This window comes from Kitasatospora sp. NPDC001527 (genome assembly GCF_040298605.1).
Lineage (GTDB): Bacteria > Actinomycetota > Actinomycetes > Streptomycetales > Streptomycetaceae > Kitasatospora.
In genome coordinates, this window is the sequence record NZ_JBEPAM010000041.1 from 1 (window position 1) to 55656 (window position 55656).

50 protein-coding genes and 4 pseudogenes (1 of these 54 only partly in view) are annotated in these 55656 nt (G+C 75.2%); 23 read left to right on the forward strand and 31 right to left on the reverse strand.

All coding sequences use genetic code 11. From position 1 onward, the window contains the following. Positions 1-86: 86 nt before the first annotated feature. Positions 87-671, reverse strand: coding sequence for a TerD family protein (locus ABT238_RS28945; RefSeq protein ID WP_350571992.1), 585 nt, complete (start codon positions 669-671; stop codon positions 87-89). A 141-nt stretch (positions 672-812) separates the two neighbouring features. Further along, positions 813-1421 carry a class I SAM-dependent methyltransferase gene (locus ABT238_RS28950; protein WP_350571993.1) on the reverse strand — a complete coding sequence of 203 codons (609 nt, stop codon included), beginning with the start codon at positions 1419-1421 and terminating at the stop codon, positions 813-815. A 321-nt stretch (positions 1422-1742) separates the two neighbouring features. On the opposite strand from ABT238_RS28950, the gene ABT238_RS28955 reads away from it, so the two are divergent. Then, on the forward strand, positions 1743-4070 hold the full coding sequence (locus ABT238_RS28955) for a glycosyl hydrolase family 18 protein (protein WP_350799198.1): 2328 nt from the start codon (positions 1743-1745) through the stop codon (positions 4068-4070). Positions 4071-4206: 136 nt separating this feature from the next. Here ABT238_RS28955 and yidD read toward each other — a convergent pair whose 3' ends face one another. The 9 genes from yidD to ABT238_RS29000 form a co-directional block, all read right to left on the reverse strand. Further along, positions 4207-4827, reverse strand: coding sequence for a membrane protein insertion efficiency factor YidD (gene yidD / locus ABT238_RS28960; protein WP_350799209.1), 621 nt, complete (start codon positions 4825-4827; stop codon positions 4207-4209). Between the two features lie 110 nt (positions 4828-4937). Beyond that, the gene (locus ABT238_RS28965; protein WP_350567944.1) at positions 4938-5711 is read right to left on the reverse strand and encodes a bestrophin-like domain; all 774 of its coding nucleotides are present in this window, start codon (positions 5709-5711) and stop codon (positions 4938-4940) included. Between the two features lie 1239 nt (positions 5712-6950). After that, a complete protein-coding gene (locus ABT238_RS28970; protein ID WP_350567948.1) occupies positions 6951-8363 on the reverse strand; it encodes a family 2B encapsulin nanocompartment shell protein in 1413 nt (470 codons plus the stop codon). 449 nt (positions 8364-8812) lie between these two features. Beyond that, complete coding sequence (locus tag ABT238_RS28975; protein WP_350567951.1) at positions 8813-10156, reverse strand: KamA family radical SAM protein; 1344 nt, start codon at positions 10154-10156, stop codon at positions 8813-8815. Between the two features lie 70 nt (positions 10157-10226). Then, a complete protein-coding gene (locus ABT238_RS28980; RefSeq protein WP_350799230.1) occupies positions 10227-11336 on the reverse strand; it encodes a hypothetical protein in 1110 nt (369 codons plus the stop codon). 106 nt (positions 11337-11442) lie between these two features. Then, the gene (locus ABT238_RS28985; protein ID WP_350567956.1) at positions 11443-12252 is read right to left on the reverse strand and encodes a DUF1963 domain-containing protein; all 810 of its coding nucleotides are present in this window, start codon (positions 12250-12252) and stop codon (positions 11443-11445) included. 124 nt (positions 12253-12376) lie between these two features. Next, positions 12377-12886, reverse strand: a complete 510-nt coding sequence (locus ABT238_RS28990) for a hypothetical protein (protein ID WP_350567959.1) — start codon at positions 12884-12886, stop codon at positions 12377-12379. Between the two features lie 195 nt (positions 12887-13081). Then, positions 13082-14641 (reverse strand): MocR-like pyridoxine biosynthesis transcription factor PdxR, encoded by a 1560-nt coding sequence (pdxR, locus tag ABT238_RS28995; RefSeq protein ID WP_350567962.1) that lies wholly within the window; start codon positions 14639-14641, stop codon positions 13082-13084. Between the two features lie 93 nt (positions 14642-14734). After that, positions 14735-15022 carry a hypothetical protein gene (locus ABT238_RS29000; protein ID WP_350567965.1) on the reverse strand — a complete coding sequence of 96 codons (288 nt, stop codon included), beginning with the start codon at positions 15020-15022 and terminating at the stop codon, positions 14735-14737. A 298-nt stretch (positions 15023-15320) separates the two neighbouring features. Here ABT238_RS29000 and ABT238_RS29005 point away from each other — a divergent pair, with 298 nt between their 5' ends. After that, complete coding sequence (locus ABT238_RS29005; RefSeq protein WP_350567968.1) at positions 15321-15617, forward strand: chaplin family protein; 297 nt, start codon at positions 15321-15323, stop codon at positions 15615-15617. Between the two features lie 134 nt (positions 15618-15751). On the opposite strand, the gene ABT238_RS29010 is transcribed toward ABT238_RS29005, so the two are convergent. Then, positions 15752-16165, reverse strand: coding sequence for a universal stress protein (locus ABT238_RS29010; RefSeq protein ID WP_350799663.1), 414 nt, complete (start codon positions 16163-16165; stop codon positions 15752-15754). A 589-nt stretch (positions 16166-16754) separates the two neighbouring features. Between ABT238_RS29010 and ABT238_RS29015 the strand changes: the two genes are divergently transcribed. Next, positions 16755-17147, forward strand: a complete 393-nt coding sequence (locus ABT238_RS29015) for a transglycosylase family protein (RefSeq protein WP_350567971.1) — start codon at positions 16755-16757, stop codon at positions 17145-17147. 111 nt (positions 17148-17258) lie between these two features. Here the strand turns inward: ABT238_RS29015 and ABT238_RS29020 are convergent, their stop codons facing one another. Next, a complete protein-coding gene (locus tag ABT238_RS29020) occupies positions 17259-17867 on the reverse strand; it encodes a pyridoxamine 5'-phosphate oxidase family protein (protein ID WP_350799277.1) in 609 nt (202 codons plus the stop codon). 164 nt (positions 17868-18031) lie between these two features. Here ABT238_RS29020 and ABT238_RS29025 point away from each other — a divergent pair, with 164 nt between their 5' ends. Next, positions 18032-18841 carry a DeoR/GlpR family DNA-binding transcription regulator gene (locus tag ABT238_RS29025; RefSeq protein ID WP_350799286.1) on the forward strand — a complete coding sequence of 270 codons (810 nt, stop codon included), beginning with the start codon at positions 18032-18034 and terminating at the stop codon, positions 18839-18841. A 115-nt stretch (positions 18842-18956) separates the two neighbouring features. Here ABT238_RS29025 and ABT238_RS29030 read toward each other — a convergent pair whose 3' ends face one another. Genes ABT238_RS29030 through ABT238_RS29040 form a run of 3 tightly spaced genes read right to left on the reverse strand, consistent with a single transcriptional unit; the run spans position 18957 to position 22646 of the window. Continuing rightward, entirely contained in the window at positions 18957-20018 is a 1062-nt protein-coding gene (locus ABT238_RS29030; protein WP_350567980.1) for an ABC transporter permease, read from the reverse strand. Beyond that, positions 20015-21613: a sugar ABC transporter ATP-binding protein gene (locus ABT238_RS29035; protein WP_502884307.1), complete on the reverse strand. Its 1599-nt coding sequence runs from the start codon at positions 21611-21613 to the stop codon at positions 20015-20017. The genes ABT238_RS29030 and ABT238_RS29035 overlap by 4 nt, the downstream gene beginning before the upstream one ends. After that, complete coding sequence (locus ABT238_RS29040; RefSeq protein ID WP_350567982.1) at positions 21606-22646, reverse strand: substrate-binding domain-containing protein; 1041 nt, start codon at positions 22644-22646, stop codon at positions 21606-21608. The genes ABT238_RS29035 and ABT238_RS29040 overlap by 8 nt, the downstream gene beginning before the upstream one ends. A 237-nt stretch (positions 22647-22883) precedes the next feature. On the opposite strand from ABT238_RS29040, the gene ABT238_RS29045 reads away from it, so the two are divergent. The 3 genes and pseudogenes from ABT238_RS29045 to ABT238_RS38845 all read left to right on the forward strand — a co-directional run. After that, on the forward strand, positions 22884-25001 hold the full coding sequence (locus tag ABT238_RS29045; RefSeq protein WP_350799314.1) for an alpha-galactosidase: 2118 nt from the start codon (positions 22884-22886) through the stop codon (positions 24999-25001). Positions 25002-25149: 148 nt separating this feature from the next. Further along, positions 25150-26760 (forward strand): annotated as a pseudogene (locus ABT238_RS29050) (NPCBM/NEW2 domain-containing protein); the annotation flags it as partial. 33 nt (positions 26761-26793) lie between these two features. Then, positions 26794-27213: pseudogene (locus ABT238_RS38845) on the forward strand (NPCBM/NEW2 domain-containing protein); the annotation flags it as partial. Between the two features lie 111 nt (positions 27214-27324). Here ABT238_RS38845 and ABT238_RS29055 read toward each other — a convergent pair. Continuing rightward, the gene (locus tag ABT238_RS29055) at positions 27325-27759 is read right to left on the reverse strand and encodes a CBS domain-containing protein (protein WP_350567988.1); all 435 of its coding nucleotides are present in this window, start codon (positions 27757-27759) and stop codon (positions 27325-27327) included. A 157-nt stretch (positions 27760-27916) separates the two neighbouring features. Between ABT238_RS29055 and ABT238_RS29060 the strand changes: the two genes are divergently transcribed. From ABT238_RS29060 to ABT238_RS29095, 8 genes and pseudogenes are all read left to right on the forward strand, one after another. Next, positions 27917-28825 carry a helix-turn-helix domain-containing protein gene (locus ABT238_RS29060; RefSeq protein WP_350799343.1) on the forward strand — a complete coding sequence of 303 codons (909 nt, stop codon included), beginning with the start codon at positions 27917-27919 and terminating at the stop codon, positions 28823-28825. Between the two features lie 63 nt (positions 28826-28888). After that, entirely contained in the window at positions 28889-29371 is a 483-nt protein-coding gene (locus ABT238_RS29065; RefSeq protein ID WP_350567994.1) for a VOC family protein, read from the forward strand. 12 nt (positions 29372-29383) lie between these two features. Further along, positions 29384-29791, forward strand: a complete 408-nt coding sequence (locus ABT238_RS29070; RefSeq protein WP_350567997.1) for an MmcQ/YjbR family DNA-binding protein — start codon at positions 29384-29386, stop codon at positions 29789-29791. A gap of 5 nt (positions 29792-29796) precedes the next feature. After that, positions 29797-30939 carry a saccharopine dehydrogenase family protein gene (locus ABT238_RS29075; RefSeq protein WP_350799368.1) on the forward strand — a complete coding sequence of 381 codons (1143 nt, stop codon included), beginning with the start codon at positions 29797-29799 and terminating at the stop codon, positions 30937-30939. Then, positions 30936-31616, forward strand: coding sequence for a TetR/AcrR family transcriptional regulator (locus ABT238_RS29080; protein WP_350799380.1), 681 nt, complete (start codon positions 30936-30938; stop codon positions 31614-31616). Before ABT238_RS29075 ends, ABT238_RS29080 begins: the two co-directional genes overlap by 4 nt. A gap of 115 nt (positions 31617-31731) precedes the next feature. Next, positions 31732-32610, forward strand: a pseudogene (gene ligD / locus ABT238_RS29085) (non-homologous end-joining DNA ligase); the annotation flags it as partial. A gap of 111 nt (positions 32611-32721) precedes the next feature. After that, positions 32722-33576, forward strand: a complete 855-nt coding sequence (locus ABT238_RS29090; RefSeq protein WP_350799693.1) for an ATP-dependent DNA ligase — start codon at positions 32722-32724, stop codon at positions 33574-33576. Positions 33577-33610: 34 nt separating this feature from the next. After that, positions 33611-34678 carry a cyanobactin maturation protease PatG family protein gene (locus ABT238_RS29095; RefSeq protein WP_350799388.1) on the forward strand — a complete coding sequence of 356 codons (1068 nt, stop codon included), beginning with the start codon at positions 33611-33613 and terminating at the stop codon, positions 34676-34678. Positions 34679-34781: 103 nt separating this feature from the next. Here ABT238_RS29095 and ABT238_RS29100 read toward each other — a convergent pair. The 5 genes and pseudogenes from ABT238_RS29100 to ABT238_RS29120 all read right to left on the reverse strand — a co-directional run. Next, positions 34782-35345: pseudogene (locus ABT238_RS29100) on the reverse strand (DJ-1/PfpI family protein); the annotation flags it as partial. Positions 35346-35381: 36 nt separating this feature from the next. Then, complete coding sequence (locus ABT238_RS29105; protein ID WP_350799392.1) at positions 35382-35783, reverse strand: hypothetical protein; 402 nt, start codon at positions 35781-35783, stop codon at positions 35382-35384. Beyond that, on the reverse strand, positions 35783-36325 hold the full coding sequence (locus ABT238_RS29110; protein WP_350799400.1) for a hypothetical protein: 543 nt from the start codon (positions 36323-36325) through the stop codon (positions 35783-35785). The genes ABT238_RS29105 and ABT238_RS29110 overlap by 1 nt, the downstream gene beginning before the upstream one ends. Positions 36326-36393: 68 nt before the next feature. Continuing rightward, complete coding sequence (locus ABT238_RS29115; protein ID WP_350568014.1) at positions 36394-36846, reverse strand: HAD family hydrolase; 453 nt, start codon at positions 36844-36846, stop codon at positions 36394-36396. A 126-nt stretch (positions 36847-36972) separates the two neighbouring features. Then, positions 36973-37626 (reverse strand): GNAT family N-acetyltransferase, encoded by a 654-nt coding sequence (locus ABT238_RS29120; protein ID WP_350568017.1) that lies wholly within the window; start codon positions 37624-37626, stop codon positions 36973-36975. 97 nt (positions 37627-37723) lie between these two features. Between ABT238_RS29120 and ABT238_RS29125 the strand changes: the two genes are divergently transcribed. Next, a complete protein-coding gene (locus ABT238_RS29125; protein ID WP_350799419.1) occupies positions 37724-38266 on the forward strand; it encodes a GNAT family N-acetyltransferase in 543 nt (180 codons plus the stop codon). A 45-nt stretch (positions 38267-38311) separates the two neighbouring features. Here the strand turns inward: ABT238_RS29125 and ABT238_RS29130 are convergent, their stop codons facing one another. Then, complete coding sequence (locus ABT238_RS29130; RefSeq protein WP_350568023.1) at positions 38312-38989, reverse strand: TNT domain-containing protein; 678 nt, start codon at positions 38987-38989, stop codon at positions 38312-38314. 389 nt (positions 38990-39378) lie between these two features. Here ABT238_RS29130 and ABT238_RS29135 point away from each other — a divergent pair, with 389 nt between their 5' ends. Next, the gene (locus tag ABT238_RS29135) at positions 39379-39768 is read left to right on the forward strand and encodes a hypothetical protein (protein WP_350568026.1); all 390 of its coding nucleotides are present in this window, start codon (positions 39379-39381) and stop codon (positions 39766-39768) included. A gap of 30 nt (positions 39769-39798) precedes the next feature. On the opposite strand, the gene ABT238_RS29140 is transcribed toward ABT238_RS29135, so the two are convergent. Further along, complete coding sequence (locus ABT238_RS29140; protein ID WP_350568029.1) at positions 39799-41196, reverse strand: geranylgeranyl reductase family protein; 1398 nt, start codon at positions 41194-41196, stop codon at positions 39799-39801. A 349-nt stretch (positions 41197-41545) separates the two neighbouring features. Here ABT238_RS29140 and ABT238_RS29145 point away from each other — a divergent pair, with 349 nt between their 5' ends. After that, the gene (locus ABT238_RS29145; protein ID WP_350568032.1) at positions 41546-42730 is read left to right on the forward strand and encodes an LAETG motif-containing sortase-dependent surface protein; all 1185 of its coding nucleotides are present in this window, start codon (positions 41546-41548) and stop codon (positions 42728-42730) included. 85 nt (positions 42731-42815) lie between these two features. On the opposite strand, the gene ABT238_RS29150 is transcribed toward ABT238_RS29145, so the two are convergent. From ABT238_RS29150 to ABT238_RS29160, 3 genes are all read right to left on the reverse strand, one after another. Further along, entirely contained in the window at positions 42816-43916 is a 1101-nt protein-coding gene (locus ABT238_RS29150) for a calcium:cation antiporter (RefSeq protein WP_350568035.1), read from the reverse strand. 73 nt (positions 43917-43989) lie between these two features. Continuing rightward, the gene (locus ABT238_RS29155) at positions 43990-45612 is read right to left on the reverse strand and encodes a serine/threonine-protein kinase (RefSeq protein WP_350568038.1); all 1623 of its coding nucleotides are present in this window, start codon (positions 45610-45612) and stop codon (positions 43990-43992) included. Between the two features lie 7 nt (positions 45613-45619). Continuing rightward, entirely contained in the window at positions 45620-46417 is a 798-nt protein-coding gene (locus ABT238_RS29160; RefSeq protein WP_350568041.1) for a serine/threonine protein kinase, read from the reverse strand. 315 nt (positions 46418-46732) lie between these two features. On the opposite strand from ABT238_RS29160, the gene ABT238_RS29165 reads away from it, so the two are divergent. The 3 genes from ABT238_RS29165 (at position 46733) to ABT238_RS29175 (ending at position 49967) form a co-directional block, all read left to right on the forward strand. Then, a complete protein-coding gene (locus tag ABT238_RS29165) occupies positions 46733-47152 on the forward strand; it encodes a hypothetical protein (protein WP_350799460.1) in 420 nt (139 codons plus the stop codon). Positions 47153-47613: 461 nt separating this feature from the next. Then, positions 47614-48627: a polysaccharide deacetylase family protein gene (locus ABT238_RS29170; protein WP_350568046.1), complete on the forward strand. Its 1014-nt coding sequence runs from the start codon at positions 47614-47616 to the stop codon at positions 48625-48627. Between the two features lie 152 nt (positions 48628-48779). Further along, positions 48780-49967, forward strand: a complete 1188-nt coding sequence (locus ABT238_RS29175) for a GNAT family N-acetyltransferase (protein ID WP_350799474.1) — start codon at positions 48780-48782, stop codon at positions 49965-49967. A gap of 48 nt (positions 49968-50015) precedes the next feature. Here the strand turns inward: ABT238_RS29175 and ABT238_RS29180 are convergent, their stop codons facing one another. The 3 genes from ABT238_RS29180 to ABT238_RS29190 form a co-directional block, all read right to left on the reverse strand. Further along, positions 50016-51152 carry an aminotransferase class I/II-fold pyridoxal phosphate-dependent enzyme gene (locus tag ABT238_RS29180; protein ID WP_350568052.1) on the reverse strand — a complete coding sequence of 379 codons (1137 nt, stop codon included), beginning with the start codon at positions 51150-51152 and terminating at the stop codon, positions 50016-50018. Positions 51153-51213: 61 nt separating this feature from the next. Beyond that, positions 51214-51858, reverse strand: coding sequence for a helix-turn-helix transcriptional regulator (locus ABT238_RS29185; RefSeq protein WP_350568055.1), 645 nt, complete (start codon positions 51856-51858; stop codon positions 51214-51216). A gap of 109 nt (positions 51859-51967) precedes the next feature. Next, positions 51968-53635 (reverse strand): beta-propeller fold lactonase family protein, encoded by a 1668-nt coding sequence (locus ABT238_RS29190; protein ID WP_350799494.1) that lies wholly within the window; start codon positions 53633-53635, stop codon positions 51968-51970. 306 nt (positions 53636-53941) lie between these two features. Here ABT238_RS29190 and ABT238_RS29195 point away from each other — a divergent pair, with 306 nt between their 5' ends. Together ABT238_RS29195 and ABT238_RS29200 are read left to right on the forward strand one after the other, a co-directional pair. After that, a complete protein-coding gene (locus ABT238_RS29195) occupies positions 53942-54841 on the forward strand; it encodes a PaaX family transcriptional regulator C-terminal domain-containing protein (RefSeq protein WP_350568061.1) in 900 nt (299 codons plus the stop codon). A gap of 66 nt (positions 54842-54907) precedes the next feature. Next, positions 54908-55624, forward strand: coding sequence for a hypothetical protein (locus tag ABT238_RS29200; protein ID WP_350568064.1), 717 nt, complete (start codon positions 54908-54910; stop codon positions 55622-55624). On the opposite strand, the gene ABT238_RS29205 is transcribed toward ABT238_RS29200, so the two are convergent. Then, on the reverse strand, positions 55614-55656 hold the final stretch of the coding sequence (locus ABT238_RS29205) for an SAM-dependent methyltransferase (RefSeq protein ID WP_350568198.1). Its footprint extends 734 nt past the window's final position; only the last 43 of its 777 coding nucleotides appear in the window; its start codon lies off the right edge, out of view — the gene reads right to left on this strand; its stop codon occupies positions 55614-55616. The two genes, ABT238_RS29200 and ABT238_RS29205, sit on opposite strands and share 11 nt — an antisense overlap.

Sequence of the window (55656 nt, forward strand, 5' to 3'; positions counted from 1 at the left end):
CCGGCCGCTACGAGATCCTGGAACCGAGTCCGTGCCGCGCCAATGGAAGCCGGACAGTTGGGGGAATTCCCCTATCGAACGCCCTCTCAGAGGTGCTTGACCAGCTCCGGCATGAGGTCCTGGAAGGTGCGCCCGCCCGCCGGCTGGCCGATCGCGGTCATCTGCCAGCCGGTTCCGGTGCGCTGCACCTTGGCCATGATCTGCGCGGTGTACGCGCCGCCGCCGGTGAGCGTGTACCGGGCCAGCTCGGTGCCGGTCTGGGTGTCGACCAGCCGGCAGAAGGCGTTCTCGACCTCCTGGAAGGTCTGGCCGGTGAACGAGTTCACGGTGAAGAGGATCTGGTCCACCTCGGCCGGCACGGCGTTGAGGTCGACGGTGATGGTCTCGTCGTCGGTCGCGTCGCCGGCGCCGCCGGTCAGGTTGTCACCGCTGTGCCGCACCGAGCCGTCGTTGCTGGTGAGGTGCTGGAAGAAGACCACGTCGACCGGCTTGCCCGCGGCGAACAGCACCGCCGAGGCGTCCAGGTCGATCTCCTGGCCGGCGAACAGCTTCGCCAGGAAGCCCTTCTTCTGCGCGGCGCGCCAGCCGAGGCCCATCCGCACCACGCCCAGTCGGCCTCCGCCCGGCTTCTCCAGGCTCAGCTTCTGACCCTTCGCCAGCGAAACGCTCATCGCGCCCTCCTCAGATACTCGCCTGCGCGCCACGAATCTACAGCACTGTAGATCTTTCCGCGCCCCGCGTACGCCCTCGTCCCGGGACACCTGCATACCCCGCGGACGCGGCACGGAAGCGGATCGCCGCTCGCCGTCCGGTCAGGCCGCCCGCTCCAGGCGGACCAGGGCGTCGATCGCCTCCGCGCCCTCGCCCACCGGGCGGCGGACCCGCTCGGCGCGGAGGGTGCGCAGCCCCGCGCCGGCCAGGTCGGCGAGGACGTCGTCCGGAGTGAAGAGCACCGCCGGGTCCTGCGGGCCGCCGGCCCCCTCGGTCAGGTTGGTGGAGTCGTGGCCGACCACCAGCAGGGTGCCGCCGGGGGCGAGGGCCCCGGCGGCGGCGCGCAGCGCGGCCCGGCGGTCCTCGGCGGGGAGCTGGAGGTAGGCGACCAGGACCAGGTCGTAGCCCTCCGGCGGGGCCTCGACGGCACGGGCATCGCCGTGCCGCCAGGTGAGGCGGTCGGCGACCTCGTCGGGCAGCGCGGCGGTGAGCCGTTCGGCGCGGCCGAGGGCGACGGTGGAGAAGTCCAGTCCGGTGACCTCCCAGCCCAGACCGGCGAGCCACATGCTGTTGCGGCCCTCCCCGGCGGCGAGGTCCAGTGCCCGCCCGGGGGCGAGCCCGGCCAGTTCGCGGACCACCCAGCGGTTGGGTTCGGTGCCCCAGACCAGCTCGCTCGCGGCGTAGCGGTCGTCCCAGGCGCGGCTGTCCATGACCCGTTCTCCGTTCGACGCGGGATCTTCCGGGAGGCCACCGTACCGGTCCGCGGCCCGTCCCACCGGTCGTCCGGCCTCCGACCATCCGCCCACCGGACACCCTTGACGGCGAATATTGGTCCAGTCCAATCTGTGATGTCGTGACCGCGACGGCTCCGGCCGGTCCGCGCGCCACGCATACGCACGCATGCCCTGCCGCTCCTGCCCTGCCGCACGTGTTCACCCGGCCGCGCGCCCCCACAGCGCCCGGCCTGGCTCCCCCGGCCCGCCCCGGGCCACCGCACCGCCGGAACCCCCACTCCTCCGGAGGACCACCGCATGCACGACCGTGTCATGTCCGCGCGTCCCGCTGAGCGCCGGGCCGCCGCTCCGCGCCGCCGGGCGCTCGCCCTCGCCCTCGCGGCCACGCTGAGCACCGGCAGCGCCGCCATCGCGCTCTCCCTGAACACCGCCTCGGCCGCCGCCGTCAACCTGCTCTCCAACGCCGACCTCGAAGCCGGCACCCTGGCCGGCTGGACCTGCGTCAACGGATCGGTCGTCACCACCCCGGTGCACGGCGGCGGTTACGCACTCAACGGCGCCGCCTCGGCGTCCGACACCGCGCAGTGCCAGCAGACCGTCGCCGTCCAGCCGAACACCACCTACACCCTGGCCGGATGGGTGCGCGGCAGCTACGTCTACCTGGGCGCGACCGGCACCGGCGTCAACTCCCAGAGCTGGGTGCCCAACGCGAGTGGCTGGACGCAGCTGAGCACCACCTTCACCACGGGCGCCGGCACCACCTCGGTGACGGTCTTCACCCACGGCTGGTACGGCACCGGCGCGTACCAGGCCGACGACCTCAGCCTGACCGGCCCGGCGGGCCCGACCGGCACGGCCAGCCCGACGGCCACCAACAGCCCCACCGCCACGAGCAGCCCGACCGCGACCAACAGCCCGACGGCGACGAACAGCCCCACGGCGACGAACAGCCCGACCGCCACCAACAGCCCGACCGTGACGCCCACCGCCACCTCGACCGGGACCGGCCCCTCCGGCGACGGCAAGGTCACCACGCCCGGCGGCGTCACCGTCACCAAGGTCACCCACAACGCGGTGGTCCTCTCCTGGCAGCCGTCCACCGCGACCGCCGGCGACGCCCCGGTCGCCTACAAGGTCTACGCGGGCGACCAGTTGGTGGCCACCTCGATGGGCACCTCGGTCGCGGTCAGCTCGCTGCTGCCGACCCGCGGCTACACCTTCACCGTCCAGGGCTACTCCGGCAGCCACGCCTCCGCCCAGTCCGCCCCGGTGAGCACCACCACCGCCGCGGCGCCGGCGAACAGCCCGTTCCGCGCGGCCTACTTCGACCAGTGGGGCGTCTACGAGAACGCGTACCACGCGAAGAACGTGGACACCAGCGGCGCGGCCGGCAAGCTGGACGTCATCCAGTACGCGTTCGCCAACATCCACCCGACCAACCTGACCTGCTTCCAGGCGGTCAAGGCCTCGGACTCGGGCAACGAGAACAACCCGAACGCCGGTGACGGCGCCGGTGACGCCTACGCCGACTACCAGGCCGACTACAACGGCGCGGCCAGCGTGGACGGCACCGCCGACACCTGGGAGCAGCCGCTCAAGGGCAACTTCAACCAGCTGCGCCAGCTGAAGGCCAAGTACCCGAACCTGCGGTTCACCATCTCACTCGGCGGCTGGACCTACTCCAAGTACTTCTCCGACGCGGCCGCCACCGACGCCTCGCGCAAGAAGTTCGTCTCCTCCTGCCTCGACATGTTCCTCAAGGGGAACCTGCCCACCAACGTGGCCGGTGACCCGGCGGGCGGCGCGGCCTCGGCGGCCGGCCTCTTCGACGGCGTCGACATCGACTGGGAGTACCCGGGCTCGGCCGGCGGCCACACCGGCAACCACTACTCCCCCGCCGACAAGCAGAACTTCACCCTGCTGCTGAAGGAGTTCCGCACCCAGCTGGACACCCTCGGCAACGCCCAGGGCAAGAAGTTCCTGCTGACCGCGGCGCTGCCCAGCGGCCAGGACAAGATCGCGCAGCTGGAGACCGACAAGATCGGCGCGTACCTGGACTACGCCGACGTCATGACCTACGACATGCACGGCGCCTGGGACGCCAAGGGCCCGACCAACCACCAGGACCCGCTGCACGACAGCCCGGCCGACCCGACCACGCCGATCACCCCGGGCAACCGCAAGTACAACGTCGACACCACGATCACCGCGTACACCACCGGCCTGGCGGAGTACGGCATCGCGGGCGGCTTCCCGGCGAACAAGATCGTGCTGGGCGTGCCGTTCTACTGGCGCGGCTGGACCGGTGTGCCGGCCGGCAACAACTTCGGCCTGTACCAGAGCGCGACCGGCCCGACCCCGGCCAAGCCGCTGAGCGCGGAGGCCGGCCTGGCCGCCTGGAAGGAGCTCAACCCGACCGCCGCCAACACCCACTGGGACCCGGTGACCGAGTCCTCCTGGGTGTACGACGGCACCAACTTCTGGACCGGTGACACCCCGCAGGCCGTCCAGGCCCGCGGCGCGTACGTCAAGAGCAAGGGTCTGGCCGGGATGTTCGCCTTCTCCCTGGAGAACGACGACGCCTCCGGCACCATGCTCAACGCGATGAGCGGCAGCCTGAAGTGACGTCACCGGCGTCGCCCGCCGACATCACGTACTGACGTTCGCTCGCCGACGCCGCCCGTCGGCGTCCAGCGTCAACGGTCCCCGGGGGCCGGCCGGTCCCGCACCGGCCGGCCTCCGGCGTTCGCGGCCCGGCGGCTCAGCGCTCCGGCACCGGGTCGACGCCGCCGCCGCGACGGGCCGCGCCCGGGCGGCAGCGCAACAGCCGGCCCGCCGTCAGGCGGGCGCCGCGCAGGGCCCCGTGCCGGTGCAGCGCCTGGACGGCGTAGGTCGAGCAGGTCGGGGTGTAGGGGCAGCAGGCCGGGCGCTTCGGGCTGATCTCGGCGCGGTAGTGCCGCACCGCCCCGTACAGCACCCCGGCGGCCAGACCGCGCGGCGGGGGCGCGGCCGGGTCGCTGCCGTGCGCCGCGCGCCGCGTCCGGCCGCCGGTGAGGGCGAACCTGAGGCCGGCGGCCAGCATCACCGGGAACATCGCGATCAGGCAGGGGCCGTCGCACCCGCCACCGCCGCCTCCGCACCCGCCACCTCCGCCTCCGCAGCCGGTGCCCCCGCCACCGCCGCCGCTGCAGCCGGTGGGGAGGCAGTCCTCCGGGTCGTTGTCCTTCTTCTTCTGCTGCCCGTGGCGGCGCAGGTAGGCCTTCCACTCCTGCTGGCGGCGCTTGCGCCTGCGCCGTTCCTCGGCCGGCAGCCACCACCAGGCGCGTCCAGGGTCCTGGGTCGTCGGGAACTGTTCGCCCTGGGCGGGCTCGTGGTGGGACAACGCTGACGATTCCTCTCGGCGCGCACGCCGGGGCCGGCCCCCAACGGCTCGATCAGACTATCGAAGGCCGCGGACCGGGGGGCCGGCCGGCAGGAGGACGGGGCGGGTGCTCAGCCGCTCCCCCCGCCCAGGGTGGGGAACAGGTCGGTGAACGTCTGGGTGGTGACCGAGACGCTGCGGCCGAAGGGGTCGTCGAAGTCCCAGATCAGGAACAGCAGGAAGGCGATCAGCGCGCTGAACGCGCCGGCCAGCAGCAGCTCCCGCACGGAGCGCCGGATCTGCAGGGCGAACACCATGCCGACGGTCACCACGGCGCCCACGATCAGGCCGAACCAGACCACGCCCGGCATGGTCGGGCCGGCGTTCTGCCCGCGCGCGTTGCGGGCGTCGTCGGCGATGCTGATCCGGTCCATGATCGGCTGGTAGGCCTGGGCCTCCAGGTCGGAGGCGGGGGTGCGGGTCGCCACGTCGGTGCGCAGCTTCTCCAGCAGCTCGGTGCCGCGCTCGGAGATCTCGCCGTGCTCGCGCATGTACGTCCACTCCACGTCCACCACGTAGGAGACGTAGGCGTCGACGTCGGCGCGGACCTTGTCCCGGAACTCCACCGGGTAGACCTGCGCCCGTTCGCTCACCTCGTGCAGCGACTGCGCCTCGCGGAAGACGTCGTCCTGGGCCACGCCGCGCGCCTCCCAGACGCCGGCGATGGCGAGGCCGAGCACGATCGCGTAGACCACGCCGATCATCATCGTCATGTACTCGATGACGTCGGGCGTCTCGTCGGTGTCCTCGTCCGCACCGGCGCGGCGGTGCCTCAGCAGCACCACCGCCACCACGACGGCGCAGGCCGCCAGCATGGCGATGGCCAGCGCCAACCACTCGGACATGGGAACTCCTTTCTCGGGCGGGGATCGACAGGGTCGATCGGAAACAGTCGAGACCGTTCGTCGGGCCGGATGCGGTCCGACGAACGGAAAGGGGAGGGGCAGGGGAGGCGGCGTCAGGAGCCGCTGGAGCCACCGGAACCGCCGGCGCCGCCCGAGCCACGGGAACCACCGCCGCCACCCCGGCCGGCCCGGCCGCGTGGGCGCAGGGCCGCCGCCGCGAGCACGGCGGGCACGGTGACGACCAGCATCGTCCGGGTCGGCGAGCTGCCGTGGTGGCGCTCCGGAGCCTGGACGGGCTGGGCCGGCGGGACGGGCCGCAGGGTCGGGGCCGGCCGCACCGGGCTGGGGGTCGGGCTCGGACTCGGCGCGGGCGCCGGGGGCGGGGGGACCACCGGCGCGGGCGGCGGGGTCACCGCCTTCGGCGTGGGCGCGGGGGCCGGCGGGCGGGGCGACGCGGGCGGCGGGGTCGGCCGCGGCGTCGGCGTCGGCGGGGCGGGCGGCAGCGGAGCCGGGCTCGGCGGCGGGGTCGGTGCCGGGGTGGGCACCGGGGTCGGGCTGGGCGTGACGGTCGGTGTCGGCGTGGGGGTGGGGGTCGGCGTGGGGGTGGGGGTCGGCGTAGGGCTCGGCGTCGGCGTCCGGGTGGGGGTCGGAGTCGGCGTCGGGCTCGGAGTCGGCGACGGACAGGGGTGGTGGTGCGTCGGCGTCGGCCTGGGAGAATGCGGGTGCGGATGCGGGTGGTGCAGGATCCCGGAGACGTCGACGTCCACCCCGACCTGCACGTCCGCCTCCACCTCGACGTCCACCCCGCCCCCGCCGGCCCCGACCGCGACGTCCGCCCGGGCGGAGACGCAGGTGTGGACCACCGGCCCGTGCGGCCGCCCGCCACCGTGGGCTCCCGCCGAGCGGGCCGCGGCCGAGCCGCTCACCAGCGCGCAGAGTGCGGCCACCCCGGCGGCCGCGCCGGCCAGCCGGATCCGCCGCGCGCGGCGACCGCCGGGGACACCGGGCCCGGCGGCGACGGGCGCCGGGCGCCGGTCCGCCGTCACGGCGACCCGTCCGTCGGTATCCGCCGGGGCGGCTGGGGCTGCGGCATGGCTCCGTGCACCTCTCGTGTCGTCAGGAGGTCGGCCGCGCCGGGAAGGGGGCCGACACCCGGACGGCCCGCCGCAGGGGCGGGCCGTCCGGTATCCGGTGAAACGATCATGCGGTGGACCGGTTACGCCCGGCCCGAGCTGCGCCTCAGCGGCGCCCGTGCGCGATCTCGACGTTCTCCAGCACACCCACCGCGTCCGGCACCAGGATCGCGGCCGAGTAGTAGGCACTCACAAGGTAGGAGATGATCGCCTTCTCGTCGATGCCCATGAAGCGGACCGAGAGGCTCGGCTGGTATTCGTCCGGAATTCCGGTCTGGTGCAGGCCGATGACGCCCTGGTTGTCCTCGCCGGTCCGGATCACCAGGATCGAGCTGGTGTTCTCCTTGCTGATCGGGATCTTGTTGCACGGAAGGATCGGAACGCCGCGCCACGCCGGCACCTGCTGCCCGCCGAGGTCGACGTGGTGCGGGTAGAGCCCGCGCGCGTTCAGCTCACGGCCGATCGCCGCGATGGTCCGGGGGTGGGCGAGCAGGTAGTCGGGGTCGCGGCGGCGGTTGAGCAGCTCGTCCAGGTCGTCCGGGGTGGGCGGGCCGGAGTGGGTCTGGATCCGCTGGTCGAAGTCGGCGTTGTTGAGCAGGCCGAACTCCGGGTTGTTGACCAGCTCGTGCTCCTGGCGCTCGCGCAGGGCCTCGATGGTCAGCCGCAGCTGGTGCTCGATCTGGTTCATCGGCTGGTTGTAGAGGTCGGCGACCCGGGTGTGCACCTTGAGGATCGTCTGGGCGACGCTCAGCTCGTACTCGCGCGGCTTGAGCTCGTAGTCCACGAAGGCACCGGGGAGCTGGTACTCGCCGTGGTGGCCGGCCGACATCGCGATCTCGGCCTCGCCGCGCTCGTTCTGCGCCTGGAGCGGCAGTTCGAGGAAGGCGTCCAGGTGCTCGCGCAGCGCGGGCGAGTTGTCGCGGATCCGCTCGAAGTCCCGGCGGGGCAGCGACAGCACGGTACCGGCGGTCACCGTCTTGGCGGTGAACTCCCAGACGGCGTCCGGGTCGAGCACCGACTGCTCGCCGAAGCGGTCGCCGTCGCCGAGCACGCTGACCACCGTCTCGTCACCGTACTTGCCGGTGCCGATCTGGTTGATCTTGCCGTGCGCGATCAGGTAGATCCGGTCGGCGGGCGCGCCGCGCTCGGCCAGTACCTCGCCCGGGCCGAAGTCCCGCTGCTCGCAGCGGTCGGCCAGCGCGGCGAGCACCTCGTCGTCCTCGAAGCCCCGCAGCAGCGCCAGTTCGCCGAGCTCCTGGGGGATGACCCGGACCTCGGAACCGGTCTTGATGAACTCGATCCGGCCGTCGCCGACGGTGTAGGTCAGCCGGCGGTTGACCCGGTAGGCGCCACCGGCGGCCTGCACCCAGGGCAGCACCTTGAGCAGCCAGCGGGAGGTGATCTCCTGCATCTGCGGTGCGGACTTGGTGGTCGTGGCAAGGTTGCGGGCAGCGGCCGTCGTCAGGCTGGACTGCGGGGCCACCTGCGGTGTCTCCGGGCTCGTCGTCTCCACGGACATCGGCAGGGTCTCCTTCGTGTTCGGGTCACGCCGACCCGTCGTGCGGCCGGCGGCAGCCGGGAGCTCGGTTTCGACGGATCATCAGATACGCGTATCGATGGGAGTGTTGGAGGCCTCTGCGATGCGGTGCGGTCCGCTCGGGCGATCCATCGAAACCCTAGATCACCAAGGCCCCGGCGGCCTCGCACGGCAGCCGAGCGCCCCCCGATAGGGTGAATCTCTCCGAGCGGAAGGTTTGAATCCGAGGATCACGGCTCACCAGGACCGCTCATTTATGCGTACACACATCGCCCGGACGTGGGAACGATGCACCCCATCCGAACAGAGGACCGCGAAAGCCCGCGCCCCGACCGGCGGGGCACCGGCTCGTCAAACATCCGTTCGAGCTTCGAACAAAGTTCGATCGGGGCCCCGACCGAGCCTCGACCGGGCCCCGACCGGCGTCCGGATCAGACCAGGGCCGGCTCCCCGGCGAACCGCAGCCCGGCGCCGAACCAGGGCCGCCGCTCGAACGAGGCCGGCCTCAACTGGTCGAACCAGGTGGCCCGTTCGTCGTACCGGGCGAAGAACGGCAGACCCACCCGGTCCGCCTCACGGGCCTGCAGGAAGCGGCAGACGAAGACCCGCTCGCCGGCGATCTCGGCCACCCCGTCCACGCAGACCTTCCCCGGGCCGGCCGACATCACCGGCCCGCGCGCCGTCCGCTCCAGGCCCGACACCTGGCGCACCGCGTCCCGGTAGATCCCCACCGCCCGCGCCAGCGGCACCTCGAAGTAGGAGCTGGCCCCGGTGTCCCGCTCGACGAACAGGTAGTACGGCACGATGCCCAGGCCGACCATGTCCCGCCAGAGCCCCGCCCACACCGCCGGATCGTCGTTGACGTGCCGGATCAGCGGCGCCTGCGCCCGGATCACCGCGCCGGTCGACCGGATGCGCGCGACAGCCGCCCGCACCGCCTCCCCGGCCAGTTCGCGCGGATGGCTGAGGTGCGCCATCACCGCCACCTGCCGGCCGGCGGCGACCGCGCGTTCGAACAGCCGCAGCAGGTCGTCGGCGTCGGCGTCGGTGGTGAAGCGGTGCGGCCACCAGGCCAGCGCCTTGGTGCCCAGCCGGATCGTGCGCAGATGCTCGGTACCGGGGCCGAGCAGCGGCTCGACGTAGCCGGCCAGCCGGGCGGTGGACATGATCAGCGGATCGCCGCCGGTGATCAGCACGTCGGAGACCTCGTGGTGGGCGCGCAGGTAGTCCAGCGCGGTCGCCGGGCCCGGCAGGCTCTGCCGCAGGTCCGGCTCGCCGACGAACTGCGCCCAGCGGAAGCAGTAGCCGCAGTAGGCGTGGCAGCTCTGCCCCTGCGCGGGGAAGAGCAGCACCGTCTCCCGGTACTTGTGCTGCAGCCCCGGGACCGGGCGGCCGTGGAGCTGGGGGATGTTCTCCTCCAACTGCCCGCCCGGGTGCGGGTTGAGCGCCCGCCGGGCGGCGGCGACCGCCTCCGCCAGCCGCTCGCGCGGGGCGCCCGCGGCGAGCAGCGCGGAGATCCCGTCGAAGATCTCCGGCGGGAGCATGTCCCGGTGCGGGAAGGTCAGGCGGTACATCGGATCGTCGGGGACGCGCTCCCAGTCGATCAGCTCGTCCAGCACGTGGTTGTTCACCTTGAACGGCAGGACGGACGCGACCACCGCGATCTCGTGCCGCAGCCGTTCGTCCGCCCCGGCGAGCTGCGGCAGCCCGGCCAGACGGTGGCCGGGGATCGCGCGCAGCTTCGGCCGGCGGCCGCCCGCGGGGTCGTCGTTCACGCCCTGGTCTTGTACGGTTCGCACCCGTGTCACCCTTCTCCCGGCCGCTCCCCGCGGCCCTGTGCGCAGCCTAACCTTCGTGCCGTGACTGCACGTCAGGTGGCTTCGGGGAGGCGGTGGTTGAACCATTGCCCCCCTCCGGGGACCGCTCCCGGGGCGGGTGCGGGGAGCGCCGGCGGGCGATCCACCAGATCGTGCTCACCACGACCGAGAGGCCGGCCAGCACCAGGGCCAGCGCCGGCCAGCGGCTGTCGGCCAGCCGCACGTCGGCGACCAGCAGCACCACCACCCCCGCGACCGGGATCAGCAGCGCGAACAGGACCCGGCCGATGGCGGCCGCCATCCCGGCGTCGCCCCGCTCCCGGCGGCGGCCGGGCCAGTCGGTCGGGTGCCCGCCGAAGTGGTGGGCGAGCGCGCGGGCGGCCAGCCGGTCGGTGGCCCGGTTGTAGGAGAACGCCATGTAGGGGAGCCAGATCAGCGGGGCGACGGTGCCCACCAGGAGCGCGAGGGCGAGCAGCCCCCACTCCCCCGCCGTCCGCCACCGGGAGGGCGGCGGGACGACGCCCTCGCTGGTCAGCCCGAGCAGGCGGGCCATCCGCCAGACCAGTGCGCCGAACCCCCGGAACCGGCCGAGGCGGCCGCTGCGGTCGGTGGGCGGCGGGCCGGCCGCGATGGCCCGCTCGGCGCTGCCGAGGTCGGGGTGGGCCCCCTGGAGGACGAGCAGCTCGGGGGCGCGGGCCCGGTCGGTGGGGTCCTTGCCGGCGATGGCGGCGAGCTCCAGCAGCAGTTGCCCCTGGGCCAGCAGCGCGACGCAGAAGGCGAACGGGGCCATCCAGAGGAAGGGGCCGCCGACGAAGGCACCCTCGTTCTGGCTGACCCGGCGGGCGCGGTCGACGACCTGCCGGGCCAGGTCGCGATCGGCGGCTTCCGGGTGGGCCGCCCGCAGCGCCTCGACCCTGCGGGCGGCGCGCGGACCGCGGTGGCGCACGGCGAAGACGGCGAGCAGCTCCGGCATCCGGGCCGGGTGGGCGCGCATCGAGCGCATCAGCTCGGCGACCGGGGCACCGTCGACGTCCCCCGGCTGCCCGGGCTGCTCCGAATGCCCGGGTTCCGGGTCCGTCCCGGCGTCCGTCCCGGGGTCCGGCTCTTTCCCGGGGTCCGGCTCTGTCGTTGGGGCCACGTCCGTCCCACCGCTCCGCCGCCCGCTCCGGCCTCGCCCGGGCCGGCGGCCGACGACTCGCCCGGGCCTCCTCCCAGCGTAGGACCCGCCTTCCCGGTCCCGCCTGTCAGGCGATCGCGAAGCCGTGCCGGACCTGGTCGAAGCGGCCGGCGGCGAGGTCCTCGTGGGTGATCCAGAAGGAGACGTTGACGCATTCGCCCCAGTCGGCGTCCAGCACGCCGCTCTCGACCTGGAGCAGCGGGCGGTGGCCCTCGGGGCGGCCGGTGTCGGTGTCGCACCAGCCGAGCACCCGGACGGCGGGGTGGGGCAGCTGCTCGGCGAGGTCCTGGGACAGGTCGAGGGCGATCAGGAAGTCGTCGGGGAAGACCCGCTCCAGCTCGCGGTCCTGGTAGGAGGGCGCGGACAGGGCCCGGGCGGCCCGGACCGGGACGGCCGGGAGGGCGGGTGTGCCCCGCTCGGCGGCCGGCGCGGGCCGCGGCGGCGCGCCGGCGGGCAGGTGCAGGACGCGGCAGCCGCGGCCGGTGAAGTCGGAGAGCCACTCGTCGTGGAAGAAGAGCAGCAGTCCGTCGGCGGGCAGCGGCCAGCCGCCGCCGTCCGGCCCGTCGGCCCGGAAGGCCGCGGCGAGGGCGGCGCAGTCGAGCTGGGCGAGCAGTTGCATCGGGCGGCCGGCGAACTCCGGCCAGGCGGCGTCCGCCGGCAGCGCGGGCAGCCCGCCGAGCCGTCCGACGGCCTCGCCGTCCGGGAGCGGATCCGGCACGGGGTCGAGGACGAGGGAGGAGCGGAACAGACGGTGGACCAGGGGTGCCAGCCGCGCGCCCGCCCGGGCGCGGATCAGCTCCGCGACCTCGCCGGGTATCGGCGGTACGCCCTCGCCGGGGGCGGTCACGGGGGTGTCGGTGGTCACGGGTTCGGCCATGCGCCCAGCCTGTCACGAGGGTCCGACAACGGCCGGGCCGCAGCGGCGAAGGCCCCGTCAGGTGCCGCCGCGGGGGCGGCCGGCACCTGACGGGGGGCGGCGGACGGGACGGGGGTGCGGATCGTCAGGAGCAGACGACCTCGTTGCCGGCGACGTTGAAGATGCCGGAGTCGTTGGCGGTGCCGTTCGCGTACTCGTAGTAGAGGTACGTGTAGAAGTCGATCCGCGCGCCGTTGCCGCAGACCGAGTCGGTGCCGATGGTGTAGGTCAGCGTGACCGTGGTGGTGGCGCCGGCGGCGACCGGCACGGAGTGGTGGACCAGGCCGCTGGTGGCGCCGGTGTCACAGGCGGTGACGTTGCCGCCGCAGGAGGAGAAGCCGTACTTCAGGCCGGTGTTCAGGGTGGTGCCGTAGGTCGGCTGGATGGACTCGTAGACGAACTGGGCGGCGGTGTCGTGCGGGTTGGTCAGGGTGAGCGTCAGGGTGACGTCGGAGCCCGGGGTCGCGGTCGTCTTGTCGACCGAGACGGACAGCAGCGGGGTGCCGGCGTGGGCGGGGGTCGCCGACAGCAGCAGGGCGACGAGGAAGGCGAGGATCGCGGGCAGGCCGAAACGGCTCAGGAATGAAGTGCGCATGACCAGTGAGCGTAGGCCGCCGCCGGTGCGCCGGTGGCGGGCTCCGCTGCGGTCCGTACCGGCATATGACAGCCGAGCGGACGCCGGGGCCATTACCTTCCGGTTCCCCGCGCGGCGGGGCGGCCGGAGCCCTACCCTCCGCCCCGCCCGGCCGCGGCCGTCCGGCGCCGGACGGCGGGCTCCCGGAGCCGCCCCTCAGAGCGGTGCCGGCAGGATCTCGCAGAGCGCCTCCAGCGCCGCCGGGTAGGCGTGGTCGGGCGGGGTCGCGTATCCGACCACCAGGCCGTCCACCGCCGGCATCGTCTCCGGCGCGAGCAGCGGGTGCCGGAAGTCCGCCAGCCCGTCCAGGGCCAGCCCCCGGTAGGCGGCGGCCTTGAGCACCGAGCGCTCGGTGCCGGGTGCGAGCCGGAGCACCGCGTGCAGTCCGGCCGCGATCCCGGTGACCTCGATGTGCGGGGCCCGCTCGGCCAGGGCGGCGACCAGCCGGTCCCGGCGTTCGCGGTAGCGGCGGCGCATCCGCCGCACGTGCCGGTCGTAGCCGCCCGAGTCGACGAACTCCGCCAGGGTCAGCTGGTCCAGCGCGCTCGCCCAGCCCTCGCGCTCCCCCTTGGCCGCGAGCACCCGGTCCACCAGGTGGTCGGGCAGCACCATCCAGCCGAGCCGTAGGGCAGGGCTGAGGCTCTTGCTGGCCGTACCGAGGTAGACCACCCGCTCCGGGTCCAGGCCCTGGACCGCGCCGACCGGCTGCCGGTCGTAGCGGAACTCGCCGTCGTAGTCGTCCTCGAGGAGGAGCCCGCCGCGACGGCGCGCCCAGTCGACCACGGCCGCCCGGCGGCCGGCGTGCAGCGGTCCCCCGGTCGGGAACTGGTGGGCGGGGGTGAGCAGCGCCGTCCGGACCTCGGGGTGGTGCGCCAGGGCGCCCACCCGCGCGCCGTGCTCGTCGAGCGGGAGCGGGACGGCGGCGACCCCGGCGGCGGCCAGCAGGCCCCGGTGGAAGGCCAGTCCGTAGCCCTCGACGGCGAGCGGGCCGGGCGCCGGGAGCGCCGCGCGCGGGCCGTCGAACAGCAGGCGCAGCGCGTGGGCGAAGCCGGAGCAGACCACGATCCGGTCCGGGTCGGTCCGCACCCCGCGGGCCCGGGCGAGGTAGTCGGCGAGCACCTCGCGCAGTTCGCGCCGGCCCTGCGGGTCGCCGGGCCCGAACGCCTCGTTGGGCGCGGCGGTGAGCGCCCGGCGCCCGGCGGCGAGCCAGGCGGTGCGCGGGAAGGCGGCGGCGTCGGGCTGTCCCTGGCGCAGGTCGTGGGCGGGGCGCGGTGGGCGCGAGGAGCGGCGGGCGCGGTTGGCGGCTACGGGGTCGGCCCGTTCGGCGACGGCGGTGCCCGAGCCCTGGCGCGCGGTGAGCCAGCCCTCGGCGACGAGTTCGGCGTAGGCGTCGGCGGCGGTGTTGCGGGCGATGCCGAGGTCGGCGGCGAGTGTGCGGTAGGGCGGCAGCCGGGTGCCGGGGGCGAGCCGGCCGCTGCGGATCGCCTCGCGCAGGGCGGCCATCAGGGCGGCGCGGCGGCTGCCGGTGGCGGGCAGGTCGAGGTGCAGGTCGGCGCCGGACGGGCCCGCGTCGGAGCGGGTGGCGGCGGCGGCGTTCACGTCGTCCGTCCGGCGGCCGGGCCGGTGGGCCGGCCGGGCGGCGGGTCTCGTCCCCTCGCCCGTTCCTGCGGGGCGGCGGCGGGGTGTCCGGGGCGGATCGACCGAGGTGTCCGTCATGGTCGTGCACCCTATCGCCGGGCCCGTGCGGGCCCCGGGGCCGGGCCTGCCGCCCCGGGGCCTTCGGTCCGTGGGTCACGGCCGTTCGCCTGCTCAGTCGATGCGGACCGAGTCGACGATGTACGTGCGCACGTCGTTGCGGGTCCGTTCGGCGAGCGCCGAGTCGGTGGAGTAGGCGCTGACGGACAGCCAGATGTTGCCGGACTGCGGGACGCAGACGATCGTGCAGATGACGTCCGAGGTGCCGCCGATGACCTGGTAGTCGCCGTCGCCCGCGAGGTCCCAGACCTGGAAGCCCTGGCGCAGCAGCGCGGTCTGGGCCAGGCCGAGGCAGTCGGCGAGGGTGTCGTTCTTGGTGAAGGTGCCCCAGTGTACGTACATGCGGGTCTCCCGTTCGTGCCGTGGCGGGGGGGGCGGCGGGACGGCCGGGGCCGCTCGGTCCGGGCCGTCGCCGTGCATCGAGGGTCGGGGAGCGGCGGTCCCGGGCGCACGGGGCCGGGGTCCCGTTCCGGCCCGGTTCGCGCCCGGGACACGCGGTCACCCGCCGAGCCGGCCCGCCACGGGGGTGGGCCGGGCGGGTGACGGCGCTCCTGCATCGGTGTGCGCTTAGGACTGCGATCGGGTGATCCGATGGTCGGATTATGTCGTCCTCAGCGTGTCGGCTGGCTATTCCTTCGGCATGACCAACACCAGGAAGTACCTGCTCGCCGCCGGTCTCAGCGCCGCGCTGGCGGTCCTCTCCGCCGGCCCCGCCTTCGCGGGCGACTGCGAGGAGTACGGACACCAGGAGCCCGCGCACCACGCCCCCACGGCCCCCTCCTACGGAGGTGGCGGCGGCACCACCTGTATCAACGAGGGCGGCGCCTACGCGAACGGCGTGGTGACCGGTTCGCCGGGCGTGCTCTCCGGCAACCAGATCCAGATCCCGATCAGCATCCCGATCAACGTCTGCGGCAACAGCCTGTCCATCCTCTGACCGACGGCCGTCCGCGCGCGGGCCCCGTGCCGGCGCTCCCTCCGTACCGCCGAGGGCTGCGGTTCCGGGTCTCCCCCGGGCCGCAGCCCTCTCTCTCCTTTTCCCCTCCGGCTCCCCCTCTCCCCTCGGGGCGTCTACGGGACCACCGTGACCGGCCAGCGGCCCGCCTTGACCAGCCGGACCGCGACCGAGCCGATCACCCGGTGCCCGGCCTGCTCCGAGGCACCGACCACCACGCCGTCGGCCCGCATCTCGTCCGCCAGCCGCGCCAGCCCCGTGTACGGGTCGCCGCGCACGGTCAGGAACCGCCAGTCCACCCGCCAGACGTCGCGCAGCCGGTGCTCGGCCTCGCGGAGCGCGGTGAGCAGTTCCTCGGCGATCTCCTGGGTGGTCTCCTGGACGGCCGCGCCGGCCAGTGCCGTGGCCGCGCCCAGTATCGGCTGGATGTAGGCGACCGCCAGGGTGGCGTTCTGCCGGCGGGCCAGGCCCGCCGCGTAGGCGGTGGCGCGCCAGGAGGAGTCCGAGCCGTCCAGCCCCGCCAGGATCATCCGGGGGCCGTCGGTGCCCAGCTCGAACCCGGCCGGAGCGACCGCCGCGCCCGGTTCCCCGCCCTCGGAGGCCGCCTCGTCCCGCTCCGCATCACTCTCGTTCGTCATGGCCCGAGGCTATGACGGACACGGCCGGTGACGACCCTCGGCACGGCGGGTGACGACTGTGGCCGGGGCCACCCGGAGCGCCGGCGCCGGGCCGCCGGAGGGGCCGATTCGTGCACGGCGCGCCGAGCGCCCGTCACTCGCCGTCGACCGTGTGCGCGGCCTCACAGGGCCCCGGAAGTGGCGCGGGCCACTTTCCCCAGAGGTTTGATCTTGAAAATCGGGACATTTGCCTTCAAATCCACCCATTTTCTTGATCCTTACGACCGGTAACCCCGCTCTGACGTGGCTAAACCTGCGATTCCTTGAAACGCCCCCAGAGCCCCCGTAACTTCGAAGTCGTTGCACCGAGCAAGCCGCTCACGAGGGCCACCGCCCCGGAGCGTGCACGGTGCCGGACCACGCGAGTGACGTGTCCCCGAAACCGACGGCCTTCCGAGGGCCTGGTTCCGCGCGCTCGCAGACCCTCTCCGAAAGGAAACCCATGACCTTCCGTAACGAGACCGCCGCTGCCACCACCACCGCCACCAAGCGTCGCAACCGCGTCCGGATGGCTCTGATGGCCGGGGCGCTCACCGCCCTGCCCGTGGCCGGCCTCGTCGCGGCGAACGGCGCCTCCGCCGCGCCGGTCTCCGTGTGGGACAAGGTCGCCCAGTGCGAGGCGACCGGGAACTGGGCCATCAACTCCGGCAACGGCTTCTACGGCGGTCTGCAGTTCACCTCCAGCACCTGGGCCGCCTTCGGTGGCACCGCCTACGCCCCGCAGGCCCACCAGGCCACCAAGGCGCAGCAGATCGCCGTCGGCGAGAAGGTCCTGGCCGCGCAGGGCCCCGGCGCCTGGCCGGTGTGCTCCGTCAAGGCCGGTCTGAGCAAGTAGGACCCCTCCGCCCCCACCCCCCGGGGCACCACGACAACGCCGCTGCACCCGGCCGGGCCCACGAAGGGCCGGTCGGCGTCCAGCGGCGTCGTGCGTTTTCCGCGCGGCTCCTCAGCCGACGGGTCCGGAGCGGGCGGGTCCGGGGCGGGCGGGCAGCGGCAGCGGGATCGCCGGCAGGCCGTCGAGGCTGGAGGCCACGTGCGGCTTGCGCTCGCAGTAGCCGCTGAACTCCTGGTCCGTCTGGCGGCCGAAGTACTGCGCGTGCAGGTCCCGGTCCTCCCGGTAGTCCATCAGCGGGACGGCGAAGCCGCAGGAGTCGCCGACCCGCACGGCCGTCACCAGGACGATCGCGCGCAGCGAGGGCCCGTCCGCCGCCGGGTCGAAGCGCGCCAGCAGCCCGGCGAAGCGCGGGTCGTCGCGGAACACCGCCTCGCCCCGGCCGTGCACCCGCACGATCTTCGGCGGGCCCTCGAACGCGCACCACATCAGGGTGATCCGCCCGTTCTCCCGCACATGGGCCACCGTCTCCGCCCCCGAGCCGCCGAAGTCGAGGTAGGCCAGGGTGCGTTCGTCGAGCACGGCGAGCGTCCCGGAACGGCCCTTGGGCGAGACGTTGACGTGCCCGTCGGCGGCGAGCGGCGCGGTCGCCACGAAGAAGACGGGCTGGGCCTCGATGAACGCGCGCAGGCGGTCGTCGATCTTCTCGTAGGTCTTTCCCATGGGGCGATTCTGCCCCCGCACGGCCCGCGGAGAGATCGGCTTCCGGCATCCGGGACGCCCGCCCTGCCGCGGCGGCCGGCCCGGCGGAGCCGGCCAGTATCCTTGACGGACTCGCGGACCGTCCGGTCCTGGGCGGCGCGGCGGCATGTGAGGGGAGCGGGGCGGTGGCGGACAACGGACTGCTGGCCCATCAGCGGCAGGCGATGATCGCCGAGACGGTGCGCCGCAGCGGGGCCGTGCGCGTCGCCGACCTGGTCGAGCAACTGGGCGTCTCCGACATGACCGTGCGCCGCGACCTCGACGCCCTGGAGCGCGCGGGTGTGGTGAAGAAGGTGCACGGCGGGGCCGTCGCGGCCTCGGGCACCGCCATCGACGAGCCGGGGTTCGAGGCGAAGTCGGCCCTGGAGTCGGCCGCCAAGGCCGCCGTGGCCGAGGCCGCCGCCACCCTGGTCGAGCCGGGCAGCGTGGTCGCCGTCGCGGCGGGCACCACCGCGTACGCGGTCGCCGCCCGGCTGCTGCACGTACCGCGGCTCACCGTCGTCACCAACTCGCTGCCGGTCGCGGACCTGATCCGCTCGACCGGCGACGAGCCGGGGGCGGGCGCGCCCACCCTGCTGCTGACCGGCGGCTCGCCCACGCCGTCGGCGGCGCTGGTCGGCCCGCTGGCCGACCAGGCGATCCGCTCGCTCCACGTCGACCTGCTGTTCCTCGGGGCCCACGGGGTCAGCGAGAAGGCCGGCCTGACCACGCCCAACCTCGCCGAGGCGCAGACCAACCGGGCGCTCATCACCTCCGCGCGCCGGGTCGCCGTGGTGGCCGACCACACCAAGTGGGACGTGGTGGCCCTCAGCGGGTTCGCCGCGCTCGACGAGATCGACGTGTTCGTCACCGACTCCGGGCTGGGCGCCCCGGCCCGCACCGTCCTGTCGGAGACCGTCGGGGAGCTGGTCGTCGCGCCGGTCGCCGCGGACTGACGCGGGGCGGGGCTGACGCGGGGCACGGCCCCGGAGCGTCGAGGTCCCGCTCTCGGCCCCCTCCCGGCTCGGCGCGCCGGAGCGGTGGTCGGGCGCCGGGCCGGCCGGCGCCCGCTCACCCCGGTAGGCCGACCGCGCGGTCGCCGGAGCGGGACTGCTGGACGACCACGGCCACCACCAGGAGGGAGCCCTGGGCGACGTTCTGCCAGAAGGCGTTGATGCCCTGGACGGTGAGCCCGTTCTCCAGCGCCCCGAGCAGGGCGACGGCCAGCAGGGTGCCGCCGATGCCGCCCCGGCCGCCCTTGAGGGCGCAGCCGCCGAGCGCGGCGGCGGTGATCGCCTTGAGCTCCAGGCCCTCGCTGCCGGAGACCGGCTGGCCGGAGCCGGTGCGGGCGGTGAGCAGGATGCCGGCGAGCGCGGCGACCGCGCCGATCAGGGCGTAGACGGCGACCAGGTACTTGTTGATCGCGATGCCGGCCAGCCGGGCGGCGGTGTCGTTGCCGCCGATCGCGTAGAGGTTGCGGCCGATGTCGGTGTAGGTGAGCAGGACGTGCACGGCGAGCGCGACGATGATCAGGATCCAGACCATCACCGGCAGTCCGGCGATCCGGCCCCGGCCGAGGAAGACGAACACCGGGTCGCCGAGGACGTAGCCCTGCGCCCGCCCGTCCGAGACGAGCTGGGCGATGCCCTTGTAGGCGGCGAGGCCGGCCAGGGTGGCGATGGTGGCGTTGACCCGGCCGCGCACGATGACCAGGCCGTTGACGATGCCGACCAGGATGCCGACGGCCACCGCGGCGGCCGTTCCGGCGATCGCGCTGGAGCCGGCCGAGGTGAAGGCCATGGCGCTGACCACCGACGCCAGGCCGGCCTGCGAGCCGACCGAGATGTCCAGGCCGCCGCAGATGATCACGACCGTCTGGACGACGGCGAGCAGGCCGGTGATGGTCGCGGCCTCGGCGATCACCTGGAGGTTGGTCCAGCCGAGGTAGTTGTCGTCCAGCAGGCCGAAGACGGTGAGGACCAGCGCGAGGGCGCCGAGCAGGCTGAGGTTCTGGCCGCCGATGCCGGCGAGCAGGGCGAGCGGGCGGCCGCCCCTGCGGGCGCGGCCGGAGCCGGACCCCGGGCCGCCGGGACCGGGCCGGCCGACGGCGGGCGGGGTGGTGGCGCTGGTCATGTGGGTGCTCCCGGGGAGGTCGGGCCGGCGGGCGCGCCGGCCGCGGTGATGTCGTCGGCCATGGCGAGCTGCAGGACGGCCTCCTCGGTGGCCTCGGCGCGGTCGAGTTCGCCGGTGACCCGTCCGTTCTGCAGCACGACGATCCGGTCGGCCAGGCCCAGGAGTTCGGGCAGCTCGGAGGAGATCACCAGCAGCGCGACGCCCTCCTCGGCCAGGTCGGCGACGATCCGGTGGATCTCGGCCTTGGCGCCGACGTCGATGCCGCGGGTCGGTTCGTCGAGGATCAGCAGCTTGGGCCGGCGGGCCAGCCAGCGGGCGAGCACCACCTTCTGCTGGTTGCCGCCGGAGAGCTTGCGGACCTCGTGCTCGATCGAGGGGGCGCGCACCCGCAGCCGGTCGGTGTACGCGCGGGCCAGGTCGCGTTCGGCGCCGCGCCGCACGAAGCGCCAGCGGCGCAGCCGTTCCAGGACGGCGACCGAGGTGTTGTCGCGGATCGAGCGGTGCAGGAAGAGGGCCTGGGCCTTGCGCTCCTCGGGGGCGAGGCCCAGGCCGGCGCGGATCACCCGGCCGGGGCTGCCGACGGGCAGCGGCTGCCCGTCCAGGGTCACGGTGCCGGAGCGCACCGGAAGGTCCCCGGCGAGCGCCAGGGCGAGCTCCGAGCGCCCGGCGCCGATCAGTCCGGCCAGGCCGACGACCTCCCCGGCGCGGACGGTCAGGTCGACGTCGCGGACGTGGTCGGTGGTGAGGCCGCGGGCCCGCAGCACCACGCGGTCGGTGGCCACGTCGCCGCGGACGAACACGGCGGACAGGTCGCGGCCGACCATCTGCCGCACGAGGTCGCCCTCGGTGGTGCCGCGGGCGTCCTGGACGCCGGCCAGCTCGCCGTCGCGCAGGACGGCGATCCGGTCGGCGAGCCGGAAGATCTCCCGCATCCGGTGCGAGACGTAGACCACCGCGATGCCCTGGGCGCGCAGCCGGCCGATGAGCGCGAAGAGGGTGTCGGCCTCGTGCTCGGACAGCGAGGAGGTGGGCTCGTCGAAGGCGATCAGCTTGGCCTCGCCGGTCAGCGCGCGCATGATCTCGACCAGTTGGCGCTGGGCGGCGGTGAGCCGGGAGCCGGGGAGGTCGGGGTCGAGGACGCCCGCGAAGCCGAGCCGCTCCAGGTCCGCGGTGATCCGGCGGCGCAGCGCGGCGCGGTCCAGTCGGCGGCCCCGGCCGGTGGGCAGGGCGCCGGCGTAGACGTTCTCGGCGACCGAGACGTGCGGGACGATCTCGGGTTCCTGCGGGACGATGCGGATGCCGAGGGCGCGGGCCTGCGCCGGGGAGCGCAGTTCGACGGGGCGGCCGTCGAGCAGGACGTGGCCCTCGGTGGGCCGGTGGTCGCCGGTGAGGATCTTCAGCAGGGTGGACTTGCCGGCGCCGTTCTCGCCCATCAGCGCGGTGACCGCGCCGCGGGGGAAGTCGAGGGTGACGCCGCTCAGGGCCCGGACGGCGCCGAAGGCCTTGGTGACGGCCACCACGCCGGTGCCGCCGGGCGGGGGCGGTGCCCCGGCCGGCTCCACGGCGGCCGGCCGCCCGGTGGCCCGGTCAGCCACAGGTGACTCCCGCGCTCTGCCAGGTGGCGGCGTCGACCATGGTGGTGCGCGCGAGCAGCTCCGCCGGAAGTTCCTTACCGTTCTTGAGCTTGTCGTACATGGTCTGGACGGCGAGCGCGCCGACCTCCTTGCCGTTGATGAACAGCGCGGCGCGCATGCCGGTCGGCTTGCCCGAGCCCCAGTCCTTGCAGGCGAGGTAGGCGCCGAGGCCGATGCCGATCACGTCGTTCGCGCCGACGCCGGCGTTCTGCAGCGCGGTGACGCCGCCGTGCACGTTCTCGTCGTTGCAGCCCCACACCACCCAGTGCTTGACGCCCGCGTTGGCGGTGACGGTCGCGGCGACCTTGTCCTGGGCGCCGGTGGGGGTGTTGTCGGTGGCGACCTCGATGGTCCGCACGCCGGGGACGGCCGCGTCGAAGGCCTCCTTCGCCGCCTTGACGCGGTCCCCGCAGACGGTGACGTCCTGTTTCCAGGCGGCGATGACCCGGGTGTCGGCCGCCGTCCAGCCGGCCTTGGTGTACTCCTCGGCGGCGCGCTTGCCGACCTCGGCGCCCATCTGGGCACCGCTGAAGCCGATCCGCGGCACCAGGTCGGCCTTGGCGCAGGCCGCCGGGTCTGGGCCGGTGGCGCAGACCTGGTCGTCGGAGGTGAGCAGGGCGATCCCGGCGTCCCGGACGGTGCGCACGACCTGCGGTCCGACGGCCGGGTCGGGGACGACGACGATCACGCCGTTGGTCTTGCGGGCGACGGCCGCCTGGACCTCGCTGACCGTCTTGTTGGCGTCGCTGCCGAGGTTCACCACCTTGAGGTCGATGCCGAGTTCGGCGGCCTTGGCCTTCGCCCCGGCGGCCTCGCCGATGAAGTACTCCTGGTCCCCCTGCTTCTGCAGGTAGGTGATCGAGATCTTCCCCTCGACGGGCGCCACCGACGCGTTGCCGGTGGTCGTCTCCTGTCCGTCGGAACACGCGGCGGTCAGGCCGAGGGCCAGCAGGAGGGAGCCGGCCGCGGCGCGGCGGCGGGTGCTTCTGGTCATGGCGGGGACCGCTCCTCATCAAGCAGAACCAAACAGATTTCAACGCGGGGTGAAATATCACACCCGTGCCTGATGAGCCGTCAAGACCCTTGCAACAGAACGGCACTCTTGAGTGTCGGCTCCAGCCATGGCTATGCTGCGTTGCTTTCTGTTTGAAAAAGAGACAGAAAGCATCAGCGCTACTCCCCTTCACCAGCGAACCTCATGCGCCCCCCACCCGCGCACCCTGGAGCGCCCATGCGCAGATCCGCGCCCCGATTCGCGTCCCGAGCCCTGCTGGCGCTGACCCTCGCCGCCTCCGGTCTCGGCACGCTCGCCCTCGGCCCGGCGACCACCCCCGCCCCGGCCGCCGACACCGCGGCCGCCCCCACGGCCGTGACCGTCGAGAACGGCCAGGCCCTCACCCCGCCCATGGGCTGGAACTCCTGGAACATCTTCGGCACCGCCGTCACCCAGGAGCAGGTCCTCCAGACCATCGACTTCATGGCCGCCCGCGGGCTGGTCGCGGCGGGCTACGACACCGTCACCGTCGACGACGGGTGGTCGCTGGGCCACCGCGACGGCCAGAGCGCCGACTTCGCCAAGACCGCCGAAGGGGCGATGCAGCTCTACGACGCCGGCGGCAACCCGGTCAACGGCACCGACGGCACCGGTCGCGACGTCACCAGCGGACACCTGGTGCCCGACCCCACGCGCTTCCCCTCGCACACCGTCGACGGCCGCACCCTCAACGGCATCGAGTACCTCTCCTGGTACGCGCACGGCAAGGGCATGAAGTTCGGCCTCTACGCCACCACCACGTACACCACCTGCCAGGGCCGCCCCGGCAGCCTGGGCCACGAGAGCACCGACGCCGCCGACTTCGTGGCCTGGGGCGTCGACTACGTGAAGTACGACGACTGCCCCTACGGGCCGCAGATCGTCGGACCGGACGGCCACAACTACTACACCCAGGGCATCGGCCGGGAGCTCACCCGCTCGCTCTACGCCCGTGCCCAGGACTTCCGCCGGGCGCTGGACGCGGCCACCGCCGCCGCGAACCGGCCCCGGGTCACCCTGAGCATCTCCGCCCAGCCGGTGCACACCGGCGTGCCGTACCTGCTGGCCGCCGACGACCCGGCCCGCACCGACCCGGTGATCATCGCCGCCGGCACCCCCGAGCGCGAGGCGCCCGGCTACGCGCCGACCGGGAAGTGGTGCGGGCAGGTCGCCAACCTGTGCCGGATCGGCGGCGACCGCGGCCCCGACCTGGAGGGCGTGCTCTACAACGGCCAGATGCGGACCGCGCTGGACTACCCCGGCAACGTCCGGCCGGGCAGCTGGAACGACCTGGACATGATGTTCGGTGGCTGGCTGTCCCCCTACGGCGTCTACGGCACCACCGACACCTGTCTGTGCCACAAGCCGATGACCGACGACGAGGCGCGCAGCGAGATGTCCATCCTCGCGATGCTGGCCGCCCCGCTCATCGCCGGCGCCGATCTGCGCACCGCGGCAGACTCCCGCCACAGCGACCACGGCATCAGCTGGACCACCGGCATCAGCGACACGGCGCTGGCGGTCTACAAGAACACCGACGTCATCGCGCTGGACCAGGACCGCCTGGCCAAGCCCGCCACCCTGGTCGGCGCCCCGCCCAACGGCCCCACCGCGCCGGTCGTGCTCAAGCGCCAACTGGCCGACGGCGACACCGCCGTGCTGCTGGTCAACCAGGACCCGGCCGGCTGGCAGTACATCAGCAAGACGCTCGCCGAGCTCGGCCTGGGCGGCCCCGGCTACACGGTCAAGGACCTCTGGACCGGTGCCACCGGCACCTTCACCAACGCCGTCGGCTCCTGGGTGCCGGCGCACGGCGTCGCGCTGTACCGCCTCAAGCCGCTGCCCGTCACCGTCCCGGCCGCGGTCGTCGGCGACGGCCGCTACCACGGCATCAGCGCGGGCGGCACCGGCGGCCAGGCCCTGGAGGTCCGGGGCACGTGCTCCGCGCCGGACGGCTCGACCACCGACATCAACACCTGGTGGGACTGGCACACCTCGGAGCAGTGGAAGTTCACCCCGAACCCCGACGGCACCGTGCACATCACCGACAACTGCTCCACGTCCACCCAGGTGCACGGCACCCTCACCGGCGGCAACGGGGCCGGCACGGCGGCCTGGGTGCTCAACCGCTGGGATCCGAACAGCCCCCACCAGAAGTGGCGGGTGCTGCAGAACACCACCACCGGGGCACTGACCATCACCAACGTCGCCACCGGGCTCGCCCTGGAGGCCCCGCAGAGTGCGCCGACCTCCGCGGTCGTCCTCGACCCGCCGAACCCGGCGGCCCCGGGCCAGTCCTGGACCCTGCTCAACTGACCGGCCGCTCCGGCCCGCGTCCATCGATCTCAGGCCAACTCCCCTGGCCCGTCCGCCCGTTCCGGTTCCCTCACCTGGAGGATTGTTGCGCACCCCCGATGTCCGACCACGCCGCCGCTTCGCGGCCGCACTGACCGCGCTCACCCTGATGACCGGCGGCGGCGCCCTCACCGTCGGGCTCCAGCTCGCGACGGCGCCACCGGCCGCGGCCCTCGACAACGGCCTCAACCTCACCCCGCAGATGGGTTTCAACAACTGGAACTCCACCTACTGCGGGGACCAGTTCAACGAGGCGATGATCAAGGGCATCGCCGACATCTTCGTCGAGAAGGGCCTCAAGGCCGCCGGCTACCAGTACGTCAACCTCGACGACTGCTGGGCGCTGCCCCAGCGCGACGCGGCCGGCAACCTGGTGCCCGACCCGGTCCGCTTCCCGCACGGCATCAAGGCGCTCGCCGACTACGTCCACGGCAAGGGGCTGAAGTTCGGCATCTACTCCAGCGCCGGCGACCACACCTGCGACGTCAAGGGCTTCCCCGGCGGCCTCGGCCACGAGCAGCAGGACGCCGACCTCTGGGCCTCCTGGGGCGTCGACTACCTCAAGTACGACAACTGCCACAACCAGGGCCTCGACGCGCAGACCCGGTACCGGACCATGGGCGAGGCGCTGAAGCGCACCGGCCGGCCGATCCTCTACAGCATCTGCGAGTGGGGCAGCACCGGGCCGTGGAACTGGGCGCAGCCGGTGGGCAACTCCTGGCGCACCACCGGTGACATCAGCGACAACTGGCAGAGCATGATCTCCATCGCGCAGGCCAACCAGGGCCTGGCCAACTACGCCAAGCCCGGCGCCTACAACGACCCGGACATGCTGGAGGTCGGCAACGGCGGCATGACCGGCACCGAGTACCGCACCCACTTCAGCCTCTGGGCGCAGATGGCCGCCCCGCTGATGATCGGCACCGACCTGCGCAGCGCCGAGCCGGAGACCCTGGAGATCCTCACCAACCGGGACGTCATCGCGGTCGACCAGGACCCGCTCGGCCGGCAGGGCTCGGTGGTCTCCCGGGAGAACGGGCTGGTGGTGATGAGCAAGCCGCTGGCGGACGGCAGCCGTTCGGTGACCCTCACCAACGAGGGCTCCTACGACGCCACCATCAGCACCACCGCGCAGGCCGTCGGCATCGGCGGCGCCGCCTCGTACACGGTCAAGGACCTGTGGTCCAAGCAGAGCACCACCAGCACCGGCGCGATCGGCGCGGTGGTGCCCGGCCACGGCACGGCGATGTTCCGGGTCACCCCGAGCTCGCCGGTCGCCCCGCCCACCGGGCTGACCCGGCTGAGCGACCTGCCGTTCACCTCCGCCGCCAACTACTGGGGCCCGGTGGAGCGCGACCGCAGCAACGGCGACCACCAGGCCGGCGACGGGCGGACCATCACCGTGCGCGGCGTCCCGTACCCCTACGGCCTGGGCGTGCACGCCCCCAGCGAGATCGGCTTCCACCTGGGCGGCACCTGCCGCAACCTGGTCACCGACGTGGGGATCGACGACGACGCCTACGGCAACGGCTCGGTGGTGTTCCAGGTGTTCAAGGACGGCGTGAAGGCCGCCGACAGCGGTCCGGTCACCGGCCGGGACGCGGCGAAGCGGCTCACCGCCGACCTGACCGGGGCCCAGGAACTGCGACTGGTGGTCACCGACGGCGGTGACGGCACCAGTTGGGACCACGCCGACTGGGCGAACGTCCGGATCGCCTGCGGCAGCGGCCCGGCCGCCGGCACCTACCAGCTCTCCGACCTCGCCTGGTCCGCCGCGGGCAACAGCTGGGGCCCGGTCGAGCGGGACATGAGCAACGGTGGCAACCAGGCCCGGGACGGCGGGACGATCACCATCGGGACCGCCACCTACCAGAAGGGCCTGGGCGTCAACGCGTTCAGCGAGATCGTCTACTACCTCGGCGGCTCCTGCTCCGCGCTGAGCACCGACGTGGGCGTGGACGCCGAGGCGCAGGGCCGGGGCTCGGTCTCCTTCCAGGTCTTCGCCGACGACACCAAGGTCGCCGACAGCGGGCGGATGACCGCCGCCTCCGGGGTGAAGCACCTCACCGCGGCGCTGGCCGGGGCCAACGAGCTGCGGCTCGTGGTGACCGACGGCGGCGACGGCACCAACAGCGACCACGCCGACTGGGCGGCGCCGGTGCTCACCTGCTGACGCCGCCGACCGGCCCCTGACCAGCCGCCGACCCGGGCGGACGCGGTGCCGAGCGCTTCTCGGCACCGCGTCCGCCCGTCCCGCTCCCGGCGGGCGCGGAACGGGCCGCCGTCACCGCTTCATGTAGACGCTGTCCATGAAGTCGACGATCTGCTGGTCCGTCAGACGCTGGCCCTCGCGGTGCCCCGTCGCCAGGTCGGCCTCACTGATCATGCCGACCAGCCGGTCGCCGTCGATCACCGGGATGCGGCGGATCTGGTGCTGCTCCATCTTCCGCAGCACGGTGTCGATGCCGTCCTCGGCCCGGACGCAGTGCAGGTGGCCGGCCAGGTCCATGGCCTTGGCGGTGGCCGGGTCGTGTCCCTCCGCGATACATCGCACGACGATGTCGCGGTCGGTGATGATGCCCTTGAGCTTCTGGTCGGCGCCGCAGATCGGCAGGGCGCCGACGCCCATGTCGCGCATCATCCGGGCGGCGTCGGCGAGGCTCTGGTCGGCGCCGACGCACTGGGCGCCGGGGTGCATGATGTCTCGGGCAGTGGTCACGGGGATCCCTCCTCCGGGTCTTCCCCCGAGCACCGGAAAACTCCGGTGCGCCCACCCTATGCACGCCGCCGACGGTCCGCGAGCCCGTCGTGCCGGGGCCACCCGCGGTCACCGCCGGCCGGTGCGGGGCACGCCCGGGCGGGCCGATACTGGGGGCGTGACGGAGGAGTTCGCCGGGGCGATCGGCGAGACGCTCGACGAGGCGGTGGACGAGGCGGTCCGGGTGCGGCCCGCGACGGCGCTGCGGCCGTACGTGGCCTGGTACGCGGGCTACCGGCAGCGCGGCCTGCCGCCCGCCCTGCACCGCGGTCTGCCCTCCCCGTACCTGACCTTCATCCTGACCCTGGACGAACCGCTCGTCCTGGCCGGGCACCCGGATCCGGCACAGCCGCCCGACCGCTACCGCACGCTGCTCGGCGGCCTACACACCGCCCCGGCGCTGATCAGCCACGACGGCCGGCAGTCCGGCATCCAGCTCGCCGTCCACCCGCTCGCGGCGCGGGCCCTGTTCGGCCTGCCGGCCGGGGAGCTGTCGGGGCTGGACGTACCGGCCGAGGCGGTGCTCGGGGCGGTGGCCGCCCGGCTCCAGGAGGCGGTGCGGGAGGCCCCCGGCTGGCCGGAGCGGTTCGCGGCACTGGACGGCGCGCTGCTGCGGCTCGCGCGCCCGTCCGGCCGGGTACCGCCGGAGGTCGTCCGGGCCTGGGCCGTGCTGCGGCGCAGCGGCGGGGCCCTGCCGGTGGCCGAACTCGCCCGGGAGACCGGGTGGAGCGAGCGGCACCTGCTGGACCGGTTCCGCCGGGAGACCGGGCTCAGCCCGAAGGCCGCCGCCCGGGTGATCCGGTTCGACCGGGCCCGCCGGCTGCTGGCCCTGCCCGGCCCGGCACCCCGGCTGGCGGAGCTCGCGGCGCGCTGCGGCTACGCCGACCAGGCCCACCTGGCCCGGGAGTTCCGGGCACTGGCCGGGTGCGCGCCGAGCACCTGGCTGGCCGAGGAAGGGCCGCGGGCGGAGAAGTTCCGAAACGTCCAAGGCGGGACCACCGGGCCCGCGCCAGAGTGGGAGGCATGACGGCGGTCCGGCCCGGTGCCCGTTCCCGGGGCCGGTCGCCCCGACCCCGAGGAGGTACCCGCGATGGACACCGACCGTACGGACACCGGCGGCACGGACGTCGGCGGCACGGACACCGAGGCCCCCGGCGGCGCGACGCCCGCTCCGCAGGTCTGGCCGAGCCTGCGCGCCCGTGACGCCCGGGCGCTGATCCGCTTCCTGGTGGAGGCGTTCGGCTTCGAGGAGGTCGTCGCGTACGGCGAGGGCGCGTTCGTGGCGCACGCGGAGCTGGCCTGGCCGGAGGGCGGCGGGGTGATGCTGGGCTCCGACCGGCCGACGCCCGAAGGCGGCGAGCCCTGGCCGGGCGGCCCGGGGACGTTCACCGCGTACGTGGTCACGGCGGACCCGGACGCCCTGCACGCCCGGGCCGTGGCCGCCGGGGCGCGGATCACCACCGCTCCGTACGACACGGACTACGGTTCCCGCGACTTCGCCGCCGCCGACCCGGAGGGCAACCGCTGGTACTTCGGCAGCTACCCGGGCGCCCCGCGCCGGCCGGCGGCCTGAGCCGTGCGCCCCGTGGACCGCGCCGGTGACGCCCCCGCCGGTGACGCCCCGGCCGGTGGGCCGCCGGCCGTGGAGCGGCTGCGGGCCGTCTGCCTGGCGCTGCCCGAGGTGGACGAGCGGGTCAGCCACGGTGAACCGACCTGGTTCGCCGGCGCGGGCCGCCGGGCGCGGGTGTTCGTGATGCTCGCCGACCACCACCACGACGACCGCCTCGCGTTCTGGTGCCCGGCGCCCGCCGGCGCGCAGGAGTTCCTGGTCGCCGGGGAGCCGGACCGGTTCTTCCGCCCGCCCTACGTCGGACACCGCGGCTGGATCGGCGTGCGGCTCGACGTGGCGCCGCCCGACTGGGAGCGGATCGAGGACCTGGTCGCCGACGCCCACGCCCTGGTGACCGGCCGAAGGCCCTCACGTGATTTTTAGGTCGGATGACCTACTTTTCATCGCATGACCACAGCAACGAAGCCCCCGCCCCCGATCCGCTCACCCACGACCCGCAGGGGCCGGTCCTGCTGGTCGGCGGCTACGGGACGGTCGGCGCCGAACTCGCCCGGCTGGTGGCGGCCGAACACCCCGTGCTGCTCACCGGCCGGGCGCCGGAGCGCGCGGCGGCACTCGTCCGCGAGCTCGGCGGCGCCCCGCACGCCGAGGTCCGCCGCTGGGACCTCGCCGACCCGGCGCCGTTCCCGGCGGCGGTCCGCGCCGTCGTGGGTGTGGTCAACGACCCGGACGCCCGGGTGCTGCGGGCCGCCGCCGCCGCCGGCGTGCCGTACGCCGACGTCACCCGCTGGACCGCCCGGCTCCAGCGCGCCGCCACCGTGGCCGCCCTGCTGCGGCCCACCGCTCCGGTGCTGCTCTCCTCCGCCTGGATGGGCGGCGTCGTCAGCCTGGTCGCCGCCGCGCTCGCGGAGCGGCTCGGCGGGGCGGACCGGGTCGAGACCGCCGTCCGCTGGGACCTCGCCGACCGGGCCGGCGCGGACTCGGTCGAGTTCATGGACCGCCTGGGGCTGGACTACGAGGTGGTCCGCGAGGGCCACCGCCGCACGGTCACCCCGCTGAGCGGCACGGGCACCGTCCGGATCGGCGACCATCCGACCCGGGTCGCCCGGATCGACACGCCCGAGCAGTTCACCCTGCCGCTCACCCTCGGCACCCGCACCGCCACCACCCGGATCGGCTTCAGCTCCGCCCTGAGCACCCGGGCCCTGCTGGCCGCCAAGCACACCGGCTTCTTCCGCTGGGGCCGGGGCGAGCGCTGGCAGTCCGCCCGCCGGGCCCTGCTGTACTCCCCCGGTGAGGGCGGCACCGCACTCCTGCGGGTCGACGTCACGCACGGTGGCCAGGGCCTCGCCGCCCTCGTCGAGGACCGCGCCGGCCAGGCCCACCTCACCGCGGTCGGCGCCCTGCTCGCGCTGCGCCGCGCCCTCGGCACGGACGGTTCGGCCCCGGCTCCGGCCGGCCTCTGCTTCCCGGAACAGGCCCCCGACCCGACCGAGGTGCTGCCCGCGCTCGCCGCCCTCGGCGTCACGGTCGACATCCGCTCCGCCACGGGCTTGGATGCTGCCGCATGAGCACCGCAGCGGGCACCGGACCCGGCCCCGAGACCCCCGAGCCCTTCCCCGCCGACCACCCGACCGGCCCGCCCGACCACCCGACCGGCAAGCCCGCGCGGCGGCCCCCCGGCCGGAAGGGGGCGGAGCGGCGGGAGGCGCTGCTGGACGCGGCGGAGGGGGTCCTGGTCGCCGAGGGCGGGCCGGAGCTGACGATGCGGGCCGTGGCGGCGGCGGCCGGGGTGCGGCTGGGCCACCTCCAGTACTACTTCCCCACGCACGCCGAACTGGTGGCGGCCGTGCTGGAGCGGGTGCTGCGGCGGTCGGCCGAGCGGCTCGCCCCGCTGCTCGCCCCGGACGCCGCCGCCGACCCCGCCGCGCTGGTGGCGGCGCTGCTGGCCGAACAGGAGGACGCCCGGCTGGTGCGGCTGTTCGCCGAGGTGTGGGCGCTGGCCGCCCGGGACGCCGCCGTGGCGGGCGCCGTCCGCGGGTTCTACGACGACTACCGGGAGCACGTGGCCGCGTTCCTCGCCCGGCTCCGGCCCGGGCTGCCGCAGGCCGAGCGGCAGGCCAGGGCCGGGGTGTTCGTGATGCTGGTCGAGGGCGCCTCGCTGTTCCGCTCCGGAGTGGCGGGCACGCGGGCGCCGGACACCGACGAGGCGCTGGTCCGCACCGCGCTGGAACTGCTCGGGCCGTGACCCGCGCGGCCCGGGGCGGCTCGCGCCACGCCTTCACCGGGAGCAGACTGGCCGTGACGGACCCGGCTGTGACGGACCGGGCCGCGCCGGAACGCGCGCAGCCTCGGAGGCGGCGATGCCGCAGATGGTGGTCGACGGGCGCACGCTCGCCCTCTCGCACCTGGACAAGGTGTACTACCCGCAGACCGGCACCCTCAAGGGCGAGGTGCTGCGCTACTACGCCGCCGTGCACACCGCGCTGCTGCCCCACCTGCACGACCGTCCGGTGTCCTTCCTGCGCACCCCGGACGGCGTGGCGGCCGAGGTGTTCGTCGCCAAGAACCCGCCGCCCGGGACGCCCCGCTGGGTGCGCACGGCCGAGGTGCCGAGCAACAGCGGCGAGCTGCGCCAGGTGGTGCTGGAGAGCGGCGCCGCCCTGCTGTCGCTGGTGAACCTGGGCTGTCTGGAGCTGCACGTGCCGCAGTGGCACACCGCCGCGCCCGGGCTGGCGGACCGGCTGGTGCTGGACCTCGACCCGGGCGCGGGGGCGGGCGTGCTCACCTGCCGCACGGTGGCCGGCATGCTGCGCGAGCGGCTGGCGGCGGACGGCCTGGAGGCCTGGGTGAAGACCTCCGGCGGCAAGGGCCTGCACCTGCTGGTGCCGCTGGAGCCGACGCCCAGCGCCCGGGTCTCCGCCTACGCCAAGGAACTCGCCGCCGAGCTGGAGGCGGCCCACCCGGACCTGGTGGTGCACACCATGGCGAAGGCCCGCCGTACCGGCCGGGTGCTGGTCGACTGGTCGCAGAACGCCGCGAAGAAGACCACCGCCGCCCCGTACACCGTGCGGGCACAGCAGCGGCCGACGGTGTCGGCGCCGCTGTCCTGGGCGGAGCTGGACGGCGCCGGGTCGGCGGAGGAGCTGGTCTTCACGATCGCCGAGGTCCCGGAACGGCTGGCGGCGCACGGCGACCTGCTCGCGCCCCTCCTCGACCCGGCGCGCGCCCGCCCGCTGCCCGCCGCCGGTGCGAGCCGTCCGCCCCGCGAGGCCCCCCAGGCACCCCCGCCCGGCCCGGCCGCCGGACCCTCCGCCCGCGACCCGGTGGTGCTGGAGCCCCCGGTGGAGGTGATGCGCCCGGCCGCGGTGCCCGCCGTCCCGCCGGCGGACGGGCTCGGCGGGTCCGGGGTGGTGTACGAGCTGAAGCTGGACGGCTTCCGCTGCGTGGCCTTCGCCCGCGGGCCGGACCGCCCGCCGTTCCTGCAGTCCCGCTCCGGGCGGGACCTCGGCGCCGAGTTCCCGCCGATCGCCGCCGCGGTCGCCCGGCTCCCGGCCGGGCTGGTGCTCGACGCGGAGCTGGTCGCCTGGCGCGGCGGGCGGTTCTCCTTCGAGGAGCTGCTGCGCACCCGCCGGGCCCGGGCCGGCGAGGAGGTGGCGCTCGGGCTGGTCGCCTTCGACGTGCTGGCCCTGCCCGGCCGCGACGTCCGGGGGCTGCCGCTGGCCGACCGGCGGCGCCTGCTGCTGGCCGCGCTGGCGGACGTCCCGCCGCCGGTCCAGACGGTCCTGGCGACCACCGACCGGGCCGAGGCGCTGACCTGGATGGAACGGCTCGCCGGCACCGGGGTGGAGGGGCTGGTCTGCAAGGCGGCCGGCTCGCCGTACCGGGCCCGCGGCGCCGGGCGGGTCTGGGTGAAGTACCGGCGCGGCGACACCGTGGACGCGACCGTGCGCGCGGTCACCGGGCCGCCCGCCCGGCCGAGGGCGGTGGTGCTGGAGCTGGACGACGGCCGGGTGCTGCTCTCCTCGCCGCCGCTGTCCCCGCCGCAGTCCCGGCAGGTCGCGGAGGCGGCGGCCGGGCGGCTCGGCGCGCCCGGGCACGACCCGCAGTACGGCTCCGTCCGGCCGCTCACCGCCCCGCTGCGCGCCGAGGTGACCGTGACCGGGCGGCCGCCGGCGGCGCGCTTCGTCCGGCTGCGCGGCGACTGAGCCCTGATCCGCACCGTCGAGGGAGCCCGGCATCATGGACCGCACCACGACCGACCCTTCGTCCACCGACCCCGCCTCCACCGGACCCGTCGCGCGCGGGCCCGCCTTCACCGACCCCTGCGACGGCGACGGCGACGGCGCGCCCGTGTTCGCGGTCGGCCGGGTCGGCGTCGACTTCCGCTCCGAGGCCCGCCTCGACGGCTTCCGCCGGCAGCTGGGCGGGGCGGCCCCCGGCGGGCCGCCCCCGGACCCCGGGGACGCCCGGCAGCTGCACGACCACCTCGTCCGCCACCCGTGGGCCTCCTCCCGGCTGACCTGGACGCTCTCCACCGGCGGCACCCCGATCTACGCCCTGGAGGCCGAACCCGCCGTCGCGATGGACTGGGGCGGCCCGGTCCCCGACGCCGGACCGGACGGCAGCGAGCGGGAACGGCTCGCGCTGCTGCGCCGGATCGCCGCCGCCCCGCCGGTGCACCCCGTGCACCGGGCGCTGCGCGACACGCTGCTCGGCCAGTCGCTCCCCGCGGACGACCCGGGCCGGATCGGCCGGCTCACCGTGCCCGGGCGGCTGACCGGCCGTTCGGCGCGGCTGTTCTCCGGCCAGGTGGTGCCGATCGTCCGGGTGGGCGCCGTCGGACTGGCCCGCTGGGCGGAGACCCCGCTGCTCGCGGCCGCCGTGGACGCCGTCGGCCGGGCGCGCGAGCTCAACCGCGACCGGGTGGCCGAGCGGCTCCGCGCGCTGCTCGACAAGGTGTACGTCCAGTTCCGCAACGCGGGCCGCGGCGCCGCCGAACGGGCGCTCAACCACGCCGCCACGGAGGCCTTCCTCACCGGCGGGCTGCTCGCCGACGGCCCGCTCTGCGGCGCGCTGGTGCCCCGCGGGCCTCAGGACCGTCCCGGCCCGCCCGGTCTCTACGCGCTGGACACGATCACCGTCGCCGCGAGCCCGCACTGCCGGCCGGGCTCCGACTGCCAGGACGTGCTGGTGCGGTTCACCGACCCGGCCGACGCACGGCGTGCCGCCGTCACCTACGTCTTCACCGTGGACGTCGGCGACGAGCTGCCGGTCAGCCTGGCACCGGTCCACCGCTTCCTGGGCTGACCTCCCCCGGCGCCGGGTGCTCCCCCGCCGCCGTGTGGCGGGAGGGGGCGGCCTCGTGGGCGAGCGGCCAGGGCGGGTGCGGGCCCTTGGCCGGGTGGGTGTGCGCGAACTCGGTCACCAGTGCCTCGGTGAAGGCCGGCAGGTCGGCCGGCCTGCGGCCGGAGACCAGCACGCCGGGCCCGTCCCGGCAGACGTGCACCGGCTCGTCCACCCAGTAGGCGCCGGCGTTGACCAGGTCGGTGCGGATGCTCGGCCAGGAGGTGAGGGTGCGGCCGCGCACCGCGTCCGCCTCGATGAGCGTCCACGCGCCGTGGCAGATCACCGCGACCGGCCGCCCGGCGGCGGACAGCTCGTGCACGAAGGAGACGGCGGCGCGGTGCAGCCGCAGGGCGTCGGGGTTGGCGACGCCGCCCGGCAGGACCAGCGCGTCGTAGTCGGCCGCCGCCACCACGCCGACCACGTCGTCGACGGGGAAGGTGTCCGCCCGGTCCAGGTGCCGGAACGCCTGGACGCGTCCGGGCCGGGTGGACACCAGCCGCGGGGTGCCGCCCGCCTCGGCGACGGCCTGCCAGCAGGCGGTCAGCTCGACCTGCTCGGCACCCGCGGGCGCGACCAGGAAGGCGACCGTGCGGCCGGTGAGGACGACGAAGTGCTGCACCGCGCTCATCGCGCGCGCCCCGTCCGGCGGCCGGTCCGCACCGGTTCAGCCGGCACGGCGCGCACCGGTTCCGGCGGCCCCGCGGGCGGCCGCCGGGCGCGCGTAGTGCGCGTCCAGGACGGCCCGGCCCGCCGGTGACAGGCCGTGCCCGGCCGGCCCGGGGGCCGCCCGGTCGACGGCGGCGGGCGGCGGCGCCGAACGCACCCGGGCGCGCGGGCAGTCGAGGTGGACGACCAGCTCCAGGTGGTCGATCCGGGCGACCAGTCCGACCGGGACCAGGACCGGGGCGCCCGGCACCCAGGGCCGGGTGTCCACCAGCAGGTGGTCCCCGGCGTCCAGCTCGACCCGGCCCAGCGGGCCGTCGGTCGCCTCGACCTCGTAGCCGACCAGCGACAGGTCGGCGGCGTGGTGGGAGCCCGGGCGGTACTCCCACAGCTCGGTGGTCATCACAGCTCCGGATGGTCCCAGGGACGGCGCTCGGGGCCCTCGGGGCCCTCGCGGCGGTCCGGACGTTCCCGGCGGTCCGGACGGTCGCCGCGCTCACGGCGCTCACGGCGCTCGCGCCGCTCCGCCCGGCGGCCGCCGTGGTCCGTGGGCTCCCCCGGCCAGCCGCGGGCCCGCGGCTCCCGGTACCCGTCCAGCAGATCGTCCGCCGTCCGCGCCCGGACGCGCCCGCGGCGGTGCAGCAGGGCCGAGATCCCGGCCGCCAGCACGACGCTGCCGATCCAGACCGCGGCCGTGGCGACCGCCACCGCCGCGGTGGGCTTGCGCACCGCGACGCTGAGGCAGACCGCCGACATCACCAGTGCCGTCATCAGCACACCGGACGGAACCCGGCGGCCGAGACCGCCCACCGCGCTCCGGAACCGGCTCGGCCGTTTGGCACCCATCGTGCTCAACCGCCGGTCGAGGCGGCTGTCCCGGCACAACTCTTCCTCGATCTCGGCCAGGAGCCGCAGCTCCCGCCCGCTCAACGCGGGTCCGTCCATCTCGGTCACCTCCGGCACTTCCGGTGACGTCGTCCTCCCGGCCGGGCGAATTCCCGGCGGGGCGCGAGCTAACCGCTCCGGCCGGCGGGCGCGGCCGCGGCGGCCGGACGGCGGTCACGGAACGCCCGGGGACGGGCGAGCAGGCTGTCGTCCAGCACGCGCAGCAGGGCCGCGGCGTCGCGGTGCACCTCGGCGGCGCCCGCGGCCCGCAGCTCGGGCGCGGTGGCACCGGCGCCGAGCAGGGCGACGCACGCCACCCCGGCCCGGCGCGCGGCCCGTACCTCGGGCACGCTCCCGGCGACGAACACCGCGTGCGCGGGCTCGCCGTCCACCAGGTCGAGTGCGGCTCCGACCGGATCGCGGCCGGGGTCGGTCACGGTGAGCGCGGGGGTTCCGGCCGGGCCCGGGGCGGTCAGCACGACCGTCCAGCCGCGGGCGGCGCACTCGCGCGGAAGCTCGGCGAGACCGCGTGGCGTCGCACGCCAATCGGCCCCGAAGAGTGCCGCCGAGACGACCGTCATGGCCCACCGTTCCCGTTCCGCACCGCGTACCGGCGCGCCCTTCCAGGTTAGGCCCGCCGCCCGTGCCCCGCCCCCCGCCCGGTGCGGCGGACGGGGGCGGTGACGGGGGCGGTGACGGGAGCGGTCTCAGGCGCCCTCGCCGGCCCCGGCGTCGGGGTCGGTGGCCAGGCGGGCGTGCAGGTGCTCGTCGTGGTAGAGGCCGTCGCCGAAGCGGTAGGAGGCCCGCAGGGTGCCCTCCAGCGGGAAGTCGCAGCGCTCGGCGACCCTGCAGGAGGCGGGGTTGTCGACCGCGTGCGCGAGTTCGATCCGCCGGGCGCCGGCGGTGGCGAAGCCCCAGCGGGTGATCGCCCGGGTGGCCCGGGTGACCACGCCCCGGCCGCGGCCGGCCGGCAGCAGCCAGTAGCCGACCATGGCGAGCCCGTCGGCGCGGTCGGTCCACCGCAGGGCGATGGTGCCGAGCAGGTCGGCGCCGGCGGCGTCCAGGATCGCGAAGTAGGCGAGGTCGCCGCTCTCCCAGCCGGCGGCCCAGCGTTCGAGGCAGGCCCGCGCCTGCACCAGGTCGACGGCGCGCAGCGGGTTCCAGAGGGCGATGTCCGGATCGGCGGCGGCCGCCGTCAGGCTCGCCTCGGCACCGCCCCGGACCTCCAGCCCTGGCCGCCACGGGCGCAGGACGACGTCGCCCAGGTCGAGCGTGGCCGGGACGAACCCCCGGCGGTCGGGGGCCGCGGACTGCGCGGGGGCGGTGGGCGGTGCGGGGGCGGTGGGCGGTGCGGTGCTCATCCCCCCTTCCTATCTCCGGGCCCCGCCGCCGGGCAACGGATTTTCGGCCCGGCGACATCCGCTCGGCGCCGCCGCCCGGGCGTGCCACGATCGGGCCATGGCCGAACTCGTCACCGCCCACACCTGCGCCCTGGACCACGCCACCCGGGAGGCCGTCCGCGCCCTGCTGTTCGAGGAGTTCGACGACATGGCCGAGGAGGACTGGGAGCACGGCCTCGGCGGCGTGCACGCCCTGGTCCTGGAGGAGGGCGTGCTCGCCGGGCACGCGGCGGTGGTCCAGCGGCGACTGCTGCACGCCGGGCGGGCGCTGCGCACGGGGTACGTGGAGAACGTCGTGGTGCGCGCCGACCGGCGCGGGCGCGGCCACGGTGCGGCGCTGATGGAGGCCCTGGAGAAGGTGGTCCGCGGTGGCTACGAACTCGGGGCGCTCTGCGCGGCGGACGACGCGGCGGCGTTCTACGCGGCGCGCGGCTGGCAGCCGTGGCGCGGGCCGCTCGGCGCGCTGACCCCGCACGGCCCGGAGCCGACACCGGACGACGAGGGCGGGGTGTTCGTGCTGCCGGGCGCGCTGGCGGCCGGCACCGCGCTGGACCTCGGCGGACGGCTGGTGTGCGACTGGCGCGACGGCGACCTCTGGTAGCCGGGGAGCCGGCCACCGGAGGACGTGCGCCGTCGCGCCGGGGCGTCAGATCCGGGCGAGGTAGCCGTTGTCGACCAGCCAGAGCACGTTCAGCCGGGCCGGGCCGTTCGGGACGAGCGCGGCGTCGAGCTGGTACTGCAGGCCGTAACCGGGCTGGCCGAACCACGGCGCGATCGGCCCGGCGTGCACCTTGAACGGCTTCAGCACGCGGTAGTCGTGGTAGTTGCAGCCCGCGGCCGGGTTGCTGTCGAGGCTCTGCGGCGGGATCGAGCGGCTGGCGTAGGGCAGGCCCTCGGGGGCGAGGAAGGCGCCGTACTCGCTGCCGTAGCGGTCGATCCGCTGGTTCGGGTAGAGGGTGATCTCGAACTCGACCGGGGTGCCGTCGGGCAGGGTGACGTAGCCGTTGGCGGGCGGGTAGATCCAACCCGGGCTGCCGTTGTTGGCGGTGGGGCTGTAGTAGGTGGCGAGGAACTTCTCCTCGCTCAGGCCCCCGGTGCGCCGGTAGCCGATCAGCTCGCGGCCGACCGGGCCGGTGGTCGGCAGGTCGGCGGGGCCGAGGCGGGGATCGCCCTGGAAGTCCGCCGTGGAGCACTCGTCGGACGCGGTGGCGACCGAGGTGGCGGCGGTGGCCGGGGCCGCCCCGGCGGCGGCGAGGGCCGGGGTGCTCGGGGCGAGCAGGGCGACGACCGCGGCGAGCGGCACGGCGAACAGGCGAAGGCGCACGTTGGTCTCCGTCGTGAGGTGATGGCGGTGATGGCGGTGGTGACGGCACGGTGGGGCCGGCGGACCGGAGTGCGGCCGGTGACCCTCCGTGTCCGGTTCGGCACCCAGGCAAGCGGATCGGCTGACCCCGCGTCAACCACCGGGCCCCGCAACGGATCCGGATCCCCCGGTTTCGGCCAACCCGCGCACGTGGGACACCGGGGGCGCGCACACTGGAAGGTCGCGCCCCCAGCCTGGAACCCTGCGCAGCCGCCGCAACCAGCGGCGGACCGCGGCGGCGGCGCCACGGCACGCACCAGTTCCATTGACAGCTCGCCGGACCGGCCGGATCCTCGCCGGTACGGCCCGGCCACCGGCCACGGCCGCCCGACGACCGGGGGTGGTCAGCGATGACGGACCAGTGCGCGGCGCGGCGGATGCCGACGTCGGTCCGGCGGGCGGTCGCCTGCGTGTGGATCCACGCCGCGCTCAGCGGCTGCTCGGGCCTCCTGCTGCTCGGGGCCCTCGGCCGCAACCAGGGCGACGAGGTGGCCCTGGTGCGCTTCGTCGCGATGACCTCCGTGCTGGTCGGCCTGCTGCTCGGCACCTGCGCCGGCCTCGCCCCGCGCCGGGCGGGCTGGACCAGGACGACGGTGGCCGTCATCGAGGGGCTGTCCGTCGCCGCGGGCGTGCTCCTGGTGGTGACCGGCTCCTTCGCCGCGCTGACCGGCATCGCCCTCGGCGCGTTCGTCCTGCGCGCCTTCCTCTCCGCCGACGGGCGCGCCTGGTTCACCGAGTAGTCGCGCCCGCCGGCCGGGCACCGAGGGGCCTCAGCCGCGACTGCCGGGAGCCAGGCGGCCGAGCAGGTGGAGGAGGCGGTCCAGGGCGTCGCGGGAGTTGGGCTCGGTCAGGTTGACCATCAGCCGGAACGCCGCCCGCAGCAGCGCCGGGTTGCCCAGGCCGGCCGCCCCGGCGGCGCCCACCAGGCGCGGGCGGCTCAGCGCCGCGGCGGTCAGCCGGCCGAGCGCGAAGTAGCCGTCGTAGGCGGCGCGCAGCGCCTGCGGGTAGGCGCGCAGGGCCAGGTCGCGGCCTCGGTCGGTGCGCCGGGCGAGGGCCTGGACGATCGCCTCGGCGGCGTAGCGGCCGGACTCCATCGCGTAGGCGATGCCCTCGCCGGTGGCCGGGCTGACGGTGCCTCCGGCGTCGCCGACCAGCAGCAGGCCGTCGGCGTAGTGGGGCCGGCGGTTGAGGCCCATCGGGAGGGCGGAGCCACGGATCGGTTCGGTGACGGCGTCGGGGTGGTAGCCGTAGTCGGCGGGGAGGTCCTCGCACCAGTGGCGGAGCAGCTGGCGCCAGTCCACCTCGCGGGGCACCGCGCCGGTGTCGACGACGCCGAGGCCGACGTTGGCGGTGCCGTCGCCCATGCCGAACACCCAGGCGTAGCCGGGCAGCAGACGGCGGGCCGGGTCGCCGGGGTCGCGCAGGTCGAGCCAGGCCTCCAGGTAGCGGTCCTCGTGGCGCGGGGTGGTGAAGTAGGTGCGGTAGGCGACGCCCATCGCGCGGTCGGTGCGGCGGTAGCGGCGCATCGCCAGGGAGAGCCGGGTGGAGTTGCCGTCGGCGGCGACCACCAGGGGCGCGCGGTAGGTGACGGGCCGGCGCTCCTCGCCGAGCCGGGCGGTGACCCCGGTGATCCGGCCGGTCCGTTCGTCGAGCACCGGGCCCGCGACGTTGGCCCGTTCGACCAGGCGGGCGCCGGCCGCGGCGGCCCGGCGGGCGAGCAGTTCGTCGAAATCCGCGCGGCGGCGGACCAGTCCGAAGCCCGGGAAGGCGGACAGTTCCGGCCAGTCGAGTTCGATCCGGCGACCGCCCGCGACGATTCGCAGACCGCGGTTGTGCAGCCAGCCGGCGGACTCCGAGACGTCGATGCCGAGGTCGATCAGCTGCTTGACGGCGCGCGGCGTCAGGCCGTCGCCGCAGACCTTCTCGCGGGGGAAGGCGGACTTCTCCAGCAGGAGGACGTCCAGGCCGGTGCGGGCCAGGTGGTAGGCGGCGGTGGACCCGGCCGGACCCGCGCCGACCACGATCACATCGGCCGTGTCCACGCCGTTGCCGGGCTCGGCGGCGGCGGTGGACGGCTCCGCGCCGCCCACCGGCCGGGCGCTGCCGGACGGGCCGGCGGGGTCCGGCTGGTCGGGACGGGTGGACGACTGCTGTGCTGGGCCGGGCATGCGGCGCTCCCACGGGTGTCGGTCCTGCGGCGGACTCAGCGGATTCGGCGGACACAGACGATATGGACCGCGAACGCCCCGTCGAACCCGACACGCGGGTACCGGCCGCCCCGCCCGGCCCCACCCGGCCGATCCGGCACACGGGTCTCTCACATCGGAGTGACCGGATTGTTGCGGTGGACTTGTCGGACAATCAGCCTCCCTTGGCCGCAATTCGGCCAAACCCTCCTTGCAGGCCGGGAAGCCACTGCGGCACCTTGATGCCTCTCGCTCGCCGACCTCCGTCGACCGAGGGGCTCCCACTCCCCGCGCGGTCCCACCGGGCCCGCCGATCCCGTTGGACTCAGCCATGCGCATCCGCTCCACCGCGGCGAGATCCCTCGTCGCCGTCCCCACCGTCGCCGCCCTCCTGCTCGCCGCTCCCGCCGCCGAGGCCACCGCGGGCGGCCAGGCGGCGAAGGGCAACAACGGCACGGTCAAGATCCACGACTCGGTGACGGGCGAGGAGCTCAGGAACAACGAGCCCAAGGTCTGCACCCTCTACCTGGACTCGTTCGGCTTCGACGCGGGCCAGGACATCGTCTGGCTGATCGCCCGGATGCACTCCGGCGGTGGCGGCGGCGAGACCGCCGTCGTGTACGGCGACATCCCGGTGGACGGCAAGGGCCACGTCCGGACCGAGGACATCAACCTGCCGGACGGCCAGTACAAGCTGTACTGGGCGTCGGTGGAGCTGGACCACGGCAAGCTGCCGGCCACGCCGCCGAAGCTCAACAACCCCAAGCACAAGGTGTTCAAGGTGGACTGCGGCGGGCGCACCCCCACGCCGACCGCGACGCCGAGCCCGACCGGCAAGCCGTCCACCACCCCGAGCGCGACCACGAGCGCGACGCCGACGCCCACCAAGCCGGCGCCGGTCCCGCCGAGCCCCACGCCCAGCACGACGCCCAGCGGCACGCCGACCGTCACGCCGACGGTGACGCCGAGCGCCACGCCCACCGTGACCCCGAGCGCCACGCCGACGCAGACGCCGGCCCCGACCACGACGCCGCCGAGCCCGTCGGCCACGCCGAGCGCCACCCCGTCGGTGACCCCGCCGGCCACGCCGACCACCGCGCCGTCCGTCACCCCGTCGGCGGCTCCTTCCACGACACCGTCCACCGCCCCGTCCGCGACGCCGTCGGCCACGCCCGGCGCCACCGGTTCGGCGAGCCCGTCGCCGACCGCCACCCGGGGCGGTCAGGAGCCCGAGCCGACCCCGAGCGGCCCGGCGCCCAGGCCGACCGCGACCGTCCCGGTGCACACCGCGCCGGCCGGAACCGTCGTCAACCCCGACAATCCGCTGATCATGCCGGCCCAGGTCAGCGTGCCCACCCCGATCGCCGGCGCCGCCCCGGCCGGCAAGGACCTCGCCTCCACCGGCAGCAGCGACGGCACCCTGCTGATGGCCGGCGCGGGCACCGTCCTGCTGCTCGGCGGCGCCGGCGCCGTCGTCTACACCCGCCGCCGCCGCGGCTCCGGCGCCGGCGCCTGACGCCCGCGCCCGGGCGCGCACCCGGACGGACGAACGGGCCGGTGACCTCGATGGTCACCGGCCCGTTCGCGTGGGCGTGAACGGCTCAGGGCGTGATCGCCAGCTCCACGTAGGCCGCCAGGATCGCCAGGTGCACCGCGCCCTGGAGCGGCGTCGCCCGGCGCGGGATGACCGTCAGCGTGCCGACCACGATGGTCAGCGTGAGCAGCACCAGGTGGGAGGAGTCCAGGCCGAGCACCAGCGGCCCGGAGAGCCAGTACGAGGCGACGGCCACGGCCGGGATGGTGAGGCCGATGCTCGCCAGCGCCGAGCCCAGCGCCAGGTTGAGGCTGGTCTGCACCCGGTTGCGCTTGGCCGCGCGCAGGGCGGCGATGGTCTCCGGCAGCAGCACGAGCAGCGCGATGACCACACCGACCACCGAGTTCGGCAGCCCGGCCGACTCGACCGCCGACTCGATGGTCGGCGACACGCCCTTGGCCAGGCCGACCACCGACACCAGGGCCACGCCGAGCAGGGCCAGACTGACGACGGTGGCCCGCCGGGTCGGCGGCTCGGCGTGGTCGTCCTCCTCGACGACCTTGCCCTCCGGGGTGACCGGCAGGAAGTACTCCCGGTGGCGGAAGGCCAGGGTGGACACGAACAGCCCGTAGAGCACCAGCGAGGCGGTGGCCGCGAAGGCCAGCTGGGCGGGCGAGAACTGCGGCCCGGGCGAGCTGGTGGTGAAGGTCGGCAGGACGAGGCTCAGCGTGGCGAGGGTGCCGATGCAGGCCAGCGCCGCGCCCGTCCCCTCCGCGTTGAAGACCGCCACCCGGTACTTGCTGGCGGCCACCACGATGGACAGGCCGAGGATGCCGTTGCAGGTGATCATCACCGCGGCGAACACGGTGTCCCGGGCGAGTGTCGCCGCCTTGTCGCCGCCGTCCAGCATCAGGGTGACGATCAGCGCGACCTCGATCACCGTCACCGCGACCGCGAGGACCAGCGAGCCGAACGGCTCGCCCACCTTGTGGGCGATCACCTCCGCGTGGTGCACGGCGGCGAGCACGGCGCCCGCCAGGAACAGCGACACCACGCCCACCACCCACCCGGGGAGTTCGCGGTGCCAGGTCAGGGCAAGGACGGCGAAGGCCAGCAGCGGCACGACGACGGTCCACTGCGCGACGACTGGACGGAGCTTGGTGAACATGCCGCCGAGCATCCCATCCGGAAGCACAGGTTCCGTGGCGGCGCCACCGGAGGGGCCGCAGATGTGGCCGACCTCATGACCCGGCCACCGTACTCCCGTCGTACTCCGCGAGGTACCCGAGGACCTCGGTGACGTGCGGTTTCACCCGATCGGGGACACCACCGGTGTCGGCGACGGTCTTGTCGCTCGTCCGGTAGCCGGCCGTCACCAGGGCGGGCAGCTCGGCCGAGGCGTAGCCGCGCTGCTTGAAGCGCTGGGCGAGCCAGCAGACGTAACCGCCCATCGCGGCGATCGCGTCGTCCGGGTCCAGGTAGCTCTTGACGCCGTCGTGGTCGGCGTCCTGCGCCCAGGCGTTGAAGACGGAGGGCGTCCACATCGCCACGCCGTACTCCCCGGTGGCGGGGCGGGCGGCGGCCGGGTCGAAGCCGGACTCCGCCTTGAGCATCGCGGCCAGCAGCGCCGGGGTGACCTCGGTCTCGGGGCAGCGGCGGGCCGCGTCCTCGATCGGGCCGCGCAGCGCGGCGGGGACGTCGGCGCCGGGCGGGAGCGCGCCGGACCGCGCCGCGGCGGACACCGGCGGCGGCGCCCCGGCCGACGCGGTAGGGGCGGAAGGCTCCGGCGCGCCGGTGAGCACCAGCAGGACGCCGGCCCCGGTGAGCAGCGCCGCCGCGGCGGCGAGGCGGCGGCCCGGCCGCGTCCGGACGGCGGCACGGACGGGACCGGTCGGCGGCGCGCCGGTGCCGGTACCGACGGCGTCCGCGAGCAGCGCCACCAGGTCGACGTCCGCCCGTCGGCGCCGGTCGGCGGCCAGGCAGGCGGTGACCAGCGGCCGCCACCGCTCGGGCAGGGCGGCGTCCAGCCGCAGCGGTGCGGCGCCGCGCGCGTACGCCAGCGCGGCGAGCGAGCGGGCGCGGGCGGTGGCGCCGAGGAACGGGTGCAGGCCGCCGGTGAGCAGCTGGTGGGCGAGGACGCCGAAGGCCCACACGTCGGCGCTCGGGCGCAGCGCCACACCGTGCGGGCCGGTCCGCTGGGACCACCACTCGGGCGGCACGTGGTCGGGCGAGCCGAGTGGCGGGGCGTAGGCGTGGGTGCCGTCGAGCTCGGCGGTCAGGCCGAAGTCGGCGAGCTTGGCGGTGCCGTCGGGCATCAGCAGGACGTTGGCGGGCTTGAGGTCGCCGTGCACCCAGCCGGCGGTGTGCATGTGGCGCAGCCCGGCGGCGACCTCGGCGAGGATCCGGCCGGCGTCCGGGACGGGGCCCGGCGGGCGGGTGCCGGCCAGGACGTCCTGGAGGCTGCGCGCGGCGCGCTCCATCACCAGGGCGAGCGCGCCGTCCAGTTCGGGGTGGGCGGGATCGGCGAGGGTGACCGCGGCGAACGTCCGGATCAGGTGGGGGTGGTCGGCGCTTCGGCTGAACCGCAGTTCGCTGCGGGCGAGTTGGAGCATGGTGTCGCGCTGGCCGGGGCTGAGCCGCCCCGGGTGGAGGAACTTGACGGCCACCTCGGCCGGGCCGTCCGCGGGTGCGCCGCCCCGCGGTCCGGGCGGGTCGCGGCGGGCGGCGTGGACACTGCCCCAGCCGCCGGCGCCGATCCGTTCGCCCACCCGGTACCCCGCCACCCGGTAGCCGGGCGGCACCTCGAACCCGCGCTCGCCGTCCGGCGCCCCGGCCGGGTGCGGCCGCGCCGCGCGTGGTGCCACCGCCGGGTCACCCGCCGCGCCGGGGCGGGAGCAGCGCCAGGTGATCCTCCCGCACGAGGTCGAACCGCAGGGCGAGCGCGACGAGTTCCTCCCGCTTGCCGCCCGGGTCGGCCGGCTCCACCGGGTCGCGCAGCCGGAGCTTGCTGCCGACCAGGTAGTCGATGTGGTAGTTGACCGCCGAGCGGCTGAGGTCCCGGCAGGACGGCAGCTCGCGCAGCCGCGCCACCACCTCGGTGGCACCGGGGACGGCCGCGGCGGACGGCGAGCGCAGCCGCGGCTCGCAGAGCGCCAGCAGGACCAGGAAGTACTTGGCGGTCGGGTCCAGGGCGAACGGGCTGACCGTGCGCTCGCCGCCCGTCTCGGCCGACTCGGCTTCCAGGTAGGCGTGTTGCGGCGCGAAGACCTTGAACACCGCCGGTTCGCCGTGGGCGGGCAGCAGGACCCGGGAGATCTCGAACGGAACGGGCGCGCCGAGCCGCCCGGGGGCGACCTTGACGTGCTCGCCGGCGCCTTCGAGGTTCTCGACGACGTAGGTGGCGGTGGCGCTGAAGTTGGAGAGCCGCCAGTAGTCCTCGGCGGCGGTGATCTCGCCGGCGCGACGCGAAACGCCCGGGTCGGGGATCGGGACGGCGGGCGCGCGCCCGGGCTCGCCGCGCCCGAACGCCGCGGTGTCGCCCGGCCCGAGGTGCAGCAGGGCCGGACGGGTGGGCGGGGCGGTGCGGGGCGGGCGCGACAGGCGGGCGAAGCGTCGGTCGGACGGGGCCGGCGGGCGGGGATCGGGCAACTGCACGATGACCGTGGTCATCCAGCTCACCTCCGGGGGTCGGCCCGATCGTAGCCGTCCGAACCACCCGGCGACCGCAAGCCACCCGGACGAGTGAACGACGTGCCGCCGCCCCCGAGTTGCCGGCTGACGCGGTGTCGATCGGGCCGCCGGCCGCCCGCACCGGCACGTCGGTCCGCTGACACCTGAACGTAACCGTGGCGTCACTGGCGCGATTGCGATACGTAGTTGAACGGTCACCATGAGTGTGATGCAACACACATGGGGAACCTTAAATTTCTGTGCAAGACTCCTTCCGCACGGCAAAATCCCTTTCATTCCAAGGAGGTTGACATCATGCGCGCTCGGATCGTAGCTCTGATGGCGGCGGCGGCAGGAATCACGGCGGCCACGGCCCTTCCGGCGACGGCCGTGACGACCGCGGCCGGTTCCACGGCCGAGACCGGCACCGTCGCGTGCACGACGGTGCTGAACCAGCCGTGTGTCTGGCACGAGACCGACGGGGCGGGCATCGTCGGCGTCGCCCAGGTCTCCGCCAGTCCCAGCCAGTTGACGGTCGTCAAGGTCGAGGTGCGCACCCAGCACGCCTGGGGCAGCCCGTGGGTGACGGCCGCCTCGGCCACCACCTACGCCCAGGGCTTCGCCAAGGCCGTGACACCCCGCGTGGTCACCGAGGACCTGAGGATAGTCTGCGCCACCGCGGGCCCCGCCCAGGATGTGGCGCAGCTGGTGACCACCTGTACCAGCCCGTTCTGATGCCCCGTCCGACGACGGGGATCTGACGGGCCGGTGCCTCGCGCGCACCGGCCCGGGCCGGCCACCGGGTCCGCAACCGGTGGCCGGCGCCGTTCCCGCCCGGCCCTTCCGTCACCGCTCCCACCAGCAATCACTCAGGATGCTCACAGCCGTCGCTCAGGTCACCGGGCCGTCGGCAATGCGCCAACCTCCCGCCGCAACCCGTTCCCGGACGCTCAACCCGGTTCGGAGCATGGCTTTTTGCACTATCTTGGGAATTCGTGGAGCGGGGCGGGCCGCCCACCCAGCAGGCGTGCGCCGAGCGGCCGGGCCTGCCGGTGCAGGGTGCTCCATCCCCGCCGGCACCATCGCACGGGGAGGAAGGGGGGAGCGCGTCCATGCCCGAAGGGACCGCGCATTCGACCGGGGCCGCAGACGGCCCGAGCACCGGAACGGCCACCGGAGCCAGCACGACCACGACCATGACGACCACCGTCGCCCAGACCGGCACCGCACCGACCGGCACCGCGCAAGCCGTCGCCGACCGCCCGGGGACCGCGCCGCCGCGCACCCGGCTCGCCGGACGGCGGGCAACCGTCGACGCCGTCCTGCGCAACTCGCCGCTCCAGCCGCTGTTCCGGCTCGCCGCCACCCGGCGGCTGGCCGTGCTCGCCTACCACGGGGTGGACGCCCCCCGGGTGTTCGCCGCGCAGATGGAGCGCCTGGTGCGGTACGCCCGCCCGGTGTCGCTCGCCGCCGTCGAACAGGCGGTGCGGACCGGCCGACCGCTGCCGCCCCGCAGCGTGCTGGTCACCTTCGATGACGGCGACCGCACGGTGCTCACCGAGGGCCTGCCCGTGCTGACCCGGCTCCGCATTCCCGCCGCCGCCTTCGTGGTCACCGACCTCATCGGCGGCGACCAGCCGTTCTGGTGGCGCGAGGCGGCCTTCCTCGCCGCGCACGGCGGCACCGCCCGCGCCCTGGCCGACTGCCCACCCGGCGGTGCGGTCCGCACGATGAAGACGCTCTCCGACCGGGACCGCCGCGACGCCCTGGCCGAGCTGCGGGACAGCGCCCGGAGCCCCGCCCCCCGGCAGGAGCAGCTCACCCCCGCCGACCTGGCGGCGCTCGCCCGCGGCGGCGTCGCGATCGGCAACCACACCGCCGGCCACCCGTGTCTCGACCGGTGCGACGGCGACACCGTCCGGAACGAGATCGGCGCCGCGCACCAGGCGCTCACCGGCTGGCTCGACGGCGAGGCGCCCACCGCCTTCGCCTACCCCAACGGCAACCTCGACCAGCGCGCCGAGGCCGAACTGCGCCGCCTGGACTACCGGGTGGGCTTCCTCTTCGACCACCGGCACGACCGGCTGCTGCCGCCGCACCCGCTGCGGATCAGCCGGCTGCGGGTCAACTCGACCACCGGCCGGGACCGGTTCGACACCATCCTCTCCGGCCTGCACCCCGCCGTGCACCACCTGCGCGGCGGGGCCTGACCGAACGGCGAAGGACGAACGCGGGTCGGCCCGGACGGTTTGAACGGAAGCCGCCTCCCGCGGGCCGGGATCCGGGAGAATACCGACCGGCCCGCGACCGGCCGCCGACCGGCGGCGCACCGGGGACGGGAGAGGCCTGGGGGGCTGCAGACGTGGGAACGGCGCATCCGGAGTCGGCGGTTTCGCACACCGTACCGGTCCGGTACCGGACGGCCGCGCTACCGGCGGAGGTGGTCGACGGCTGGCGCGAGCTGGCGGCGGGCGAGCCGGGCGGCTCCTGGTTCACCACGCCCGAGTGGGCGCTCGCCTGGTGGGAGACACTGGGGGCGGCCTCGTCATCACCCTCGTCATCGTCCTCGTCCTCGTCCTCGTCCGCGGCCTCGCCCTCGTCCGCCAAGGACGGCGAGATCGTGGTCTGGCGGGACGGGGACGGGCGGGTCGAGGCCGTCGTCCCGCTGCTGCGCACCGTCCAGCGCCTGCATCCGCGCGCGCCGCTGCCCGTGCCCTGCCTGACCGTGCTCGGTTCCGGGCCCGGCGCCGCCGACCACTGCGGCTTCGCCGTCGCCCCGCGCCGCCGCGCCGAGGTCGCCGACTGGCTGGCCCGGCGCGGGCGGCGGGCCACCCTGCTGCTCGCCGACCTCGACCCGGAGCAGGCCGGGCTGCTGCCGCCCGGCGCGGTGGAGATCGGCCGCACCCCGTGCCCGCGCGCCGATCTGACGGCCGGGCCGGACGCGCTGGGCTCCCGGCAGTTCCGGGCGAACCTGCGCCGCTACGGCCGCAAGCTGGCCGCCGAGGGGATCACCTTCCGCTGGGTGCCGCCCGCCCTGGCGGTGTCCGAACTCCCGGAGCGCTTCGAGCTGTTGCACACCGCCGTCCGGCTGCACCGGCTGCGCCGGGCCGCGCTCGGCCGGCCGACCACCTTCGACGAGGCCCGCGCGCCGCTGCACCTGCGGGTGATCGAGCGGGCCGCCGACACCGGTCGCGGCGAGGGCCCGGCCTTCCTGGTCGCGCAGCGGGCCGGTGAGGTGGTCGGGGTGCTCTACGGCTTCCAGTGGCGGGACACCTTCGCCTACTACCAGATCGGCTGGGACATGGCCTGGGCGCCGCTGCGGCTCGGCACCGCGGTGATCGCCGAGGCGATCCGGGCGTCCGCCGGGCAGGGGCTCACCACCTTCGACTTCCTGCGCGGCACCGAGCCGTACAAGTACCGCTTCGACGCGGTGGACCGCGAGGACGTCTCCTGGCTGGTTCCGCGCGGGGTGCCGGGGGCGCTGCTCGGGCTCAAGTACCGGGCCAAGGCGGCCCGCCGGGCGCCGGAGGCCGGGCCGGCCGGGGACTGACACCCCTCAAGCCGGCCCGCGGGCCCGGTGACCGCGCGGCTCACCGGCTCAGCGGCGGCGGCCCTCCAGCCAGGAGCCGAAGGCCTCCAGGGCGGGCGCCGGGTCGCGGCGGCCGACGCCGATCCGGAACCGGTCGGCGGGCGCCGGGGTCAGCTCCGAGCGGAACACCGAGGCCGGCAGCAGCAGCACGCCGGCCTCCTCGACCAGCCCGGTGCAGAACGCCTCGACCCCGTCCGCGCCGAGGTAGCGCGGGTAGGCGACGCAGCCGCCGTCCGGGGCGCGCCACTCGAAGAGGTCCGCGTGGCGGGCGAAGAACTCGTCGAAGAGCGGCAGGTTGGCCGCGATCAGCGCCCGGTTGCGGGCCAGGATCGGCTCGCGGGCCTTGATCGCGATCCGGGCGAGCAGCTCGCTGGGCGCGGCGTTGCAGATCGTGGTGTAGTGCTTGGCGCGCTCCAGGCGGCTGCGCAACTCCCGGTCGCGGCAGACGATCCAGCCGATCCGCAGACCGGGCAGGCCGAGCGACTTGGAGGTGACGTCCAGCGAGAGGGCGCGCTCGGAGAGGTCCGCCGCGCGCGGCAGGGCGCGCGCCGGGTCACGCTCCAGGCCGCGGTAGACCTCGTCGCTGAACAGGTGGATGCCGCGCTCGTCGCAGAGTTCGGCCAGCCGGGCGAAGTCGGCGGCGTCGATCACCTTCCCGGTGGGGTTGTTGGGGAAGTTGACCGAGACCACCCGGGTGTTGGGGCGCAGCGCGGCGGTGAGCTCGTCGAGGTCGAGCGCCCAGTCCCGGTCGGGGTCGAGGGCGACGCCGGTGACCTCGCAGAGCGAGAGCGGGACGGTTTCGGCGGACTGGTAGTTGGGGGTGAGGACGACGGCGTGGTCGTCCGGGCCGAGCAGCACCTGCATGGCCAGGTTGAGGCCCTCCTGGGCGCCGCCGAAGCAGATCACGTCCTCGGGGCCGGCCTGTTCGTACATGCCGGCGATCGCCTCGCGCAGTCCGGGGTCACCGAAGGTCTCGGTGTAGCCGAGGGCGAGGGTGTCCCAGGCCTGCCGGTCCTCGGCGTCCGCCAGGGCGAGCAGCTCGGACATCGCCATGGTCTGCGCGTCGGAGGCGGTGAGGTGGTGGCGGGCGGTGAACTCCCAGCGGGAGAAGTACGTCTCCAGCCGGAAGTCGGGGAGCCGGGTCATGGCGGTTCTCGTTTCTCGGTGCGCTCGGTGCGCTCGGTACGGTCAGCGGGTCGGGTCGGTCCTACGGCTGCGCGGGTCCGGGCGTGCCGCGCAGTTCGGCGAGCAGGGTGTAGACGGTGGAGCGGGACACCTTGAGCGCCGTCGCGACGGCCGGGACGGCGCGGCGGACGGCGAGCACCCCGGCCCGGTCGAGTTCGCGGAGCACGGCGAGCCGGTCCTCGCGGCCGAGCCGCTCCAGCGGGCGTCCGTGGGCGCGGACGTAGCCGCCGATCACCTCGTTCATCCGCTCGGTCCAGTCCTGCTCGAAGAGCGGTTCCGGGCGCGGGGCGGTCGGCGCGGCGAAGGCGGCGAGCAGCGCGGAGGCGTGCTCCAGCGGTCCTCGGTCGAGGTTGACGCACAGCACGGCGGCGGGCCGGCCGTCCTCGTCGCGGAGCACGGCGCTGACCGAGGAGAGCCGCCGGCCGTCCGGCAGCAGCTTCGGGTACGGGCCGTAGACGTCGGGCGCGGCCTGGTCGAGCGCGTCGAGTTCGCCGAGCAGCGAGGGGTCGCCCGGCGCGCGGTCTCCCATCGGGTTCCAGACGGCGAGCACCTCGTCGCGGACGGCGTCGTGCAGCACCACCTCGGCGTAGGGGCCGAGCAGCAGGGCCACGGCCTGGCAGGCGGGGGCCCAGGCGCGCAACCGCGGGTCGGGGGTCTCGGTGGTCACTTCTGGACTGTACGTCCAGCCTGGACGTTTCGTCCAGCGGTCGAGGCGCGGCGGGCCCGCGCCCGGGGTTCGTCCGCCCCGGGCGCGGGCCCGCCGTGTCCGGACCGGTTCAGTCGCAGGTGATCGCCAGCAGTGCGACCCGGCAGGTGCGGCTCGCCGTGTCGTCGGCGGCCACCGGGTCGGCCGGGGCGCCGGCCGTGCGGGCCGCGGTGACGGTGAACGTCCGGCCGAGGTTGAGCAGCAGGCCCACCTGCAGGGTGAGGTGGCGGGTGGTGCTCGTGCCGGCGGCCAGCGGGGCGGTGAGCGCGCAGGTCAGGCGTCCGGCGGCGACGGTGCAGTCCGTGCTGCTCGCGGCGAGGCCGGCCGGCAGGGCGGCCGCCACGGTGGCGGCGGTCGCCTCGCCGGGGCCCTGGTTGGTGACGGTGAGGGTGTAGTCGACCCGTCCGCCGAACAGACCGGACACCGGGGAGGCGGCGAGCGCGAGCGCGAGGTCGGCGGTGGGCGCCTCGTAGCCGAACCGGTCGGCGGCCACGACGGCGCTGGTGCCGCCGGGCGCGGTGACCCGTACGTCGACCGGGCCGGCGGCGGCCGCGGCCGGCGCGGTGGCGGTGCAGGCGGTCGCGGTGCAGGAGAAGGAGGTGGCGTTCCCGGCGGCGCCGAAGCTCACCGCGGTCGCACCGGCCAGGTCGGTGCCGGTGACGGTGACGACCGTGCCGCCGGCCTGCGGGCCGCTCGCCGGGCTGATCCCGGTGACCACCGGCACCGGCAGCGGGAAGTCGAGGACGCTGACCGCGGCGGCGTCGAAGTCCGCCAGGTAGCCGCGCCGGCCGTCGGGGGCGACGGCCAGGGTGAACGGGCTCGTGCCGACCGGGACGGTGGCGGTGACGGTGCCGCTCGCGGCGTCGAGCACGCTGAGCGTGTTGTCGGCGTAGTTCCCGGCGTAGACGGACCGGCCGTCGGGGGCGACGGCGACGGCGTACGGGTTGGCGCCGACCTCGACGGTGTCGGCGACGGTGCCGGTCGCGAGGTCCAGCGCGCTGACCGTGGAGTCACCGCCGTTGCCGGTCCACAGTTCGGAGCCGTCGGGGGTCAGGGCGAGGCCGAACACGCCGTGGCCGACGGCTATCGAGGAACTCACCGCGGCGGTGGCGGTGTCGATCACGTCGACCCGCTGGGCGCCGGAGGCGGCGACGTACACATGGGCGCCGTCGGGCGCGACCGCCACCCCGTGCGGCTCGGCGCCGACCGGGACGGTGGCGGTCACGGTGTCGGTCGCGGTGTCGAGCACGCTGACGGTGCCGGCGGCCGCGTTGGTCACGTACGCGCGGGCGCCGTCGGGGGCGAGCGCCACGCCGAAGGCGCCGCGGCCGACCGGGACGGTGGCGGTGACGGCGTTGGTCGCGGTGTCCACCACGCTGACCGTGCCGGTCAGGTGGTGGGTGAGGTAGGCGCGGGCGCCGTTCGGGGCGAGGGCGACCGCGTACGAGCCGGTGCCCGCGGTGAAGGTGCCGGCGACCGTGCCGGTGGCGGTGGACAGCACGGTCACCGTGCCGCTGCTCTGGCTGGTCACATAGGCCCGGGTGCCGTCCGGCGCGAGCGCGACGCCGGCCGGGTGGGGGGCGACGGCGACGGTGGCCGCCACCGCGGGCGGCGGCGCCGCGTTCGCGCCCGCGGCGCCGGCGGCGGCCGTTCCGGGGTGCGCGAGCAGAACGGCGGTGGCCGCGCCGACGGCGGCCACGGCCGTCCAGGAGCGGCGCGGGGAGGGGCGTGTGGTCACGGGATCTCCAGACTCGTCGGTTCGTCGGTCGGTTCACCGGGCGGCGCTCGGTCCCCGCGGTGCGAGCCGGGGGACCGCCGGATCGCCCGAAGCGTAGAAGCAGGATTGACGAAGCGTCAGGAGATGAGCGGGATTGTTGCCAAGCGTTCAATTCCGGTCAGTTGGTCCCTGTTCGAACCTTCCGGACATCGGCATTCACGTGTGAAACGATCGTCGATACATCGATAGTTCTGCCCGTACTACACTCATCGGGAGGAGATCCGCGACGCGGCGGGTGGCACGCACGGGGTGTGAGGAGCGGCGGCGATGGCCGAGGAGGCGCGGGCCGAGGTGCCCACCCGGACCCTGGTCGAGGGCATGGTCCGGGCGGACGGCACCGTCGACGCCGGTGAGCTGTACGGGGTCGCGGGCGCCCTCGGCATGACCGACCAGCAGGTGCGTCTGTGCGTCAAGCGGATGGCCGCCGACGGCCTGCTCGTCCAGGAGGGCCGCGGCCGGCGCGCCGTGCTGCGCGAGACCGACCGGGCCCGCCGCTCCGCCGAGCCCGAGGTCGGGTTCGTCCGCCACATGTACGCCCAGGACGCCGGGCTCGCGCCCTGGGACGGCCGCTGGCACCTCGTCGCCTTCGCCGTCCCCGAATCCGCCCGCGCCGCCCGCGACGCCCTGCGCGAAGCCCTGGTCCGGCTCGGCGGCGCGGCCCTCCAGGGCGGGCTCTACGTCAGCGCCAACGCCTGGGAGCCCTACGTCGGGGCCGAGGTCGACCACCTCGGCGTCCGGGACTGCGTCACCCTGCTCACCAGCACCGACCTGCGCATCGCCGGCGAGGACGACCCGCTCGCCCTGGCCCGCCGGCTCTGGCCGCTGGACGACCTCGCCGAGGGCCACCGCCGCCTCGCCGTCCTCGCCGCCGACCGCCTCGCCCGGCTGTCCGCCACCGCCCCCGGCGCCGCGCCCACCCGGATCGAGCGGCTCGCGATCGCGGTCGAACTGGCCGCCGAGTTCACCCGCGCCACCGCGCCGGACCCGCTGCTGCCGCCCGAGCTCCTCCCCCACCCCTGGCCCGGCGCCGAGGCCCGGGCGCTCACCGCCGACTGCTGGCGCCTGCTGCGCCGCGCCGACCACGACGCCGCCGAACCGGGCCCCCGCTTCTTCCAGCGCTACGACGAGGTCATGACCGAAATCACCGGCGAGCCCCGCACAACCTGAACCGGCACCCCGGCCGGCACGGCAAAGCGGCTGGACCGCCCCGGGCACGCGTGCTGTACTCGGCCCATGGAGAACGGCGACGGGCGAATGCGGCTGCGGGTGACGAGCCATCCGGTGGCCCGCGCCGGATCACGGCTCGGCCGGATCCTGGACACCGGTCCGATGCTCCGCAACACCTTCCTCCACCCGCCGGATCAGCAGGTCGGCCACCTCCGCGCGAGCCGCGCCGACCTGCTGCGCCTCGGCGCCCTGTTCCGCGTCGCCGCCGCGAGCCCGCACAGCGCGGTGCACATCCCGGTCCCACCGGGGGCCCGGCCGATGTCCGGCGGCTGTGCCGACACCTGGCCGACGCCCCTGCTGCTGGCCCGTACGGACACCGGACTGCGGCCCTCCGACTGGCCGGCGCTGCGGCGCGGGATGCGCCGGACCTCCTCGCCCCTGACGGTGACCGCCCCCGCGCCGCGCTCCGCCGACCGGCCCGACGAGGTCCGCCACCGGGCCGAGCACCGCCCCGCCCGCTTCGCCCGGCACGCCGGGACGACCGTCATCACCGCCCGCGCCGAACTCCTGTTCCGGATGGGGGACTCGCTCACCGCCGCCGGGGAAGCCGTCGCACGGGACCCCCGCGTCCACCGGCACGGCGAGAGCCTCGTCGGGGACCTGGTCGGCTTCTTCGAGCCCAGGTACACGGAGTACCCCATGCACGCGCTCTGCGTCGTCGCGGTCGACCCGATCTTCCACCGGGCCCGCTGGAAGAAGCGGCGTACGCCCGTCAGCGCTTGACGGCCACGCCGCCGTACATCGCGATGTCCTGG

Coding starts and splice junctions, on each gene's coding strand:
- ABT238_RS28945 (WP_350571992.1), bottom strand. CDS start 671: ATGAGCGTTTCGCTGGCGAAGGGTCAGAAGCTGAGCCTGGAGAAGCCG.
- ABT238_RS28950 (WP_350571993.1), bottom strand. CDS start 1,421: ATGGACAGCCGCGCCTGGGACGACCGCTACGCCGCGAGCGAGCTGGTC.
- ABT238_RS28955 (WP_350799198.1), top strand. CDS start 1,743: ATGCACGACCGTGTCATGTCCGCGCGTCCCGCTGAGCGCCGGGCCGCC.
- ABT238_RS28965 (WP_350567944.1), bottom strand. CDS start 5,711: ATGTCCGAGTGGTTGGCGCTGGCCATCGCCATGCTGGCGGCCTGCGCC.
- ABT238_RS28970 (WP_350567948.1), bottom strand. CDS start 8,363: ATGTCCGTGGAGACGACGAGCCCGGAGACACCGCAGGTGGCCCCGCAG.
- ABT238_RS28985 (WP_350567956.1), bottom strand. CDS start 12,252: ATGGCCGAACCCGTGACCACCGACACCCCCGTGACCGCCCCCGGCGAG.
- ABT238_RS28990 (WP_350567959.1), bottom strand. CDS start 12,886: ATGCGCACTTCATTCCTGAGCCGTTTCGGCCTGCCCGCGATCCTCGCC.
- pdxR (WP_350567962.1), bottom strand. CDS start 14,641: ATGACGGACACCTCGGTCGATCCGCCCCGGACACCCCGCCGCCGCCCC.
- ABT238_RS29000 (WP_350567965.1), bottom strand. CDS start 15,022: ATGTACGTACACTGGGGCACCTTCACCAAGAACGACACCCTCGCCGAC.
- ABT238_RS29005 (WP_350567968.1), top strand. CDS start 15,321: ATGACCAACACCAGGAAGTACCTGCTCGCCGCCGGTCTCAGCGCCGCG.
- ABT238_RS29010 (WP_350799663.1), bottom strand. CDS start 16,165: ATGATCCTGGCGGGGCTGGACGGCTCGGACTCCTCCTGGCGCGCCACC.
- ABT238_RS29015 (WP_350567971.1), top strand. CDS start 16,755: ATGACCTTCCGTAACGAGACCGCCGCTGCCACCACCACCGCCACCAAG.
- ABT238_RS29020 (WP_350799277.1), bottom strand. CDS start 17,867: ATGGGAAAGACCTACGAGAAGATCGACGACCGCCTGCGCGCGTTCATC.
- ABT238_RS29030 (WP_350567980.1), bottom strand. CDS start 20,018: ATGACCAGCGCCACCACCCCGCCCGCCGTCGGCCGGCCCGGTCCCGGC.
- ABT238_RS29040 (WP_350567982.1), bottom strand. CDS start 22,646: ATGACCAGAAGCACCCGCCGCCGCGCCGCGGCCGGCTCCCTCCTGCTG.
- ABT238_RS29045 (WP_350799314.1), top strand. CDS start 22,884: ATGCGCAGATCCGCGCCCCGATTCGCGTCCCGAGCCCTGCTGGCGCTG.
- ABT238_RS29065 (WP_350567994.1), top strand. CDS start 28,889: ATGGACACCGACCGTACGGACACCGGCGGCACGGACGTCGGCGGCACG.
- ABT238_RS29075 (WP_350799368.1), top strand. CDS start 29,797: ATGACCTACTTTTCATCGCATGACCACAGCAACGAAGCCCCCGCCCCC.
- ABT238_RS29080 (WP_350799380.1), top strand. CDS start 30,936: ATGAGCACCGCAGCGGGCACCGGACCCGGCCCCGAGACCCCCGAGCCC.
- ABT238_RS29090 (WP_350799693.1), top strand. CDS start 32,722: ATGCGCCCGGCCGCGGTGCCCGCCGTCCCGCCGGCGGACGGGCTCGGC.
- ABT238_RS29095 (WP_350799388.1), top strand. CDS start 33,611: ATGGACCGCACCACGACCGACCCTTCGTCCACCGACCCCGCCTCCACC.
- ABT238_RS29105 (WP_350799392.1), bottom strand. CDS start 35,783: ATGACCACCGAGCTGTGGGAGTACCGCCCGGGCTCCCACCACGCCGCC.
- ABT238_RS29110 (WP_350799400.1), bottom strand. CDS start 36,325: ATGGACGGACCCGCGTTGAGCGGGCGGGAGCTGCGGCTCCTGGCCGAG.
- ABT238_RS29115 (WP_350568014.1), bottom strand. CDS start 36,846: ATGACGGTCGTCTCGGCGGCACTCTTCGGGGCCGATTGGCGTGCGACG.
- ABT238_RS29120 (WP_350568017.1), bottom strand. CDS start 37,626: ATGAGCACCGCACCGCCCACCGCCCCCGCACCGCCCACCGCCCCCGCG.
- ABT238_RS29125 (WP_350799419.1), top strand. CDS start 37,724: ATGGCCGAACTCGTCACCGCCCACACCTGCGCCCTGGACCACGCCACC.
- ABT238_RS29135 (WP_350568026.1), top strand. CDS start 39,379: ATGACGGACCAGTGCGCGGCGCGGCGGATGCCGACGTCGGTCCGGCGG.
- ABT238_RS29140 (WP_350568029.1), bottom strand. CDS start 41,196: ATGCCCGGCCCAGCACAGCAGTCGTCCACCCGTCCCGACCAGCCGGAC.
- ABT238_RS29145 (WP_350568032.1), top strand. CDS start 41,546: ATGCGCATCCGCTCCACCGCGGCGAGATCCCTCGTCGCCGTCCCCACC.
- ABT238_RS29150 (WP_350568035.1), bottom strand. CDS start 43,916: ATGTTCACCAAGCTCCGTCCAGTCGTCGCGCAGTGGACCGTCGTCGTG.
- ABT238_RS29160 (WP_350568041.1), bottom strand. CDS start 46,417: ATGACCACGGTCATCGTGCAGTTGCCCGATCCCCGCCCGCCGGCCCCG.
- ABT238_RS29165 (WP_350799460.1), top strand. CDS start 46,733: ATGCGCGCTCGGATCGTAGCTCTGATGGCGGCGGCGGCAGGAATCACG.
- ABT238_RS29170 (WP_350568046.1), top strand. CDS start 47,614: ATGACGACCACCGTCGCCCAGACCGGCACCGCACCGACCGGCACCGCG.
- ABT238_RS29180 (WP_350568052.1), bottom strand. CDS start 51,152: ATGACCCGGCTCCCCGACTTCCGGCTGGAGACGTACTTCTCCCGCTGG.
- ABT238_RS29195 (WP_350568061.1), top strand. CDS start 53,942: ATGGCCGAGGAGGCGCGGGCCGAGGTGCCCACCCGGACCCTGGTCGAG.
- ABT238_RS29200 (WP_350568064.1), top strand. CDS start 54,908: ATGGAGAACGGCGACGGGCGAATGCGGCTGCGGGTGACGAGCCATCCG.